Consider the following 43,912-nt stretch of genomic DNA (forward strand, 5'->3'; position numbering starts at 1 on the left):
ACGACTGCATGGATGCAGGAGGTAGAGCGACGCAGCAAGCCAAAGCCGAGGTCGCTTTGCCGGCGCCCGATAACCGCCCACTGCACTTGCCATCGACCTTCGGCTGCTGTGCCCGACGCGAGCGGGTGCGGTATACTGCCGCGCCTTTTTGGGCGGCTCTGAAGATATCGTCAAGGTGATTTCCAGAGCTGCCCTTCCGCCGTTGCGCCGGGTCGTTGTCCGGCGCTTCCTTGTTGATGTTCCCTGATAGAGGAGCGCCCCAATGACCGTGATCAAGCAGGACGACCTGATTCAGAGCGTCGCCGACGCACTGCAGTTCATCTCCTATTACCACCCCGTCGACTTCATCCAGGCGATGCACGAGGCCTACCTAAAGGAAGAGTCGCCGGCCGCCAAGGACTCCATGGCGCAGATTCTGATCAACTCGCGCATGTGCGCCACCGGTCATCGGCCGATCTGCCAGGACACCGGCATCGTCACCGTATTTATCCGCGTCGGCATGGGCGTACGCTGGACCGGCGCCACCATGAGCGTTGACGACATGATCAACGAAGGCGTGCGCCGCGCTTACAACCTGCCGGAAAACGTCCTGCGTGCTTCGATCCTCGCCGACCCAGCTGGCGCGCGGAAGAACACCAAGGACAACACCCCGGCCGTGATCCACTACTCCATCGTCCCCGGCGACAAGGTGGAAGTGGATGTCGCAGCCAAAGGCGGCGGCTCCGAGAACAAATCGAAGATGGCCATGCTCAACCCGTCCGACTCCATCGTCGACTGGGTACTCAAGACCGTCCCGGAAATGGGCGCCGGCTGGTGCCCACCGGGCATGCTCGGCATCGGCATCGGCGGCACCGCCGAGAAAGCCGCAGTCATGGCCAAGGAAGTGCTGATGGAGCACATCGACATCCATGAGCTGAAAGCCCGCGGCCCGCAGAACAAGATCGAAGAGATGCGTCTGGAGCTGTTCGACAAGGTCAACCAGCTGGGCATCGGCGCCCAGGGCCTGGGCGGCCTGACCACCGTGCTCGACGTGAAGATCATGGACTACCCGACCCACGCCGCATCCTTGCCGGTGTGCATGATCCCCAACTGCGCCGCCACCCGTCACGCCCACTTCGTGCTCGACGGCACTGGCCCGGCCGAACTGGAAGCACCGGACCTGTCCGCCTACCCGGAAATCGTCTGGGAAGCCGGCCCAAGCGCACGTCGTGTCGATCTCGACACCCTGACCCCGGAAGACGTACAGAGCTGGAAACCAGGCGAAACCGTGCTGCTCAACGGCAAGATGCTCACCGGCCGCGACGCAGCGCACAAGCGCATGGTCGACATGCTGAACAAGGGTGAAGAGCTGCCGGTTGATCTCAAAGGCCGCTTTATCTATTACGTTGGCCCGGTCGACCCGGTGCGCGAAGAAGTCGTCGGCCCAGCCGGCCCGACCACCGCCACGCGGATGGACAAGTTCACCCGGCAGATCCTCGAAAGCACTGGCTTGCTGGGCATGATCGGTAAATCCGAGCGCGGCCCGATTGCCATCGAAGCGATCAAGGACAACAAGGCCGTGTACCTGATGGCCGTTGGCGGCGCTGCTTATCTGGTCGCCCAGGCGATCAAGAAGTCGCGCGTGGTGGCCTTCGCCGAACTGGGTATGGAAGCCATCTACGAGTTCGACGTGAAAGACATGCCCGTCACCGTAGCAGTCGACACCAAGGGCGAGTCGGTGCATATCACCGGTCCAGCGATCTGGAACAAGAAGATCCACGACAGCCTGGCGGTCGAGATCAAGTAAGCCCTGCGGCAACCCCAACAAACCCGGCCTCGTGCCGGGTTTGTTGTTTTAGCCGCCTTACCTGCGCCGCAACGCCTGCGCCATGGTCTGATCAACGTGCCGGCGCCACTCGCGGTCGCGCCAGTCGTCGTCATGCCACTCGCGCTCAAGCGCGCTTTGCTGGGTGGCCTGACATTGGCGAAAACCATCGTCCCAGCCTTGCGCATACAGCGGCATGGCCAGGTAGCGAGGAACGTCCTTGCGAAAGCCATCCAAGCCCCCCGCAGTCTGCCGACCACTGCTACAGCCCGCCTCGAAACCATCAATAAACGCCGGTGGATAGCCTTCGGCCTGCATCAGCTCGCGGGTACTTTGGCAGCCACCGAGCAGCAATACGCTGACGATAGCGGCGCTGCGCAGCCACCTGTCAGGGCGAACCCTGCGTGGACAACCTGTTGCGGGGTAAGAGACTGTCATTTCAACCGTTGCGCCCCTCTGCGAACCAAGCTTTAACCATGCACAAGTCCCATGGACTGGTGTTGCACGCCCCACTGCTGAGCGCTGTTTGCAGGCGAGCGATATCAACTTGAGCCAGGTAGCGTTCGGCATCGCCCATACGCTGCTCGCCGCCAAAACCGCCACCACGCATTTCCGCCAGGGCTTGCTGCTTGCTCCAGCCCTGATAGACCACGCGGTACAGCGCGGCGATCAGCCCTGTGCGGTTCTGCCCATGCTTGCAGTGAATCAATACCGGGCCACGGGCCTGAGCCTGGCGGATGTTGCGTAGCGCCTCCAGCACATCGCTGTCGTCGATCCTATCGGTGCGTAAAGGCAGGTGAACCTGGCGTATCTGTGGGTCGTGCAGCCAGGCTGCATCAGTGCGCTGGTAGAAATTGATCACCGTAGCAACCCCCAACGCCTTGATCAGTGGCTGCGCCGCAGCGGTGGGCAGGGCACTGCGGTACAGATCAGGCTGCATGCGATACAGATTCAGGCCTTGGTCTAACGGTTGGGCCCAGGCCTGTGGACGTGCAGTGGAATTAACCCCCGGCCCGGTCTGTACCGCACTCCAGGCCATGCTGATAGGCAATACCAGCAGCGCGACCGCCAGCACCAGCAGCGCCAAGCCCATACGCGCAACCAGCAGTAAGCTACGCATCAGCCGCCCCTCCAAGTAACTCAGCCTCGAGCGGCCTGACGGGCTGCGGCGCGGGCATACGGTAGAGCAGCCCGCGATAACAGAGCAGGCAGATCAGCCAGTCGAACAGTAAGGTCCACAGGTTGTGCGAAAGAAAGTGCGCGCCCTGCATCATCCGTCCGAGGGACAACACCGCGCCCAGCCCCAAGGCCAACACCAGCGCCAGGCGTGCCGCGCGAGGGCGGCGATCACGCAAGGCAAAGAACAGCGCCAGCAGCGAGAAGCCTGATGACGCATGACCACCCGGCCAGCAACGGCCAGGGTTTTCAGTGGGTGCACGGGGGCTCAACAGCGGCGTGAAGGTTTCGCTGCCGCCAAACTCGCTGAGGCTCCAGGGGCAATGCACGGCGGTCAGGCTTTTCAACGGCGTAACGATGCTGGTCGACAGGCCCAGGGCCAGCACCACAAAGCCCAGCGGCCGGCGCCAGGCATGCCAACGCCGGAACAACAGGCTCGAGCCGAAGCCAAGGATGGCCAGCACGCCAAACAGGATCACCGCCTGCTTGGCGCGATCATGCAGGATGTCCTCCAGCCAGAAACTCTGCCGGCCGATAAACCCCTGGCCCGGCTCATAGAACAGGTGCGCCAGGGCGAAATCCAGCCCACTGGGGTCAAACATCAGCAGCAAAGCCATCAGGGCCAGCGGTATGCCCAGCCCGAGGCGGAAATCAAAAAAACGTGAGACCGGCGGTGTGATAACCGTCATAACAAGGCTCCAATAAGGCACCGCCACGCAGTGCCTGGACAGGGTTGGAAATTAACGCTTGCTCACACGCTCATCCCCTGGCGCAGCATCCGGGCGCCAGGCAATCAGCTGTTTCTTGAAGGCATGGCTGGCGCCCTGGTAATAGGCGATATCGCGGCGCAGCAGGGCATCGCCGGTATCGACCGCTGACTCATGGCTCAGGCCCAGGGCATCGTCATGGCGGCGCATGTTCTGGCGTGGGCTGAGAATCGCCAAACTGTCACCGTCGAACAGCCCAAGGTGCTGATAGTTGCCTACCAGCGCGCGACCAGGCGCACGGTCTTCGCGCAGCAGATTGCGGCCGAAGAACGTTGACACATAGTCGATATTGAGCAGGCCCAGCAGCGTCGGCGCGAGGTCGATCTGGCTGGCCACATCCCTGAACTCACCAGGCTGGATATGCGCCGGGGCATAGATGAACAGCGGGATGTGGTAGTTGGCCACCGGCAGGTCTTCCTTACCGGCGCTGCCTGCGGTGTGGTCAGCAACGAAGACAAACAGCGTGTCCTTGAACCAGGGTTTGCTGCGCGCCTGAGCGAGGAACTGGCCAATCGCATGGTCGGTGTACTTCACCGCGCCTTCGCGGCCGTCACCGGAAGGGATATCAACACGCCCTTCGGGATAGGTATAGGGCCGATGGTTGGAGGTGGTCATCAGTTGCAGGAAGAACGGCGTACCGGCGGCATGGTCGGCATCGGCGACTTTCAGGGTCTGGTTATAGATGTCTTCATCGGACATACCCCAGGCGTTCTGAAACTGCATCTCGGCTTCAGGCACGCTGCTCTGATCGACGATGCGGTAACCATTACCGCCAAAAAAGGCATTCATATTGTCGAAATAGCCACGACCGCCGTAGATAAACACGCTGTCATAACCCTGCGCGCTGAACTGCTGGCCCAGGCTCGCGTAACCGGACTCACGGCCGATGCGCTTGACGATGGAGCGCCCAGGGGTCGGCGGCATAGACAGAGTGATGGCCTCCAGGCCACGGTCGGTGCGCGTACCGGTGGCGTAGAAGTTGCTGAACGCCAGGCTCTGCGGGCGTAGCTGATCCAGGTTAGGGGTCAGGCCACGGTTATCGCCGAAACTGCCCAAGTACTTGGCGCTCAGGCTCTCGATGGTCACCAGCACCACATTCAAACGTTTGGGCTGGCCGGGGTTGTCAATGCGCCGGCGAATATCCAGCGGGTCGCTGCCAATAAACTGCGCATTCGGCTCACTGAGCTCCTGGCGCAGCAGGCTGGCCACCTCGGCGTCAGGCAAGGTGGCGAAGAACTGCCGGTAGTCCAGCTCGTTATTGCGAAAGGCGGCAAAGAACTGAAACGGGCCATTGCTCGCCAGCTCACGCTGGTAGGCGTTGCCATCCGTGCCACGCGGTGCATCCTGGCCCACCAGGGCACTGCTCAAACCGGCCAGCAGCAATACCCCCGGCACACTCAGCAGTGCCACTGCCGGCCGCAAGCGTGGTGCATCAAGTGCCGCCAGCAGCGCTTTGCGCAACAGCGCAGTGCTGACAATGGCGACTATCGCCAACCCTGCCAGCAACGGGTAGATCGGGTAGGACTCCAGAATGTTGTCGATGACTTCTTTGGAGTACACCAGATAATCCACGGCGATAAAGTTGAAGCGCACGCCGAATTCATCCCAGAACAGCCACTCGGCCACGGCCGTGAACAGCATGACAAACAGGCTGACTGCAACCACGCCAAGCAACAGCTGCTTATGCCAGTGCTGTTGCCAGAGGCGGCGCGGACACAACAACAGATACACCGCCATGGGCAGCAGGGCGTAGAGCAGAAAACTCAGGTCATACACCAGGCCCACCCCATACACGCCAAGCAGTTGCAGTGCACTGACATTGGCATCACCCAGGTGGCTGAGCAGCAGCACGCTGCGGGTCAGAAAAAACACCGCCAGCCAGCTCAGGGCGATGATCGACAGGTAACGAAGTTGCGCGTAATGGAGCTGAGGCATCGTATGATCCTGCTTGGATGAACGTGCCACAGTGTGCGATTGCATCTGTGAGGCGCTTGTCAACGCGATGTGAAAAAAACGTCAAATCCAGAGGAAAGATCAGCCCATGCGTATTCTGGTCATCGAAGACAACCGCGACATCCTGGCCAATGTGCTCGACTACCTGCAGCTCAAGGGCTTTACCGTCGATTGCGCCCAGGATGGCTTGAGCGGTCTGCACCTGGCCAGCAGCGGCCATTACGACCTGATCGTGCTGGACATCATGCTGCCGGGCATTGACGGCTATCAGGTCTGTAGACGCCTACGCGAGGATGGCCGCAATGAGGTGCCGATACTCATGCTGACCGCCCGCGATGCTCTGGATGATCGCCTGCAAGGCCTGCAGGTCGGCGCCGACGATTACCTGATCAAACCCTTTGCCCTCTCCGAACTGGTCGCGCGTATCCAGGCCATCCTGCGGCGCAGTCAGGGCAGCCGTACGCGCCAGCTACACGTAGCCGACCTGCGCTATGACCTCGACACCCTAGATGTCAGCCGCGCCGGCCAAGCGCTCAAGCTCAACCCCATCGGCCTCAAGCTGTTGGCCGTTTTGATGCAGAAGAGCCCTGCCGTGGTGCGCCGTGAAGCCCTGGAGGAGGCGCTGTGGGGCGATGACTGCCCCGACAGCGACAGCCTGCGCAGCCATATCCACCAGCTACGCCAGGTGCTGGACAAACCCTTCGCCACACCGCTGCTGCATACCCTGCATGGTGTCGGCTATCGCCTCGCGGAGCCTGCCAATGCCGACTAAACAGCCCTTCGCCCGACGCATCCTGATCGCCTTCGTGCTGATGACCGTTCTGGTCAGCGGAGTGTTTTCCCTGAGCATCGTGGCGGTGGTACACCTGATAGAAGAACACCTGGTTTCCGAGGAGCTCAAGCGCGAACTCAGCACCGTGCTGCACGAAGACCTCAAACATGGCGTCAGCCCACGCCTGGACGCCAGTACGCGGTTCTTTGCCTCCAACCTGGCGCAATACGCCATACCTCAGCAGTTCGCCGGTCTGGACGAAGGCTTCAACGAAGTGGTGGAGGGTGACCAGGCGTTCTATGTCTACGTGCAGGAGGTCAACAACCAGACCTACCTGCTGGTGCAGGAGCAACATGAATTCGAGGCCCGCGAACAGGCGCTGTTCAATGTGGTGCTGGCCGGTTTTCTGCTGACCGTGGTGGTCGCCTGGGCGCTGGGGCTGGTGATGGCGCGCAAGGTCATGGCCCCGCTTAGCCGGCTGGCCCACCAGGTACGCCACCGTGACCAGCTGCATGCCCTGGCCCCGCCGCTGGCACCGGACTACCCCGACGACGAGGTCGGCCAACTGGCGGCCGCCTTCGACAGCACCCTGGGCCAGGTGCGTCAGTCATTGGAGCGCGAGCGCATGTTTACCAGTGACGTCAGCCATGAGCTGCGCACCCCGCTGATGGTCATCGCCAGCTCCTGTGAGCTGCTGGCCGAAACCTGCCTGGAGCCTCGACAGCGCGAGCAGATTGCCCGCATCGGCAGAGCCAGCGAGGAGATGCGCGAACTGGTGCAAACCTTCCTGCAATTGGCCCGTGGCAGCGCCAATCAGAGCGCGCCGGTGGCGCAATACAGCCTGGCCTGTGCCGCAACCGAACAGGCCGAGCGCTGGGGCGCGATGATCAGAGACAAAGGCCTCGACTTCCAGTACATCGAGGCAGCAGCCGACAATGGCCTCTACAACCCGACCTTTCTCAGTAGCGTACTGGCCAACCTGTTGCGCAATGCGCTGCACTACACCGAGCACGGCTTTGTACGCCTGATACTGGAGAAAGACGGCTTTCGCGTTGAGGACAGCGGTACAGGCATTCCGGTGGAACAGCACGAGCAGATTTTTCAGCCCTTTGTACGCGGCACCCAGGCCCGCGGTGAAGGGCTGGGGCTGGGGCTGTCGCTGGTCAAACGTATTTGTGCCAAACAGGGCTGGCACATCTCGGTACACAACCCACCGGCTGGCGGCACCTGTTTTACGGTGAAGTTTAACCAGCCCACTGACGAAATTTTCACATCCGTTTGACGCGCAGTTGATGTCCAGCCCTCTAGTGTGGTGAGCGTACCCTCTCAACCGGACGCTCTACCATGCCCCTACTCCCCATCTTCGTTTCTTGCCCCTGCCCGGCCTGCTGCCAACAACGCCATGCACAGCCCACACAGCGAGTGCAGCCAGCATGAACGGCAAACCAATAAATGAGACAACCGACGCCCTCTCGTTTAAAGGTCGCCGCGGGCTGCGGCGCATTCTCGACGCCGGCGGTTATTCGCTAATGGGCTTACAGGCGGCCTATCGCGGCGAGGCGGCGTTCCGCCAGTTGCTGCTACTCAATGTCGTGCTGCTTCCGCTGGCATGCCTGGTCGACGTCACACGCAGTGAGCGCCTGCTACTCATGCTCGTACCGCTGCTATCACTGATCGTCGAGCTGCTTAACTCTGCCATCGAAGCCACCGTAGACCGCATCTCCCTCAGCCTCCACCCACTGTCCAAACAAGCCAAGGACATGGGCAGCGCAGCGCAGTTTATTGCCCTGCTGCTGATCGGCCTGACCTGGGGGCTGATCCTTTTATAAGCGACAACAACCAGACACGAGTGTGGCCAACCAGGCATCGTCAGCCCGCGCAAGTGAACTCCCCACGCCCGCCGGGTGTCAGTGTGCTGTCGGCCCTGCGGGCGGATTGCATGGCCATTTGCCCAGCGGGCAGCTGCATCCCGACCGCCTAACTACTCACGGCCATGCGCCTGGCCGGCATTTATCGCACCCGCCTGAGGGTTTCGTTTAATCGCCATGTGAAGATTGCCCCATGCCCCTATTCCGCCATCGCCCCGCCACCTTTACCACTCTACACAACCTGGCGTTCGCGGCCTGCCTGCTGGCAAGCGCTAGCACCCAAGCCGAAGACAATGCCAGCAACAACCGCTGGGTCAGCGACAGCCTGAATACTTATGTACGCAGTGGCCCAACCGAGGGCTACCGCATCGTCGGCACCCTGGTCTCCGGGCAGAAAGTCACCCTGCTGCAAACCTCCGGCGATTACAGCCAGGTGCGTGGCGACAACGGCAGTGCGGTATGGATTGCCAACCGCGACCTGCAGGACGTTCCCGGCCAGGCCGAGCATCTGCCGCAGCTGGAACAAAAAGTGGCGGATCTGAGCGCCGAGCTAGACGGCATCAACGACACCTGGAAAGCCCGCGTGCAAGGCATGCAGGAAACCCTCGATTCGCGCAAAACCCTGATCGACGAACTGCAAACCGCCCGCTCAACCCTGGACATAGAGTTAAGCCGGGCCAATTCCGAGCTACGCGAGCTGCAAGCGCAATTGGGCGAAGAAAACCAGCACGTGCTGATGCGCTATATGGCCTACGGCGGCGGCATTGCCGGTGGCGGACTGCTTGCTGGGTTAATTCTGCCGACCATGCTGCGGGTAAGGCGGAAGAGGAATGATCAGTGGGTTTGAAGCGTTGAATTCCGCCTGCCCTGGCAGGCGGGCGATCTAATTGTGATCGTCTAAATTAAGGCTGAATCGGCAGACCAATACACTTCTCGAAAACTTGCTCCATGAGCCCGAGGTTGCAGTTGTAAGCAGCAATATTCGCGCAAATCCACTCGTCTTCCTCGATTCCCCACCAACTGATTTCAAACCCAGCGTTCATGATGAGGTGCTCAAAAAGAATCCGCTGCGTGCGGCCATTGCCTTCACGGAAGGGGTGTACCACGTTGAGATCGGAGTAAGCCTCTGCGACTGCACTATCAGATCCGCCCTTTCCCTTCAAACCAATTTGCCGCCTCCATGACCTTGAAGATCTTCTCGGCCTCCCTCTCCATGTATTCCGGCTGGCAAAAGCGTGTGTTTTGCTTCGATATTCCAACTGTCCGCAGTTCCCCAGCCCACTCATATAAATCCGAGAACAGGGTGCGATGAATACTCTGGAGATAAGCCAAGTTGTATGGGGGAAGACTGAAATCGACGTTATCTGCCGCAATGGCAGAAAGCTGACGCTCAACTTCGCTCAGGGTTACATCGTCATGGATATCGAGTTTGTTACGGAGGACAGTAGAACCCGGATAACAGTAGGAGTCTTGGCCGACTCCATATTTGTCAGACATTACGCACTGGGCTTAATAAAAGCTTTCAAGATTTCTTCACGGGAAGGCAGCTTGCGTTCACTGTCTGAGAGGGTCGTTTTGAAGCCTTCTAGACGCAGGCTGGCCAAATAGTTTGATTTGCGCGTCCTGGCCGCATAGGCCTTCTTGGCCTCAAGGCTGATGGTACTCATTGGGTTGAACCTCACATTGCGTTAGCCAGTGGAGTGTAGCTGATCTCCTTAAAGTGGCCTATTCCCCATCCTATTCAGTGACGGCATTGCTCGAAAGCAGCGACCTCGCCTCAATCATCCCGCGTCAGCACTTCCAGCAGCTCAATCTCGAAGATCAGGTTGGAGTGCGGTTTGATATGCGCACCGAACTGGCGTTCGCCATAGCCCAGGTGTGACGGCACAAAGAGTTTGCGCTTGCCGCCGACTTTCATGCCCATCAGGCCCTGGTCCCAGCCCTTGATCACGCGACCGGTGCCGATCACGCACTGGAAGGCTTTGCCGCGAGCATAGGAGGAGTCGAACGTGCTGCCATCTTCGAGGAATCCGTGGTACTGGGTGGTGATCAGCGCACCTTTGACCACTTCCTTGCCGTCACCCAGTTGAATATCTTCGATCACCAATTCGTTGCTCATTACTCACCTCGTCATAGTCGCCAAGCCTACTTGCGGCCGGGCTTGCAGGAAAGTCACTCAGTTGCTGGTTCGAGTACCGCCAACAACTCAGATAGCCGCGCATCCAGTTGCGCCAACTCCGCTGCAGCAATCGGGGCCAGAATCCTCGCCTCGTTGTGCACATGCGCGGTTACCGCGCGATCAATCAGCTCCAGCCCCACCGGCGTTAACTGCACCAGCATGCTGCGCGCATCGCTGGGATTGGCCAAACGGCTGACCCAACCTGATGCCTCGAGCTGCTGCAACTGTCGGGTCATGGTGCCCGAGGTAATCATCAGGGTTGAGAACAGGGTAGTCGGAGCCAGGCAGAAGGGCTCGCCAGCACGCCGCAAGGTGGCCAGCACATCAAACTCCCAGGCGGTCATACCGAATATATTGAACACCTTATCCAGCTCACGTCGCAGTAACGCCGAGCAGCGCCCAAGCCGGCCGATCACCCCCATTGGGCTGACATCCAGATCGGGCCGTTCACGGTGCCACTGCTGAAGAATTGCATCGACCGCATCCATCTGTCGCTGGACTGCCATTGGCTTACCCCTGGAAATTTATCTTGAACTCAAGATAAGTTGCTATTAGCCTCGCATTTTATCTTGAATGCGAGACAAATGCATGGATAGCTCAGCATCGCGTAGCACCTGGCTGGATGTGTTGATCACCGCCATGGCGCCGGCCATATGGGGCTCGACCTATATTGTGACCACTGAAATTCTGCCACCGGATCGGCCATTTACCGCCGCACTGTTACGCGCCCTGCCCGCCGGGTTGCTCCTGGTGCTGTACAGCCGCTGCCTGCCTAAACGTAACGAGTGGCCGCGCTTGCTGGTTCTAGCCGCGCTGAATATTGGTTTCTTCCAGGCGCTGCTGTTTGTCGCCGCGTACCGCTTGCCGGGCGGCTTGGCTGCGGTGGTCGGGGCGATTCAGCCGTTGCTGGTGATGGGGCTGTTGTGGTCGATGGATCAGCAGCGCCCGGCGTCTGTGGCAGTCGCCGCCAGCGTAGTGGGTATCGCCGGAATGGCTGCCCTGCTGCTGGCGCCCGACGCCAGCTGGGACGCGATAGGGATTGCCGCCGCTTTTGTCGGCACCGCCTGTATGGCCAGCGGCACTTACCTGACGCGACGCTGGCGGCCGACTGTGCCGTTGCTGGCCTTTACTGGCTGGCAGTTGCTGATTGGCGGGCTGTTCCTGCTGCCGGTGGCCTGGCTGATCGACCCACCGCTGCCGCAACTTAGCCCGTTACAGTGGCTGGGTTATACCTACCTGTCGCTGTTCGGCGCGCTGTTGGCCTATGTGCTGTGGTTTCGCGGCATCGCTCGCTTGGCGCCGGTGGCGGTGTCTTCCCTGGGCTTGCTTAGCCCGCTGGTGGCGGTGCTGCTGGGCTGGGCATTGCTCGGGCAGAGCATCACCGGCGTAGCGCTGCTGGGCTTGATTGCGGTGCTGGGCAGCATCCTGGCGGTGCAATGGGCCGCAGCGGCGAAACCGGCAGTTGCCGCGCCCCATGTTAAAGTCGCGCCCTGATACGGCCAAGACGACAACTAGCGACCATGCAAACCCCGGCATTTACTGGCGAACTGGAAGACTGGAACACCCTGAACAGCAGCATCGGCTTCCCCGAGCTGTTGATAGGCAACGGCGCGAGCCTCGCGGTATGGCGTAAGTTCGCTTACTTCTCGCTGTTTGACGAGGCGCAGACCACCCGTAATCGCCCGCTCAGCCCAACCGAGCTGAGTGTGTTCCGCGCGCTGGATACCAGCAACTTCGAGCAGGTGCTCAGTGCCCTGAAAAACAGCATTCGGGTTAATGCCGCCCTGACCATCAACTCCTCGTCACCGCGCCATCGCTACTTCGCCATCAAGGAAGCGCTGATCCACGCCGTACGCGCGGTGCACATTCCCTGGAGCCAAATGCAGGCCGCCAGCCTGGCGCGGATCAACAGCGCGCTTAGCCAGTACCAGACGGTGTATTCCGGCAATTACGACCTGCTCAACTACTGGGCGGTGATGCAGGCCCCAGAGGCGTTTGAGGATATGTTCAGGGGTGCGGATTCAACCTTCGCCCCCGGCGACTGCCAGCGCCAGGGCAATGCCACGCGCATGCTCTACCTGCACGGCGGTATGCACCTGGTGAAGAACATCGACGGCAGCACGCGCATTCTCAATTCGTCGGAAAGCACCCTGCTGGCCAGTTTCGCCATCAACCAGCTGGGCGATATTCCGCTGTTCGTCAACGAAGGCAGCAGCGCGGACAAGCTCAAGGCCATCCGCAGTTCCGACTACCTGTCATTCTGCTACAGCCAGCTGGCACAGCCCAAGGACAAGCTGTGCATCTTTGGCCACAGCCTGGCCGCGCAGGACCAGCACCTGATCCTGGCCTTACAGCAAGCCGAACTGAAGACCCTGGCGATCTCGATCTACCCGCACAACCCGCTGTTTATCACGCAGCAGAAGCAGCACTACGCCAGCCTGTTCGCCGAGCTGAATGTCGAGCTGCGTTTCTTCGATGCGCTAAGCCATCCGCTGGGTGACCCGGCACTGCGCATCTCAGCTACAGCTTAAGACTGGATCGCGCGCACCAAGGCGAGCTCAGCCGGCGCACGGCGCTGGCTGAGATAGCGGGTACAACTGACGCGCAGAAAAGACGCGAAGTTCACCACCTCGCCACGGTAGTCCATGACCTCGTCATACAGCTTGGTAATCAGCTGATTGGTGGTCATGCCATCGACTTCGGCGATCTCGCGCAGGATGTCCCAGAACTGGTTTTCCAGGCGCAGGGTGGTGACCACGCCACGGATGCGCAGCGAGCGGGCGCGCGACTCGTAGAGAATCGGATCGGCTTTGACATACAGCTCGCACATGGCGGCTCCTCGACGACAGAGGCCTGCAAGCAGGCCCTCATACATGCGTAGCCCGGATGCAATCCGGGACCCTCACTGCAGGCGCTCCCCGGATTTCATCCGGGCTAAGGGCTTACCCAGATATTTATAGCGTGATCTGCGTACCCAGCAGGCCGAGGAACGCCGCCAGCCAGTTGGGGTGCGCCGGCCAGGCCGGGGCGGTGACCAGATTGCCTTGCACATGGGCCTGGTCCACGGCGATATCGATATAGCGCCCGCCTGCCAGGGTTACTTCCGGGCCGCAGGCCGGATAGGCGCTGCACTCACGACCTTTAAGCACGCCCGCAGCAGCGAGCAATTGCGCGCCATGACAGACCGCCGCAATCGGCTTGCCAGCTTTGTCGAAGGCCTGCACCAGCGCCAGCACCTGAGCGTTGAGGCGCAGGTACTCCGGCGCACGACCACCTGGAATTACCAAGGCGTCGTAGGCGTCGGCCTTGACCTGGGCAAAGTCGAAATTCAGGGCAAAGTTATGCCCCGGCTTTTCGCTGTAAGTCTGCTCGCCTTCAAAATCGTGGATGGCAGTGCGTACGCTTTGCCCGGCGGTCTTGTCTGGGCACACAGCATGCACCTGATGACCGACCATCAGCAGCGCCTGAAACGGCACCATCACTTCGTAGTCTTCGACGTAGTCGCCGACCAGCATGAGAATCTTTTTCGCGGCCATGTGCTTGCTCCCTTTATTGATTGAGAAGCACAGAGTGTTATCCCGATCCGCCCGGTGCGGGTAATAACCCGGTACTACAGGGCAAACGATGGATAGACGGTCAGCGGAAAAATGGGCAAAGCGAGTAGGTTGGGTCGGGCGGCGTTCCGCTGAGGAGCAAAGCGACGAAGCCCAACTAGGCATGCCTCTGCTCGTTGGGCTTCGCTGCGCTCAACACCAACCTACCTGCGCGCGTCACGCATACCAAAGCGGTACGGAAAGGCTGAATTATTCCAGCACCTCCTCATCACGCAGCAGCACATAGGTGCAGCCGCTGTCATCTTCCAGGTAGTCGTGCACGTAAAACATCACCACTTCGCCAAGACCGGGCTGGGCCGCCACGTAGTCACCGATATCCACAGTGAAATGGCTCGTGGAGCCTGGCTTGGCCTCGCACTCGATGCGCGCATTGACGAACAGCTCAGGCGCGCTGTCGCCGAAGTAATCTTCACGTTCTGCCGCATCCCAGTCAGCAGGCGCCTCAAACGGGCCGCAGAACAGCACCTTGGCATCACCCAGATCCACTTCCTCGGCTTCCGGGTCCTGATCATCCGCGCGGTATACCGTGCAGTCCTGCGCTTCAGGGTTTTCCAGGATGGCCAGACGGGCCGCCAGTTGTTGCTCAGTATCCATAGGGGGCATAACTATCTCCGAGCGTTTGGCGTTTAAGGTCAGGGCAAACCAAGCCTGTAGTCACTCCACAGGCAGGCTTTGCAGGCTATGGGCTGGAGTGCTTGCAGTGCAAGCAATGAAATGCCCGCAATCGCCTGCGCAGAATATTTCTCGACTTAATTTAGCGTTAAGACTGCGAGCAGAAACTCACACCCAAGTTCTCAGATGAGGTTCCTTCCATGGAGCTGCCTTGGGTGTATCAAGATACTGCACTTGCACAGATCGGCCGTGAGCAACCGCTCAGTCTCTACCTGGCCAACAGCGAAAGCCCACGCCGGGCAGGCATTGAAGCCTTTATCGGCGAGCGTTTCGCGGCTCAGCATCAGGCGCGTATCCGCCACTTCATGCCCTGCCTATTGAGCCTGGAAGACAACAGCGGTCAACTGCTCGGGGCGGTGGGGTTGCGCAGCGCCGGCGGTGGCCCGCTGTTCCTTGAGCGCTATCTGCAGCAACCGGCAGAGCAGGTGATTGCCACCAAGAAAGTGGCCAATGCACCGCAACGCACGCAACTGGTGGAAGTCGGCAACCTGGCTGCGGGCAGCCCCGGCGCCGCGCGTCTGCTGATTGTGGCGCTGACCGACCTGCTGGTGGCGCTGGGTTACCGCTGGGTGACCTTCACCGGCACCCTGGCCCTGCTCAACAGTTTCCAACGCTTGGGGCTAACACCCGTAGCGCTGGGCCCAGCCAACCCTGACTGCCTGGGCGATGAACAGGCCGACTGGGGCACCTATTACGACAACCAGCCGCAAGTGATGGCCGGTGACATCTATGCCGGGCACCAGCGCCTGTTGCAGCTGGGCGCATACCCACGCCTGGCCCACCAAGCCTTTTATGCCCTGGAGGACATGCCCAATGTGGCCTGCCGCTAAACCGCTTTTCGAGCACCTGGCCGCACTCGGTGACGCCATCGCCTTGCGTGAAGGCAGCCGAAGCCTGAGTTATGCCCAGTTATTGGCCGAGATCGAAGTCCGCAGCCAACACCTGCAACAGCTCGGCGCCCGACGCATTGCCCTGGCTCTGGATAACGGCATTGACTGGGTACTCTGGGACTTGGCCACCCTGCATGCAGGGCTGGTCTGCGTGCCCGTACCGGGCTTTTTCTCCACCAATCAGCAGGTGCATGTACTCGACAGTGCCAGCATCGACTGCCTGATCGGCCCGGAAAATACGCTGTACAGCGCGCTGGGTTTCAGTGCGAGTGCAACAGCGAGCGCAGCAGCCAACGCAGCCGGTGTGCTGCAACGGCCGCGCGCGGTGGTCAGCGAATTACCCGTCGGCACCTGCAAGATCACTTACACCTCTGGCACCACCGGTCAGCCCAAAGGCGTGTGCCTGGATGTGGCGACACAACTTGCCGTGGCCCACAGCCTCGTACAGGCCAGTGCCAGCTGTCAGGTTGAGCGCCACCTCTGCGTACTGCCGCTGGCCACACTGCTGGAGAACATCGCCGGCATTTACGCCCCCCTGCTGGCCGGCGCGCAAATCGAGTTGATGCCTATGGCGCAAGTCGGCCTGCTGGGCGCCAGCCAATTTGACCTGCCGCGCTTTCTGACGGCCCTGGGTCAGGCGCAACCCAACAGCCTGATCCTGCTGCCGCAGCTGCTGCTGGCGCTGGTCAGCGCCGCCGAACGTGGCCTGCCCGTACCGGATTCACTGCGCTTTATTGCCGTCGGCGGCGGCCGCGTGTCCAGCCAACTGCTGCAACGTGCCGATGCCCTGGGCTTGCCGATCTTCGAGGGCTATGGCCTCTCGGAGTGTGCGTCGGTGGTCTGCCTGAACACCCCTGAGCAGCGCCGTATCGGCACCGTTGGCCAACCCTTGCCACACGTGCAGGTTCGTCTCGGCGCTGACCAGGAAGTGCAAGTCAAAGGCCCGCGCCTATTGGGTTATCTGGGCGAACCGGTAACCGATGAAGACTGGCTGGGCACCGGTGACCTCGGCCATTTCGAGGGGCAGTTTCTGGTGCTGCACGGGCGTAAGAAACACCAGTTCATCACCGCCTTTGGCCGCAACGTCAACCCAGAGTGGGTCGAGGCCGAGTTGGTGCAACAACTGCCCATTGCCCAAGCCTGGCTGCACGGCGAAGCCCTGCCCGGCAACGTCGCCGTACTGGTGCCGCGCTTCGAGACGACCAGCGACAGCCAACTGGCCGAAGCTGTGGCTGCCGCCAACCAATCACTGCCTGACTACGCCCGCGTGCACCACTGGCTGCGCGCCGCACACCCTTTCAGCAGCAGCAACGAGCTGGCCACTAGTAATGGCCGGCTGCGCCGTAATGCCCTGTTTACCCACTACCAGAGCGCCATCGAAGAGTTGATGGCCGACCAAACCTGCTATGGAGATGCTTGATGAGCTTCTATGAATCCCTGCTCGAACAAACCAGTGCTGAACGCAACTACCTGCTCAGCGCCCCGATCATTGCCCAGGCCATGGCCGGCACCGTCAGCCTGAACAGCTACATCGCCTTTCTCACCGAGGCCTACCACCACGTTAAACACACCGTACCCTTGCTGATGGCCTGCGGTTCGCGCCTGCCGGAGCGCCTGGAGTGGCTGCGCGAAGCCATTGCTGAGTACATCGACGAAGAAAAAGGCCACCAGGAATGGGTACTCAATGACATCGCCGCCTGCGGCGCGGACAAGGAAGCCGTACGTAACGGCCTGCCGCATATGTCGACCGAATTGATGGTCAGCTACGTCTACGACCGCATCGCCCGGCATAACCCGGTGAGTTTCTTCGGCATGGTCAATGTGCTGGAAGGCACCAGCATCGCCCTGGCCACACAAGTGGCCGGCGTGATTCAGGACAAACTGCAACTGCCGAACAAGGCCTTCAGCTACCTGAGTTCCCACGGCAGCCTCGACCTGGATCACATCGAATTCTTCAAAAAGCTGATGAACCAGTTAGACAACGATGATGACAAGGCGGCGGTGGTACACACCGCCAAAGTCGTCTATCGCCTGTATGGCGACATATTCCGCAGCCTGCCACTGAGCGCATAGGAGGCTTGATGAAACTCATCGAATGCCGCGCCGTGATTACCGGTGCCAGCGGCGGTATCGGCCAGGCGTTGGTCAGTGCCTTACTGGCCGAGGGGGCACAGTTACTGCTGGTCGGCCGTCAACCAGAGGCGTTGCAGGCGCTGGCACAGACGCAAAGCGGCAAGGTCCAAGTGGTACAGGCCGACATCCGCGAGCGCAGCGGCCGTGAAGCCGTGGTTGCTGCCGCGCAGCGCTTCGGCGGCATCAATACGCTAATCAACGCCGCCGGGGTCAATCACTTCGGCTTGCTCGAGCAGCATGATGAAACGGCCATCGCTGATCTGATCGGCCTTAATGTCACCGCCACGCTGCAACTGACCCACCGCCTGCTGCCCATGCTGCGCCAGCAAGGCCGCGCGCTGGTGGTCAATCTCGGTTCGACATTTGGCTCCATCGGTTACCCCGGTTTTAGCGCGTATTGCGCCAGCAAGTTCGCCCTGCGCGGCTTCTCCGAAGCCCTGCGCCGTGAACTGGCGGACACTCAGGTGAAGGTTCTCTACTTCGCCCCGCGTGCGACGCAAACCAGCATGAACGCCGCCAACGTGGTGGCCATGAATGACGAACTCAATGTCGCCATGGACGACCCGCACAGCGTGGCCCTGCAACTGCTGGCCGCCATCCGCCGCGAGGAAGAGGAACGCTACCTCGGCTGGCCGGAAAAACTCTTCGTACGCCTCAACAGCTTGCTACCCCGTGTGGTCGACCAGGCCCTGCGCAAGCAACTACCGATTATTCAGCGTTTTGCCCGCAGCAAACCCTAAGGAGCCTGTATGAACCCTATCCGTAACGCCGCCTGTGCCCTGCTCTGCTTCGCCAGCCTGCCCGCCTTCGCGTTAAGCGAACAAGGTCAGACGCAACTGCAAAGCCTGCAAGACCGCTGGGCCGAGATCAATTATCAGGTGCCTAAAGAGCAGCGCGAGAAAGCCTTTGCCAGCCTCAGCGAACAAGCGCAAAAAGCCGTTATCGCCGAGCCAGATGCCGCTGAGTTGCATATCTGGAACGGCATCATCCTCAGCACCTACGCGGGCGCCAAAGGTGGCCTGGGCGCACTCGGCTTGGTCAAGGAGGCCAAAGCCAGCCTGGAACAAGGCCTGGCCTTGGACCCCAAAGCGCTGTCCGGCTCGGCTTACACCAGCCTCGGCAGCCTGTATTACCAAGTGCCCGGCTGGCCAATCGGCTTTGGCGATGATGCAAAAGCCGAAGCCATGCTCAAGCAGGCTCTGGCCATCAACCCGGATGGCATCGACCCCAACTACTTCTATGCCGACTACCTGGCCCGCGCCAAGCGCTATGCCGAAGCCAAAGTGGCATTGGAAAAAGCCCTGCAAGCACCTGCACGCCCTAATCGCCTGTCCGCCGATGCCGGCCGCAAACAGGATATTCAGGCGCTGCTCAGCAAGGTCAACGCCGAGCTCAAGTAATACGCCGCTAAACCCCACCTGATCGGTCCCTTGTGGAGCCGATCAGGTGTTTAAAACAGCCTCGACTTCCTCGCCTAGGCTTTGCAAGGGTCTGTTAGTCTCAGCACGTACGTTTGAATCAAAAACAGGAAGTGGCTGCATGCGTATTCTGCTGGTCGAAGATGACAAAGCCCTTGGCGAAGGGATTCGCACCGCGCTCAAGCCCGAGGGTTACACCGTCGACTGGGTACAGGATGGCAGCAGTGCACTGCATGCCCTGACCAGTGAGAGCTTCGAGCTGGCCATCCTCGACCTTGGCCTGCCGCGCATGGACGGCCTGCAAGTACTCAAGCACTTACGTGCTGCCGCCAACCCGGTGCCGGTACTGGTACTGACCGCCCGCGACTCGACCAGCGACCGCATCGCCGGGCTGGATGCCGGGGCCGATGATTACCTGGTCAAACCCTTCGATGTCGCCGAACTCAAGGCCCGCATGCGCGCCTTGCTGCGGCGCAGTTTCAACCGCCCACAACCGGCACTGGAATACCGTGGCATCAGCCTTGACCCGGTCAGCCAGGCAGTCAGTTATCAGGGCCAGACGGTCAATCTGCCACGCAAGGAATTTCTCCTGCTGCACGAACTGCTCGCCCAGCCGGGACGGGTGATGACCCGCGACAAGCTGCAACAGGCCCTCTATGGCTGGGATGAAGAGCTGGAGAGCAACGCCCTGGAGGTGCATGTGCATCACCTGCGCAAGAAGTTCTTTCCCGAGCTGATCCGCACCGTGCGCGGCGTTGGCTACCTGGTGGATAAATAACATGCCGAAGTTGTTGCGCTCGATCCGCGCGCGGTTGCTGGTATTGCTGCTGACCTTGCTAAGCGTTTCCCTAGGGCTGATCAGCCACAAGATTTACAGCGATGCCAGCCATGAAGTGGAAGAGCTGTTCGACGCCCAACTGGCGCAGACCTCCCGTATGCTCATGGGCCTGGTGCGCCATGAGCTGTCCGCCGACTCGCGCCGCGACCTGCAGGCGGCGCTGGACGAAGCCCTGCTGCTGAAAAACAGCCCGCGCAACCTCAATGGCCTGCTCGGGCACAGCTACGAAAGCAAGCTGGCCTTCCAGATGCTCGACGACAATGGCGAGCTGGTGTTCCAGTCGGCCAGCGCACCCAAGGGCCTGCTGATGGAGATGATTGCCCAGCTCGGTCTCAACCTGCCGGCTGGCGAGCAGCCGCTGAGCGAACGCCTCAACCGCCTGGCCAAATACCTCAGCGGTTACCACACTCTGACCCTCGGCGAGCACCGCTGGCGGGTGTTTGTGCTGCACGACAACGTCGACCATCACTGGGTGCTGGTGGGCGAGCGCGAAGATGTACGCGGTGAACTGTCCGGCAAAATTGCCCGGCGCACCCTGCAACCGCTGCTGATCGGTCTGCCACTGCTGGCCCTGCTGCTCTGGTTGGCCGTGGGTTTTGGGCTGCGGCCGCTGCAGCGCATGGCCGAGTCGATCAAGGCACGCGCACCGGACAACCTCGCACCGCTGATTTTCGGCCCGTTGCCGCTGGAACTGGAGCCCATGGGCGCGGCGCTCAACCGCCTGCTGATGCAGGTCAACCAGCTGCTGGATCAGGAAAAACGCTTTATTGCCGACGCCGCCCACGAGCTGCGCACGCCGCTGGCGGTGCTGCGCATCCACGCGCAGAACGCGTTGGAAGCCCCCGACCCGCAGGACCGCAACGATGCCCTGCGCCAGCTCGGCAGCGGTGTCGAGCGCGCGACGCGGGTGGTGGCGCAGTTGCTGACCCTGGCACGTCTGGAGCCCAACGTGGCGCAACTGGCCATGCGCGAGCTGGACCTGCTCGGCTATCTGCGCAACGAGCTGGCGGAGCTGATCCCGCTGGCCCTGGCGCGCCATCAGGAACTCAACCTGGAGGCCATTGAGCCGGCCGATTATCAGCTACTGGCCGATGGCCCGAGCCTCGGCACCCTGTTGCAGAACCTGATCAGCAATGCTGTGCAATACACCCCTGACGGCGGGCGCATTCAGGTGCAGCTGGAGGCTCAGGCAGATGCCATCGTACTGCGCGTGCAGGACAGCGGCCCGGGTGTGGATGAGGCACAGCGGGAAAAACTCTTCGAGCGCTTTTACCGGCTCGGCGCGGGCCAGGGCGCCGGCCTTGGCCTGTCCATCGTGTTACGCGTAGTAGAGCTGCACCGCGCCAGCATCAGCCTAGGCGACTCGCCCCTCGGCGGCCTGGAAGTCGCGGTGCGCCTGCCACGCAACCGCTAACGGGTTGAGCTAACACCTCGGCGCTGCGCCCGCTCTTCGCGGCGGGCCTGCTGCTGCACGTCGGCCAGCACTTCCTGCACATAATCGATATGCCGATTGGACAGCGCGCGGGCGTCTTCGGCGCGGCCTTCGATAATCGCCTGGTAGAGCGTGCGGTGCTGCTCGATCAGCATGTCACGGGTTTCATCGCGCTGGGCATACATGCCGCCGATATTGGTCACCACGTTGCGTTTGAGCAGGTCGAACAGCCCGCGAATGGTGTGCAGCAGCACGGCGTTGTGGCTGGCCTCAGCAATTGCCAGATGGAAGTTGGCATCGGCGGCGCCCTCTTCGGCGCGAGTCACCTTGCCGCTGCGGCTGTAGCAATCCTGCAGCGTGGCAAAGGCGTCGCCCAGGCGCTGGCGATCCAGTTCAGTGGCGCGCTGCGCGGCATAGAAGGCGCAGGAGCCTTCCAGGGTGTGACGGAACTCCAGCAGGTCGCGCTGCGCTTCGGGATTGCTTTCCAACAGATGCAGCAGCGGGTCACTGAAGGTCGAGCCCAGGCTCTCGGCGACATAGTTACCGCCACCATGGCGGCTGACCAGCAGGCCCTTGGCCGCCAGTTTCTGGATCGCTTCACGCAGCGACGGCCGCGACACGCCGAACTGCTCGGCCAGCACCCGCTCCGCCGGTAGGCGCTCGCCGGCCTTGAGCGTGCCTTCGAGGATCATGGTCTCCAGTTGGCTGACGATATCGTCCGACAAACGGCGCTGCCGCACCGATCCCACTTCCATAACCCGCACTCCATTGGTTTGACCACCTGCCATGGGCCTTTGCAGCCCGCTGCCGGCAAGCCTATCGCCGCCTCAGCTGCCTAGCAAGGCGTAGCTTTACGACCAAAGTCGTAAGGCAGCCAATTGACAGGCTGGCGGCCGCACTTCTACCCTGACGACGCAATCTTGTAAATTGGTATTACCAATTATCCACACTAAAACAATTCCAAAAATCCAACGAGGTCTCTCTATGTCGGCTCAATTGCTTATCCCCGCCGCAACGCTGCATACCGATGCGCAACCGCATTCACCCATGCGCACCGCGCAGCGTTAAGGAGAGATCACCATGTCGACGGGTCTTCTTGCCCTACTGGCTTTTTCCCCCATCCTGCTGGCTGCCGTTCTGTTGATCGGCCTGCGCTGGCCGGCCAAGCACGCCATGCCGCTGGTTTATCTGCTTACCGTTGGCGTTGCGCTGTTTGCCTGGGACATGAGTTTCAACCGCGTGCTGGCCTCCACCGTACAAGGTCTGCTGATCACCCTCGGCCTGCTGTGGATCATCTTTGGCGCGATTCTGCTGCTCAACACCCTTAAGCATTCCGGCGGCATCACCGCGATTCGCGCCGGTTTTGCCACCATCAGCCCGGACCGGCGCATTCAGGCGATCATCATCGCCTGGCTGTTCGGCTGCTTTATCGAGGGCGCATCCGGCTTCGGTACGCCTGCGGCCATCGCCGCGCCGCTGCTGGTGGCTATCGGCTTCCCGGCCATGGCTGCGGTAATGCTCGGCATGCTGGTACAGAGCACGCCGGTGTCGTTCGGTGCGGTGGGTACGCCGATCATCGTTGGGGTCAATACCGGCCTGGACTCAGCCACCATTGGTGCACAGCTGGTTGAGCACGGTTCGTCCTGGGCGCAGTTTCTGCAGTTGATCACCAGTGAAGTGGCAATCATCCACGCCATTGTCGGCACCGTGATGCCGCTGATTATGGTGCTGATGCTGACGCGCTTCTTCGGCACCGAGAAAAGCTGGAAAGCCGGTTTTGCAGTGCTGCCATTCGCGATCTTCGCCGGCCTGGCGTTCACCATCCCTTACGCGTTGACCGGTGTATTCCTCGGCCCTGAATTTCCTTCTCTGGGCGGTGGTTTGATTGGCCTGGCGATTGTCACCAGCGCCGCGCGCATGGGCTTTCTGCTGCCAAAAACCACCTGGGATTTCGCCCCGGCGGACAAATGGCCAGCCGAGTGGCTGGGCACCGTAGAAATGAAGCTAGACCAACTCACCGCCAAGCCGATGAGCGCTCTACGCGCTTGGCTGCCTTACGTACTGGTTGGCGTGCTGCTGGTGATCAGCCGGGTATTCCCCGAGGTGAGTGCCGCGCTGAAGGCAGTGATGCTCAACTTCCCCGATCTGCTCGGCGAAACCGGTATCGGTGCCAACTTCCAGCCGCTGTACCTGCCGGGCGGGATTCTGGTCACCGTGGTGCTTGCCACCTTCTTCTTCCACGGCATGAAGCTGCGCGAATTGGGCAGCGCCGTGAAGGAGTCGTCGGGCGTACTGCTCAGCGCCGGCTTCGTGCTGCTGTTTACCGTGCCGATGGTGCGCATCCTGATCAACTCCGGGGTTAACGCCGCCGAGCTGTCGAGCATGCCGATCCTGATGGCACGCTGGGCGGCTGACAGCGTGGGCGGTATCTACCCGCTGCTGGCACCGAGCGTCGGCGCCCTGGGCGCGTTTATTGCCGGTTCCAACACCGTCAGCAACATGATGTTCAGCCAGTTCCAGTTCGGCGTGGCCAGCAGCCTGGGCATTTCCAGCGCGCTGATTGTGGCGGTGCAGGCGATTGGTGCGGCCGCCGGCAATATGGTGGCGATTCACAACGTCGTCGCGGCTTCGGCCACGGTTGGCCTGCTGGGCCGCGAAGGCAGCATCCTGCGCAAGACCGTCTGGCCTACCCTGTACTACGTGCTGTTTACCGGCCTGATCGCACTGTTTGCCGTGTATGTGCTGGGCATTAGCGACCCGCTGATGGCCAACTGACCGCCACTCCGGCGCGCCCTTCGGGGCGCGCATTGACCTTCTGCATCGAGTGAAGTCCATGATTATTTCCGCTTCCACCGACTACCGCGCCGCCGCCCAACGCCGGCTGCCGCCGTTTCTGTTCCACTACATCGATGGCGGCGCCTACGCTGAGCACACGCTCCAGCGCAACGTCGCCGATCTGGCGGATATCGCCCTGCGCCAGCGCGTGCTGCGCAACATGTCGGAACTGAGCCTGGAAACCCGCCTGTTCAATGAAACCCTGAGCATGCCGGTGGCCCTGGCCCCGGTCGGCCTGACCGGCATGTACGCCCGTCGCGGTGAAGTGCAGGCCGCCAAGGCCGCAGCCGCCAAGGGCATTCCCTTTACCCTGTCCACCGTGTCGGTGTGCCCGATTGAAGAGGTCGCACCGGCCATCGACCGGCCGATGTGGTTTCAGCTCTACGTGCTGAAAGATCGCGGCTTTATGAAAAACGCTCTGGAGCGGGCCAAGGCAGCCGGCGTCACCACCCTGGTGTTCACCGTCGATATGCCGGTGCCCGGCGCCCGTTACCGCGATGCCCACTCCGGCATGAGCGGCCCGAATGCGCCCGTGCGGCGCATGCTGCAAGCCATGACCCACCCGCGCTGGGCCTGGGATGTCGGCTTGCTGGGTAAGCCCCATGATCTGGGCAATATCTCCGCTTACCGGGGCAACCCCACCGGCCTGGCCGACTATATCGGCTGGCTGGGCAACAACTTCGACCCCTCCATCAGCTGGAAGGATCTGGAATGGATTCGTGAATTCTGGGACGGCCCGATGGTCATCAAGGGCATCCTCGACCCACAGGATGCCAAGGATGCGGTGAGCTTCGGTGCCGACGGCATCGTCGTGTCCAACCACGGTGGCCGCCAGCTTGATGGCGTCATGTCCAGCGCCCGCGCCCTGCCGGCGATTGCCGATGCGGTTAAAGGCGAGTTAGCGATTCTTGCCGACTCCGGCATTCGCACCGGCCTGGATGTGGTGCGCATGATCGCCTTGGGTGCGGACACGGTGATGCTCGGCCGCGCGTTTATCTACGCCCTGGCCGCTGACGGCGAGGCTGGCGTGAGCAACCTGCTGGACTTGATCGAGAAGGAAATGCGCGTGGCCATGGTGCTGACCGGGGCTAAATCGATCAGCGAGATCAATGCCGATTCTCTGGTGCGCGAACTGCACCACGCCGCGTCCTGACGCTGTACCTGACGCCGTACCGAACTATGGAGCCTGCATGAGCCTGCCTGCCGCTTTTCTCACCGCCGTCGAGCGCCTGATCCCTGCTGATCGTCGTTTCGACGACCCGCTGTCGACCCTGGCCTTCGGCACCGATGCCAGCTTCTACCGGCTGATTCCCAAGCTGGTGGTGCGCGTTGAAGCGGAACTAGAGGTGGTTGACCTGCTCAAGTTGGCCAGTGCGCATCAGGTGCCGGTGACCTTCCGCGCTGCCGGCACCAGCCTGTCTGGCCAAGCCATCAGCGATTCGGTGCTGATCGTACTGGGTGATAACTGGAACGGCCGGGAAATCCGTGGCCAGGGCAGCCAGATCCGCCTGCAACCGGGCGTGATCGGCGCCCAGGCAAATGCCGTGCTCGCGCCGTTTCAGCGCAAAATCGGCCCCGACCCCGCCTCGATCAACGCTTGCAAGATCGGCGGCATCGTCGCCAACAACGCCAGCGGCATGTGCTGCGGCACTGCGCAGAACAGCTACCACACCCTGGCCGGCATGCGCCTGGTGCTGGCCGACGGCACGGTGCTGGACACTGAAGACCCGCTCAGCGTCACGCGCTTCTTTTCCACCCATGCCGACCTGCTGATGCAACTGAACGAGTTGGGCCGCAGCACCCGCTCAAACACTGAGCTGGCCGCTAAGATTCGTCATAAATACCGGCTAAAAAATACCACCGGGCTATCGCTCAACGCCTTGGTGGATTTCGATCAGCCGCTGGATATCCTCAGCCACCTCCTGGTCGGCTCCGAGGGCACTCTCGGCTTTATCAGCGCAGTGACCTACAACACCGTGCCCGACCACCCGCACAAGGCCAGCGCCTTGCTGGTGTTTCCCGATGTCGAGAGCTGCTGCCGCGCCGTCACCCTGCTCAAGCAGCAGCCGGTGTCCGCCGTGGAACTGCTGGACCGCCGCAGCCTGCGCTCGGTGCAGGACAAGCCCGGCATGCCGGAGTGGGTCAAGGGTTTGTCCGACAGCGCCTGCGCCCTGCTGATCGAATCGCGCGCCGCCAGCCAGAGCCTGCTGCACGAGCAACTGCAATTGATCATGGCCTCTATCGCCGACTTCCCCCTGGATAAACAGGTGGATTTCAGCGAAGACCCGGCCGTCTACAACCTGCTGTGGAAAATCCGCAAGGACACCTTTCCTGCCGTCGGCGCGGTGCGCCAGACCGGTACCACAGTAATCATCGAAGACGTGACCTTCCCCGTCGAACAACTCGCCGAAGGCGTCAATCGCCTGCTTGAGCTGTTCGATAAACACAGTTATGACGAGGCAATCATTTTCGGTCACGCCCTGGAAGGCAACCTGCACTTCGTGTTTACCCAGGCCTTCGAGACGCCCGAGCAGATCGCCCGCTACTCGGCCTTTATGGACGACGTGGCGCAGCTGGTGGCGGTGGAGTTCGGCGGCTCGCTCAAGGCCGAACACGGCACCGGGCGCAATATGGCGCCCTTTGTCGAGCTGGAATGGGGCACAGACGCCTACCAGCTGATGTGGCAAATCAAGCGCCTGCTCGACCCCCAGGGCATTCTCAACCCCGACGTGATCCTCTCCGAGGATCGCGATATCCACCTAAAAAACCTCAAGCCGCTGCCGGCCGCCGACGAGATCGTCGACAAGTGCATCGAGTGCGGCTTCTGCGAGCCGGTATGCCCGTCCAAAGGGCTGACCCTGAGCCCGCGCCAGCGCATCGTGATCTGGCGCGATATTCAGGCGAAAAAACGCGCTGGCATCGACACCTTTGATCTGGAAGCGGCCTATCAGTACCAGGGCATCGACACCTGCGCCGCCACCGGCCTGTGCGCCCAGCGTTGCCCGGTGGGCATCAATACCGGCGACCTGGTGCGCCAGCTGCGCGGCCGCGACGCCAACAGCCAGCGCAGCGCCGACTGGCTGGCGAATAATTTCCGCCGCGCCATGCAGGGCGCGCGGGTGATGCTGCATGTGGCCAACGGCGCACGCATGCTGATGGGCGCCCCCCTGCTTAGCCGCACCTCGGCGGCGCTCAGCAAGGCCAGTCAGGGCCGCGTGCCGCAGTGGACGCCAGCGATGCCGCAACCGCTGCAACGCTTGCAACTACCCAAGGCCAATGACGATGCACGGCCACGGGTGGTCTACCTGGCCGCCTGCGTATCCCGCGCCATGGGCCCAGCGGCAAGCGATGCCGAGCAAATGTCGCTACTCGACAAGACCCGCGCGCTGCTGGAAAAAGGCGGCTTTCAGGTGGTGTTCCCGGCTGACTTGGACAACCTCTGTTGCGGCCAGCCGTTTGCCTGCAAGGGCTACAGCGAACAGGCCGAACGCAAGAAGCAGGAGCTGATTGATGCGCTGCTCAAGGCCAGCCGTGGCGGCCTCGACCCGATCTACTGCGACACCAGCCCTTGCACCCTGCGCCTGATTCAAGATGGCCTGGACACGCGCCTGAAGCTGCATGACCCGGTGAAGTTTATCCGTGAGCAGTTGCTCGACCATTTGCACATCACTCCGCAGGACAAACCGATCGCCGTACATGTCACCTGCAGCACGCAACACCTGGGCGAAGCACAGGGTTTGATCGATATCGTGCGTCGCTGCACCTCAGAGGTGGTTATTCCCGAAGGCATTCACTGCTGCGGCTTTGCCGGCGACAAGGGCTTTACCACCCCCGAGCTGAACGGCCACGCCCTGCGCAGCCTGAAGTCCGCCGTGCAGTATTGCGAGGAAGGCATCAGCACCAGCCGCACCTGCGAAATAGGCCTGAGCCAGCATGGCGGCATCGATTATCACGGGCTGGTCTATCTGCTGGACCGAGTCAGCAGCGCCAAAGACGCCAGTTAGCGCGTCATGACGCTCACAGAATCGAGAGTAAAAATAGGCTGCAGCCAGAGCCAGCTACAGGCGCAACTATCTAGCCGTCAGCCCATGCATTTCACACAGGCCAATGGCTAACAAGATGGATGCAGACCTGCTGTTCAAAAAGAGAGCGGCCAGCCATCTGGCTTCAGCGCAACAGCCAGCGAGACAGGGCACGTGTGGTCCAAGGCATCAACCAATAGACCATGCCCAGAGACACCAAGCCGGCAACCATGACCTTGAACAACCAAGCCGGCAGGCTGAGCTCAGTACGTTCAAGAACAGCTGACATTATCCAGGGTATAAGGACGGTTAAGGGCAACACAACGACCCAAGACAGTAGCCATTGCTTCCAGCGAGCAACCGTGACGCGCCCCTGCAACGGCTCAAACCAGAATTTTGAATCATCGTCGGCGCGGTAATAGTCCTGTCGCAACCATGGTAACGACTCACGCAGCAGGCCTTGGCGCACCTCAGACTTCAACCAGGCCAGGACGTGCTCCTTGCTGACGAAACGCAGAATGATCGCGTAGCGCAGTTGCTGCCCTACCGGTTTAACAATATCCGTGGCCAAGTAGCCGGGGAAATTTTGATGGGCCTCAATAGCCTTGCTCATCCATTGCTCATAAAGCGCCTGATGCCGCGGGTTAACCTCATGAACAATCACACTGACACCCGTTTCATTGCTCATGGTTGTTGCCTGCGGTGGACTGCGCGCTGGTAGATTCGCGCGCGTGCTTGAATCATCGGGTCGTGGCTTGCCGAGATACCGTCGGGCAATCGCCCTGGGTTGAAATCAAGGCGTTGCTGGGCGGGTTGTTGCTCTGCAATTGGCACCACAGCGTCGAGAGTGAGAATGCCCAGCTCCACCTCTTGATGGCTGCGTGACCAGGGAATCGAGCCATCGTCTACGGCATCTCCAGGCGCGGCCAACTGTACGACCAGGCGCAACTTCACTGGCCCTCTGGCAAGGCGTGTGCCGATTTCGTCCTGCAAATAATCTGCAGGCATTGCTGCGGCTTGCTGCTCAGCTAGTACGGCCTCTGCCACTGGCGGCTCAATGCGATAACGGCCGATACGCTGCTCGCCCTTCGCATTGCTGAACACCAGAGAATTGACACCAAAGTACTCCACAGCGGCATAGCTGTTGGGTGCCTGCTTGGGTGCTTCAAGAAAATGCTGTGCCCTTGGGTGTGTGGCCAGAAATGCTTGCAGCGGCAGAGGATCAGGCGGTGTAGCGACATTCGCGGCAATGCCTTGCAAAAAGCTGAGAAAGTCTTCGGGCGTGGCAACCGGAAAGCCATCGAAGGAGTGCGTCACAATATCCGTGAACTCGCCGCTCGGTAGCGAGAAACGCACAGCCAAACCATGCGGGCTGGCCATCGGGTCAGCGTCTGCGGTACCTGGTAAACCACTGAAGTTGGAGAACCGCAGTTGAACCGGAACTGCTTGTCCATGGAAATGGGGCGCTCGACTTAACGCCGCCGCCTCTTGCGTGGCAGTAAACATTCCACGCAACAACACGCCCTTAGCATGCGTAATGCGAAAGCCAGGATGATTGCCAAAGGTTGCATAGAGTGCATCAAGCAATGCGTCATAAAGACTGTCTTGCTGTTGGGTCAGGTTGTTCATAGTAGAAAAATTATCTTCGTTTGCGGCGATGGCAAAGGGCGCTACCAGCGCCCCTGCCAATGCTGCGCCGGTCAAAAATAGAGGTAGTCGCATTGGGTTCAACTCAGGCTTGCCAGGGTCGGATAGTCGGTATACCCGCGGGCATCACCGCCGTAGAAGGTATTGCCATCCGGCTGCGCCAGCTCAGCGTTACAAACAAAACGCTGCGGCAGATCCGGGTTGGCAATAAAGGGTTTGCCGAACGCGACGGCATCGGCCAAGCCCTGCACGAGGATGTCCTGAGCGCTTGTTTGCTGATAGCCGCCACAAACAAAGATCGCACCACTGAATAGCTCGCGCAGTTGGGCACGAAAGCCCACGGGATACTGCACGCCAGGCCACTCAGACAAATGCAGATAGGCAATGCGCCGCGTACTGAGGGCCGCGGCCAAGTACAACGTAATCTCTTGGGCTTCGACGCTGAAGTCCATATCGTTGACGCTTGGCGGACACCACGGCGAGAGACGAATACCCACGCGCTCTGCACCAACGGCTGCCGCAACGGCATCGACCACTTCCAGGACAAATCGGGCTCGGTTTTCCAGTGAACCGCCGTAGCGGTCAGTGCGTTGATTGGTCGTTACCGAGAGAAACTGCTCAAGCAAGAAACCGTTCGCCCCCTGTAGCTCAACCAAATCAAAACCGGCCTCACGAGCCCACAGTGCGGCCTGGACAAACTCCTGCATTACAGCGGCAATGCCCTCTTCACTCAACGCCTGCGGCGTATCGCAATCGACCATGGCGGGTAAGCCTTGCGCATCAAACGCGAAGGTTTTGGCCTTTGCACGGATGGCTGAAGGGGCCACGGGTAACTGGCCCTGGGGCAATACCGAGTGATGCGAAATACGCCCGACATGCCACAACTGAGCAGCGATCAGACCGCCGTTGCCATGCACCTCATCGACCACCTGCTTCCAGCCCAGTTGTTGAGCTTCGGTATAAATGCCCGGGGTATAGGCATAGCCCTTGGCTGCAGGCGAAATAGGCATCCCTTCGCTGATCAGCAGTCCGGCACTGGCACGTTGTCCGTAGTAGTGGGCGTTCAGCGCAGTGGGAACATCACCGGGCTGAGCGGAACGTGAGCGGGTCATAGGGGCCATCAGCACGCGGTTAGCCAAGGTCAGAGGGCCAACATTCAAAGGGTCCAGCAAGGTTTTCGTACGATTCATAAAATAGTGCTCATGCAGCCGCCTACGCAGCGCCGTGCGTAGGCGAGCCAGTAGGATTTAGTGGTGGCGTAAGCCGGGATTGAGAGCGATGTGTTTGTATTCAACGAAATCATCCATCGCCGCCACACCGTTCAAACGGCCCTGGCCGGACTGCTTGAACCCACCTTCCTCGAACTCGTCGTAGACCACTGCCCAGTCATTGACCCAGACGGTGCCGGCCTCCAGCTCGCGAGCAACCCGTAATGAGCGATCGATATCGCGAGTCCATACACTCGCGGCCAAACCAAACTCGCTGTTGTTGGCCAGAGCAATCGCCTCTGCTTCGCTATCAAACACCTGCAGCGTCAGCACCGGACCGAACGTCTCACGCTGAACAATTGGCATCTCGGGATCAGTTACCCGCAGCAGTGTTGGCCGGTAGAAAGCGCCGCCGACCAAAGCCCCTTCGGTGACCGGGCCACCGCGCACGATGACCTCAGCACCGCCAGCGATGGCTTCTTCCACCACTTGGTTAACCCGCTGAACGTTGAGTTTATCGATCAAAGGCCCCATCTCGCTGCTTGGATCGGCAGCGGGCCCCACGCGCACGGCTTGCAGCCTCGCGGCCAAACGCTCGATCAACGCGGGGGCAATATCGCGCTGCACCAACAGCCGCGAACCCGTCATACAGAACTGTCCAGCGAATACGGTCAGGGCTTTTTCAAGCGTTGGCACTGTTGCATCAAGGTCGGCATCGTTAAACACCAGCATGGGGGTTTTCCCGCCCAACTCCAGACCAAAACGCTTCAGCGACTGCGCGCCGACGGCGGAGATTGCGCGGCCCGTTGTGGTGCTGCCGGTAAAACTGATCACCGGAACCTTGGGCGACTCCACCAGATGGATGGAACCAGCGGCGCCATGCTCACTAAACAAGTTGATGACACCACGCGGCAGTGACACGGACTCGCTCATGATCCGCGCTACCAACGCGTTGGTTTGAGCTGTTTGCCCAGGCATTTTGATGACTGTGGTACAGCCCGCCGCCAGTGCTGGAGCCAGGGAGCGAATCATCAGTACGACCGGCGAGTTCCACGGCACGATAATGCCCGCGACACCAACCGCTTGACGAATTACCAGGGAAATTTTGCCGGGCTTAGGCTCTGCCGCTCGACCGTACTCAGCACGAGCCTGGGCGGCGTAGTAGCGCAACTTGGAGGGCACCATAGTGACCTCAAACGCGGCTTCGGGTTTGATCTTGCCGTTTTCCAGGGCCAGCATGGCAATCAGCTCGTCGGCATTGCGCTCAAACGCATCGGCCAACTCCAGCAGTACCTTGGCGCGCAAGTTGCGATCATCTTTCCAGGGTGTTTCGGCGAACGAGCGCTTAGCCGCTTCAATCCCCTGCTGCGCTTCATGCAAACCACCTTCGGCGTATTGACCAATGCACTCATAGGTCGCCGGGTCGATGGAATCTTTATAAACACCGGAGTCCAGCCACAGGCCATCGATCCAGTTCAAAACCGGGGAGTTATTCATAGAGCTAATTCCTAGATTATTAAGCGTAGAGGCTGGCAACTTTCTCAGCCGCAGCAATCACAGTGATGTTGGTTGCCACGGAGGGCACATCGGGGAAGATCGAGGCGTCGGCTACACGTAGCCCCTGCACACCCATCACCCGCGCTTCAAGGTCAACCACGGCGTGGGCATCACCGGGTCGGCCCATGGGCGCTGTCGAGGTTGGGTGGTGGTAGGTATCAAGACTGGCTTTGACACTGGCAAGCAACGCCTCGTCGGTGTCATTGCCCGGGCCTGGATTGAGTTCGGAATGAATCAGCGTGCTCAACGGCGCTGTTGTGCCGATTTTGCGAGCCAGACGGATGCCATCAAGCAGACGCTGACGATCCTTGGGCTCGGCGAGAAAGTTTAGGTCAATGCGCGGTGCAACAAACGGATCGCGACTGGCCAAGGTCACCTTGCCACGCGACAGCGGCCGAGTCAGCGCGACCGCGAGCACAAAGCCAACCTGCGTCGGACTTTGCTCATGGGGAAACAAATGGGTCGCAGTGATGTGCAGATCCAGATCGCCGTTTTCGGCTGTGCTGCTATGGGTCCACAGCTTGGCGCCAATGGCGGGCGACTGACCGCCAATTAGCTCAGGGTTGGCCGCGTAAGCATTGTAGTAAAACGGATGATCCATCAGGTTTTGCCCAACGGGCAGTTCAGCAACCAGTGGAATCTGTAAGGCGCGCAAGTCCTCACGCAGGCCTATGCCGGAGCGCAACAGGATCGCTGCAGAGCCGTAGCTACCCGCCGAGAGAATGACTTCACCGGCCAAGAGTTTTTCACCATCGGCCAGTTGCACACCGATCGCACGCTTACCATCAAAAAGCACTTTGTCGACAAGACTGTCGGCGCGGATCAGCAGATTAGCGCGACTGCGTACTTCATCAGTGAGGTAGGCCATGCCGGTGTTGACCCGTACACCTTTGACGATGTTCATCGGATACGGCCCTACACCATCGGCATCCGCACCATCAAAATCGCCAACTGTCGTGTAGCCATTCGCCACTGTCGCGCTGATAAAGGCCCTCTGCATCGGCGTGACGTCGGCATCACTAAGTTGATGAACTGGAAGAGGGCCATCATGGCCGTGCAAGCGACTAGCACCCGCACTATGGGTTTCTAGTTTCTTGAAAAATGGTAACAGCTCCTCATAGCTCCAGCCTGGTAACCCCCAGCGCTCGAAATCAGTAGGCCGCGCACGAATTGCCACGGCACCATTGATCGCCGAACTACCGCCCAACACCTTGCCGCGCAGAGCGCCGATGGGATGATTGATGTAACCCGGCTGAGTCTTGTAGCCCCACTCAAACTCAGGATTGCCATTAGCGCCGACCACATCGCTGCTCGCAACAAGCGCAGGGTAACTTCCAGGGCTATAGCTATGCCCAGCCTCCAGCAGTAGCACCCGACGGTCAGTGTTTTCGCTCAAACGCCGAGCCAGCACCGCGCCAGCGGAACCACCACCGACGACAATTACATCGAATTCGCCAGGCTGCCCGTCGCCCTTACCGGCCTTGCCAGCAGGCTCCACTGCACGCGCTAAACCACTGCCCACTGCGAGGGTAGCTGCCGCCATGACGCCACCAGCCAACACAGCACGGCGAGCGGGGTTGTGTAAGGAATCTGTCATCCGTCTTCTTCCATTTCTTCCTGTCAGGCGCAGGTAATGCGCCTGTTGGAAAAAAGGATAAGTCAGGGTTCAAACCCCCATAAGCCAGAGAAAAACGAATCGATGTTTCGTTTTTCTCGAACGACTCAAGACGGTGGCTGCAAATGGGCGCTCAGCATCTGATCCCAAATCGCCGGATTGCCGATCTGCTCACTGAGGAAGTTACTGAGCGCACGAAGCTTGGGCGAGGTTCGCTGTGACTGACGATAGACCACAGAAATATTGCCACCACGGGGCGCATACGGCTCCAGCACCTCTCGCAGCTCACCGTCCACAATGGCCTGCGCGGCCAGGAACGTAGGCAGTATCGCGAGCCCAAGACCCGCCTTGGCCGCTTCCATCAGTTGGTGGCCACAATTGGTACGCATGCGGCAGCGCACACGGAATGACTCCAATGTGTTGTTCACCGGTAGCGTCCACATGCCATGAGGTTCGCGATTCACGTAGAGCATGGCGAAATGCTGAGCCAGGTCTTGCGGGATCTGCGGTGTGCCATGAGCACTCAGATAATCCGGGCTGGCACAGATGATATGGCGGTTGGGGGTAATGGTTTTAGCCACTAGCGAAGAGTCCGGCAACTCACCAATGCGCACCGCCGCATCAAACCCTTCCTCGTGCAAGTTGACGCGCCGATCATCGAACTCAACGTCCAAATCCAACTCTGGATACTGCCTGGCGAAAGACGACAGAATCGGCGTCAGATAGCGCATACCAAAAGCCATCGGCACGGCAACACGCAGACTCCCGCGAACAGTCGACAGAGAGGTCAAAACGGCGTTTTCGGCATCTTCAACATCAGCAAGAATGCTGATGCAATGACGGTAAAAAACCTCGCCGGACTCAGTCAGGCGAGTCTGCCGACCACGCTCGAGCAAGATACTCCCCAGGCGTTTTTCGAGTTGCTGAATCCGCTGGCAGACCATTGACTTGGCCGTACCCAAACGGCGAGCGGCTTCAGAAATGCTACCGGTGTCCGCCACGGTAACGAAAGAATGCATCTCAGACAGTTTGTTCAAGTTCTAAATCCATGTGGAGTAATGTGCATGTCTTCCAAACTGACATGCACGCATGAAAAATTTATGTTCACTGACAGTGGTGGTGATTAGGTCAGAAGGCTTTTCAGCTTTCATGCCCCCATAAATGCGGCGTCAGCGTGGGTATGCTAGCGCCTTCTATACTGAAAGCCCTACCCACACCGCTGGAGCCACGCCATGCGCCGTCTTGCCACTTTTCTTGCAACCGCACTCCTCAGCACCTCGCTCTGGGCCATGCACTGCCCAGCGGATATGGCCAAGATCGATGAGTTGCTGAAAACCGACCCACCACGCGATGCCACAGTACTCGCGCAAGTGCAGCAGCTGCGCGCCGAAGGCGAAGCCCTGCACAAGGCCGGTAATCATGGCGAATCGGTCAAGGTTCTGGGTGAGGCGCTGCAACTGCTCGAAGCCAGCGAATAGCCCGAACAGCGGCAGGGAAGGTGCGGGTTAAAGCGCCTGCCCCAACAGGCTAAGTGCCACGCGGCGCACCTGAGCCAAGTCAATCGGTTTGGCCAGGCAAGCCTGGGCGCCGCGCCGACGTGCTTCGGCAAACACCGCCTCATCCGCCGCCGCACTGATCACCAACACCGGCACCGCCTGCAAACGTGGGTTAAGGCGCATGGCATCCAGCACCTGCATACCGTCGCCATCGGGTAGATCCAGATCGAGCAACAACAATGTCGGCGTGCATTGCTCCAGCTCAGCCAGTGCCCGCTGCACCGAGCCGGCGCCACGCACCTCGGCAAATTCACGCAGGGCTTCCTGAACCACCTTGAGACAGGCAGGGTGATCTTCCACGCACAGCACCTCGGCCATCTGCTTGGGTTGCGCTGACACGGACTGCACATCAGCAACCGCCTGCGCTGCCGGTGCCGCAGCGCCAGGCAGGTCGATCCAGAAACGGCTGCCCGTACCGGCACTGCTGCTAAAGCCCATCTCGCCAGCCATCAAGGTGGCCAGCTCACGGCACAGCACCAGGCCGATCCCGGTGCCAGGAATGCTGGAATTCTCCCGGCCCAGGCGCTGGAACGGCTGGAACAGGTTGGCCTGCTGCTCGGCCGTCAGCCCCGCGCCGTTGTCCTCAACCCACAAGCGCACGCAGTTGGAACGCACCTCATAGCCCATGCGAATCAGGCCCTGCGGGCTGTTGTACTTAATCGCGTTGGACAGCAGGTTAAGCACCACCTGACGCACCCGGCGCATATCCGCCTGCACATACAGGCCGGCGTCGGCGTCAGCCAGCACCTGCAGCTGCAACTGGCGTTGCTGCACTTCCGGTTGTACCAGCTCGGCGCAGCCATGCAGCAGCGCGCCGACTTCCACCGGCTGCAACTTGAGCTGCTGGCGGCGGCTCTCGATGCTCGACAGGTCGAGAATGTCGTCCACCAGTGAGGTCAGATGACGGCTTGCGTTGACGATCTCGCGGGCGTAATCGGCCTCCAGCTTGGCCTCGGGCTTGTCCTGCACCTCCATCTCAATCAACTGACCAAAGCCGTAGATCGCATTAAGCGGCGTGCGCAGTTCGTGGCTCATGCTCGACAAACAGCGACTCTTGGCCTGGCTGGCGGCCTGGGCATCCAGGCTGGCGCGGCGCAGGTCTTCCTGCACCTGCTTGAGCCGGGTGATATCCACATGGGTGCCGGCCACGCGCAGGGCGCGGCCCTCGCTATCACGCTCCAGCACCTTGCCGCGACTGAGCAACCAGACGTAGTCGCCCAGAGCATCGGCGTAGCGGTACTCCGCCTCGAAACGGTCCTCGCCGCTGCTGGCAAACAGCTGACGCAGATGGCGAATGCGCTCCAGATCATTGGGGTGCACACGCTGGTTGAACTCGCTGAAACTCATGTTCGGATGAGTCAGGCCGAAGCGTCTGAGGAAACGCTCGCTGAGGGTGATGCTCATCGTCTCAGCCTCGACCTCCCAGAGGCTTTCCGTGGTGCTTTCCAGCACCAACTGAAGAATCCGCTGCGCCTCCACCCGCTGCACTTCACTGGCCTGCAACTGCTCGCCGGTGTGCTGCACCGCCTCCGCCATGCTCACCAGTTCACGTATCTGGCTGCTCGGCGCAGTGGGCTGATAGTTGCCCTGGCCCAGCTCGCGCATCATCCCGACAATCCCATCAATCGGCCGCACCAGCTGCTCGCTCAGGCGCCGCGAACGCAGCCACATCAGGGCAAAGAACAGCAGATAGAACAGCGCCAGGCCGACGATCAGCAGGTAGCCGATATGCAGATAGCGCTCGGCCAGGCGATTGGTCTCGCTGAAGATATGCTCTTCATCCACCACCAGCAGCAGTTGCCAGCCGGTCTGCGGGATCTCGCTCCAGGCGATCAGTTGCTTACGCCCGCCAAGATCAACCTCCTGCACATTGCCCTGCCCCGCTGCCATGGCCTGCAACAGCGGCTGCATCTCGGCGCGCTTGGCCAAGTTGAAATCCTCGGGCTTGAGCACCTCGCGGCGCACCGCCTCGGCATAGGAGTATTCAGTCAGCTCGCGCAGGCCGAAATCCTCTTCACCGGCACTCGGCAGGGCCATGATGTTGTGGTCGCGGCTGACCAGCATCGCATAGCCCTGCCAGGGCACATCCAGCTCGCCAATCTCACCGAGCATCTGCCCGACCGTGATATCCAGTCCCACCACACCTTCGAGAAAATCACCGCGATACACCGGCGCCACCGCCGACATCATCCAGCCCATGCCTGCCGGGTCGAGGTAGACATCGGTCCAGGCCACCTTGCGCTCGGGGTTGTGCTTGGCGTCCGCCAGGTAATAGAAGTTGTAATCGGGTATCACCATGTCATGGGGATACTGCTCGGGCGTCATAAAGAAGGGGTAGATGCGGTTGTAACTGTCCCAGGTATTGAAATAGGCCGCTGCTACGCGTGGGTTGGCGGCCTGAATTGAGCGCATCAACGGGTCGAGCTGCGACAGGCGCAGAGCCTTGGCGTGGTCCTGCTGGGCCAGCGGCGTGCTGTTGGCATAAAAGGACGCCGCCCGACCATCATCACTGCGGCTGTAGAACACGCCGTTTGCAGTCAGCGCATGGCGCTGGCGCTCCAGCGCATCGGGCTCAAACCTGCGGTTATCCAGAGCATTGAGCGCCGCATCACGGAAGATCTGTACCTGCGCCTCCACCGAACGCAGGCGGCCATCAATCACCTGGCCTTCACGCGCCACCGCCGCAGACAGATCATCCAGCGCGCTCTGCTGCAAATGCTCGATCTGCGCATCGCGAATCGCCGCGTTGCTCAGCAGGTACACCGTGATCAACACCGACTCGACCAGAATCAGCGGAATCAGGGCACTCTGCACAAAAGCGCGCCAGATCCACTGACGCAAAGGGTAACGCGACGCGCGCGGCATACGAGGGTCTCATCCAAAAGACATAGCGAATGTGCAGGATGCAATCATAGCCGGCAAGCCCCATTAGCGTCCGCCAGGCAATTGCCGGGTCGACGCTGTGGAACCTTTGGCGTAAACTCGCATCCCAGTACCAGCAACAAAAGCTTTGGGGCCGATTAGGATTCGACGCCGGTAGCGAAGCTCTAGGTGCATGCCGACTTGGTAACAGAAGTCGTAAATCCACTGTTGCAACTTTCTATAGTTGCCAATGACGAAAACTACGAGGGCTACGCTCTCGCTGCGTAAGCGGCGCGACTAGTCCTTCTGGTAGCTTCGGCTCCAGCGATCACTAGGGGATGCCTGTAAACCTGAAGTGATTGTCATGCAGAACAGGATCGCCGCGTAGTACGTTGTGGACAAAGCGGCTAAAACTTACACAACTCGTCCAAAGCACCCTGCCCGTCGGGCGGCTGCGGATTAACTCAATAGACACGGCTAAGCATGTAGTACCGAAAGTGGAGAACTGGCGGACGGGGGTTCAAATCCCCCCGGCTCCACCAATCAGAAACACCTTAAACCCCTGATTTTCCTAGAGAAAGTCGGGGGTTTTTGCTTTCGACACTTGTCGACTGTCCCGAAAGTGTCACGCTTCAATCAAGAGCTGCTGATTGAACGATCATCAGTGAGTGAGCAGGACGCGATGCCAGGAGGTGATTATTTATGTTCAGTGTTCTGATTCTCGGCTTTTTCTTCCTGCTGCTAGGCATCGGTGTTGGCATTTCCGCCTTTCTAGATATATCAAGCGGCTCCGTCCATATCCCAGGACACCGCGGATCACCTTCGGCTTGGTACACCGCGGAGCACAATCCCGAAGAGTTTGCATCAGCTATCCAGCTCAGCATTGGATTCGCCAGTGTTTCGGCCATCATTGGTCTGGTGCTGATCGCGGTCGCGGTCAGAATGGCATTCCCTAAGCGCAAGCAGTACCGCGGACTGATTTGACCATCGCAAGGAGGCACAACATGGAATACCTAAAGTTTAGCCGCGTACTTTCTTTGGGCTGCCTTATGGCGGCGCAAGGCCCGGCGCTCGCAAGCTTTGAACAAGGCAACCGAGCAGTGGCCTACAACGGCGGCATATTTCTCGCTCAGTTTGTTGGTGCGTTCGTTCTGCTGACAGTCATTGGTGCGATATGCATGATTGTTCGAGACATCCGAAACTGGCTTTGCCGGCGTCGGGAACGAAAGGCTCAGTCAATTTCAGAGGCTTCTGCAAAAGGCCAGAAGTAGTCCTGAATGAAGGGCTGCTTTGGGCTGATACCTACCGTTGACGAGCGACAGCGTTGGGTCGTTCGCTGACAGTCAGGGCTACAAAGCATGAAGCCCAAGCTAGAAATGAAGGGCATGGCAATCTAGTGAGAGCGAAGGATGTGCCCTGCCAACGGACTCAACCTCACCGCCTCGGCCAGATGCTCCGGGGCCAGGTGCGAGTAGCGCATGGTCATAGCCAGGCTGGAGTGACCCAGGATCTTCTGTAGGGTGAGGATGTTGCCACCCTTCTGGATGAAGTGACTGGCAAAGGTATGGCGTAGCGCATGGCTGGCCTGTCCTTTGGGCAGCTGAATCCCCGACCGAACCAAGGCACAACGAAAAGAGCTGATTGAGCCTGTGAACGGGCCATGACGCTTCCAATGATCCCTTATGAATATCTCTAGGGACGGATCAATTGGCACCGTGCGGACGCGGCTTGATTTGGTCTTGCTGTAAGTCACCGAGCCATTACGCAACCGAGCCGGGATTAACCCTTCTGCCTCAGACCAACGCGCACCAGTGGCAAGGCAAAGCAAGGTGATCGGCTCAACATGCGGGTTGTCCGAGTGCTTGCACGCCTTTAACCGGCAGCACGATGCCGATGACATAGCCAGAGCGGCAGAACGGCTCGGGATCGTTGTCCCACTCCAGCTCGACGTGGACAAGTTTGTCGATGTAGCCAACAGCGGTGACGGCATCCAGGGCATGAGTTGGGCTAGGCATGGCTGTAATCCCCAGCTTTGAACTCGGTTTTGCCCTTGAGCAAGTCAGCACGCAGGCGAGCTAGGTTGACCATACGGAAGTCGGCCAGTCGCATGCTCGGGACGGTGCCGTTATCCACCCAATCGATAGCCTCTTCGATGGATATGCCGCTCATTTCGGCGAAGGTCTTCACGCTGCACAGATCCAGGCTGTCGTCGGCCTTGCTCATAGGGTCGACTCCTTATCCAGTAGCTGTGTGGTTAAGAGAGCTACATTGACCATGACGTGTTTACCGACCTTGTGGGACGGCAGGTGACCGTTACGAATCCAACCCCAAACGGTGTTGTGGTCGTCGGCCATGCGAATCCAATCGGCGAACTCGCGCCAAGGGAGAACCGGCGGGGCCGGCAGAGTGCCTTTTGCAGTGAGGTTGCTTTCTTCCAAGTCCATGGGCTTTCCTGCACTATGTTGGTCTTTGTTGGGAACGCTTGAGCAGCAACTCAAGTCAATAATTACCTCAAGTCAATTATTGACGCAGCATCTCGCTGCGTCAATAGTTACCTTTTAAGACCGGTTGCATTTTTCTATATGGAAAGCTCAGCAGATAGAGCAAGGTTATTGATCAAAAAAATCGGCCCCAAAAAACTCAGCCAGCTGAGTGACACCGATTACAGCCGATGGCTGAACGTGAGTAAGGGGGCTGTGCGAGTAAGCACGGAAGAAGTAGACGTTCTGGTCAGAGCATTTCCGCATTACGCCCTATGGATAGCGAGCGGTCAGGTAATCCCTGAAAGCGGGCAGACAAGCCCAGACTACGACGAAGCGAACCGAAACTTGAGCAGTCCGAACGCGGGATAGCGATCACAAAGGAAGTGACTAGGCGCTGGTACGCCCGAAAGCACTGAATCAGGTGAGTTAGAAGGGACTCTAGGAATGAATAAGCGCGATATCGATGACCAGCTGAAAGTGCTGAGCTTCGACATGGATGAAGAAATTGACGATCGCAACGAACGTCAAGGCTACAGAGCAGCCCATACAAGACGAGCGCGCTCACCTATGGACACAAGCCACGCAATAATCCTGGCTGCGATGATCATTGTCGGAGGCCTGTGGGGCGGCAAACTGGTTTACGACTACATACAAGAGCAACGCTTAAAAGCAGCCCTAAACGAAGCTGCTAGCTACATGGAGCAAAGCTTCCGAGAAGCCACCGTGGAGTCGAAGAAGGCGCAGGCCGTGATGCAGCAACGAATGGCTGCAGAAGCGCAGATAAGACAACAGCGTGAAGCACAGGCACAAGCAAGCAGGCAGGCAGGCAGGCAGGCAGGCAGGCCGAGCTTGCACGAGTACAGCAGGAGAAGCGCTCTTCTTCCGATGCCTGCAAGTTCTGGTGGAATCAGTACAGCGTGAATCCATCAGAGCGAAATGCAAAGAAGAAGAAAGAGGCATGCGGACAACGTTAAAGTAACGACGTGCTGTGTAAAAAATAGGCGCGTAGAGCAAATCTCCTGTGGCAGTAATTTCTAATTTTTACTCCCAATTAACGGCAACAAATCATCAACAAATTGATTAGGTTTCCACCCCTTAAACAACTTATCTAAATAGAACGTATCAAGAGCACCCAGTGAAACTCCTGCAGCTGTGCCCATGCCGCCAGTCAATAGTGTATCTGCAACCAACCCAAGACCAACAAACACACTGAATCTCGCAGTTTTCCCAGGTAGCTTATCAACTATAGTTTCTTTCGTTACTGCCGAATAATATGCTTTGATGAGGTCTTGATCTGGCTGCTGACTCGACAACCAACCCTTGAATTCACTAGCCTTGTGGATGATTTCTACGGCTTGCCTAGATGTGATTAATCTATTATTTACAGCCTGACGCAGCTTCTGCGAGTCATTCAAAATAAATTCATTAAAATTATTAATTCTCTCTTCCGTCTTTAAGCTTCTATCAAATATGTAGTCAAATTTATTCTCAGCCAAAACAGAGCTTATATTGCTTGCTGCAATTTCAGATAAATTACTTGAGGCAAAATACAGCTCCTTTTCGAGCTCCAACACTTCAATCAAAATAGATGCTGGTGTTAATGAAGAGTGAGACGGGGGGACAAACTGATGATAAAGCTGATTGAGAGCTAGAAAATTAGCATTAGTGGATACAACAATACCCTTGTCTTGCATCTCAGTATTAAAACGCAGGCCTGATAGATCTATTGAACTATTTAGCTTTGATTTCAGAACCAATCCTGCAGCCGATTGAATATATTGTTGATCCAATATTGAATGCCGAGCCCCATCCAATATTGAATGATCATGGGCAGTGACTTTTATCTTGTCTTGGATTCTTGTAGCAAGCCTCCGACCTTTACCTGCCTTACCAGTAACCTCAACAATTTGCTTCCTAAGTACATCTTGATATTGATGTTGGGGCGAACTGATTTCTACAACATCATGATATTGCCTTGAGTTTTCGGAAGTTGTGGAAACTGCAACAATCGATTCCGTATAAATTATATTTAAAACTCTAGAGTCAATAAGCTCTTCAAGGCCATCAACACCAAAGTACGTAATCAACTGCTTAAGTATTCCCTCAGAAGCTATAACGCATGTTGATTTATAGAAAACCATACACTCAACAAGATGCCCTATATCTATAGGACTATTAGGATCTAGTTTATTTTGAGTTGCAAATGAAATTCGCTCGAACAATTCCAGCCCCTCACAACCTAACAATTTATTAGAATAAAAGCACCAAGTAAAACCACTGATTGCGTCCGATGAAATTTACGTCACGGACTAAGTTTTCAACTACATCCAAACCAGAAAAACAATCGAGAAACGGGAAAAATAGCGGCGACATTCGGAAAAATAAGAGATGGGTTAAAGCACCGTTACAGCGAGAAACTACTTGGAGGCCAAGTGACTGTCTAGGCAGCGAGTCGAAAAAGTGTCGAAATCACTAGGGAAATTCTGAAGAAGACTTCCTGATTTTGGCAAAATACCCCGGATTCCACCCGCTGAGTTTTCCGATGAAGCAGATGACCTTCGCCGATGCCGAGTACGCCGGCAAGCGCAAGCAGACCCGCAAAGAGTTGTTC

Annotated in this window: 44 protein-coding genes, 1 other RNA gene and 1 pseudogene; 22 read left to right on the forward strand and 24 right to left on the reverse strand. The window is 59.4% G+C overall.

Annotation, left to right across the window (positions count from 1 at the left end; translation table 11 throughout):
- The first annotated feature begins 262 nt into the window (after positions 1–262).
- A complete protein-coding gene (locus Q8M42_RS17735; protein WP_305285069.1) occupies positions 263–1,786 on the forward strand; it encodes a fumarate hydratase in 1,524 nt (507 codons plus the stop codon).
- 57 nt (positions 1,787–1,843) lie between these two features.
- Here the strand turns inward: Q8M42_RS17735 and Q8M42_RS17740 are convergent, their stop codons facing one another.
- The 4 genes from Q8M42_RS17740 to Q8M42_RS17755 all read right to left on the reverse strand — a co-directional run bounded on the left by Q8M42_RS17740 (position 1,844) and on the right by Q8M42_RS17755 (position 5,682).
- A complete protein-coding gene (locus tag Q8M42_RS17740) occupies positions 1,844–2,122 on the reverse strand; it encodes a hypothetical protein (RefSeq protein ID WP_304871095.1) in 279 nt (92 codons plus the stop codon).
- A 121-nt stretch (positions 2,123–2,243) separates the two neighbouring features.
- Positions 2,244–2,924 carry a dual specificity protein phosphatase family protein gene (locus tag Q8M42_RS17745; protein WP_304871016.1) on the reverse strand — a complete coding sequence of 227 codons (681 nt, stop codon included), beginning with the start codon at positions 2,922–2,924 and terminating at the stop codon, positions 2,244–2,246.
- On the reverse strand, positions 2,917–3,669 hold the full coding sequence (locus Q8M42_RS17750) for a phosphatase PAP2 family protein (RefSeq protein ID WP_304871017.1): 753 nt from the start codon (positions 3,667–3,669) through the stop codon (positions 2,917–2,919). The genes Q8M42_RS17745 and Q8M42_RS17750 overlap by 8 nt, the downstream gene beginning before the upstream one ends.
- Before the next feature lie 51 nt (positions 3,670–3,720).
- Positions 3,721–5,682 carry an LTA synthase family protein gene (locus Q8M42_RS17755; RefSeq protein WP_304871018.1) on the reverse strand — a complete coding sequence of 654 codons (1,962 nt, stop codon included), beginning with the start codon at positions 5,680–5,682 and terminating at the stop codon, positions 3,721–3,723.
- Positions 5,683–5,788: 106 nt separating this feature from the next.
- Between Q8M42_RS17755 and Q8M42_RS17760 the strand changes: the two genes are divergently transcribed.
- The 4 genes from Q8M42_RS17760 (at position 5,789) to Q8M42_RS17775 (ending at position 9,187) form a co-directional block, all read left to right on the forward strand.
- Positions 5,789–6,472, forward strand: coding sequence for a response regulator transcription factor (locus Q8M42_RS17760; protein WP_304871019.1), 684 nt, complete (start codon positions 5,789–5,791; stop codon positions 6,470–6,472).
- Entirely contained in the window at positions 6,462–7,754 is a 1,293-nt protein-coding gene (locus tag Q8M42_RS17765; protein ID WP_304871020.1) for a HAMP domain-containing sensor histidine kinase, read from the forward strand. Before Q8M42_RS17760 ends, Q8M42_RS17765 begins: the two co-directional genes overlap by 11 nt.
- A 151-nt stretch (positions 7,755–7,905) precedes the next feature.
- Positions 7,906–8,301, forward strand: a complete 396-nt coding sequence (locus Q8M42_RS17770) for a diacylglycerol kinase (RefSeq protein ID WP_304871022.1) — start codon at positions 7,906–7,908, stop codon at positions 8,299–8,301.
- A 232-nt stretch (positions 8,302–8,533) separates the two neighbouring features.
- Positions 8,534–9,187 carry a TIGR04211 family SH3 domain-containing protein gene (locus tag Q8M42_RS17775; protein WP_370692763.1) on the forward strand — a complete coding sequence of 218 codons (654 nt, stop codon included), beginning with the start codon at positions 8,534–8,536 and terminating at the stop codon, positions 9,185–9,187.
- 55 nt (positions 9,188–9,242) lie between these two features.
- On the opposite strand, the pseudogene Q8M42_RS17780 reads toward Q8M42_RS17775, so the two are convergent.
- From Q8M42_RS17780 to Q8M42_RS17795, 4 genes and pseudogenes are all read right to left on the reverse strand, one after another.
- Positions 9,243–9,837 (reverse strand): annotated as a pseudogene (locus Q8M42_RS17780) (Fic/DOC family protein).
- Positions 9,837–10,007 carry a YhfG family protein gene (locus Q8M42_RS17785; protein ID WP_304871024.1) on the reverse strand — a complete coding sequence of 57 codons (171 nt, stop codon included), beginning with the start codon at positions 10,005–10,007 and terminating at the stop codon, positions 9,837–9,839. Before Q8M42_RS17785 ends, Q8M42_RS17780 begins: the two are co-directional and overlap by 1 nt.
- Before the next feature lie 110 nt (positions 10,008–10,117).
- Positions 10,118–10,459 carry an FKBP-type peptidyl-prolyl cis-trans isomerase gene (locus Q8M42_RS17790; protein WP_304871026.1) on the reverse strand — a complete coding sequence of 114 codons (342 nt, stop codon included), beginning with the start codon at positions 10,457–10,459 and terminating at the stop codon, positions 10,118–10,120.
- A 53-nt stretch (positions 10,460–10,512) separates the two neighbouring features.
- Complete coding sequence (locus Q8M42_RS17795; protein WP_304871028.1) at positions 10,513–11,025, reverse strand: MarR family winged helix-turn-helix transcriptional regulator; 513 nt, start codon at positions 11,023–11,025, stop codon at positions 10,513–10,515.
- 82 nt (positions 11,026–11,107) lie between these two features.
- Between Q8M42_RS17795 and Q8M42_RS17800 the strand changes: the two genes are divergently transcribed.
- Positions 11,108–12,013, forward strand: coding sequence for a DMT family transporter (locus Q8M42_RS17800; protein WP_304871030.1), 906 nt, complete (start codon positions 11,108–11,110; stop codon positions 12,011–12,013).
- 26 nt (positions 12,014–12,039) lie between these two features.
- Entirely contained in the window at positions 12,040–13,050 is a 1,011-nt protein-coding gene (locus tag Q8M42_RS17805) for a DUF4917 family protein (protein ID WP_304871032.1), read from the forward strand.
- Here Q8M42_RS17805 and Q8M42_RS17810 read toward each other — a convergent pair.
- The 3 genes from Q8M42_RS17810 to Q8M42_RS17820 form a co-directional block, all read right to left on the reverse strand.
- Positions 13,047–13,349, reverse strand: a complete 303-nt coding sequence (locus Q8M42_RS17810) for a ribbon-helix-helix domain-containing protein (protein ID WP_304871034.1) — start codon at positions 13,347–13,349, stop codon at positions 13,047–13,049. The genes Q8M42_RS17805 and Q8M42_RS17810 overlap by 4 nt on opposite strands.
- A gap of 124 nt (positions 13,350–13,473) precedes the next feature.
- Positions 13,474–14,055 carry a DJ-1/PfpI family protein gene (locus Q8M42_RS17815; protein WP_304871036.1) on the reverse strand — a complete coding sequence of 194 codons (582 nt, stop codon included), beginning with the start codon at positions 14,053–14,055 and terminating at the stop codon, positions 13,474–13,476.
- A 267-nt stretch (positions 14,056–14,322) separates the two neighbouring features.
- A complete protein-coding gene (locus tag Q8M42_RS17820; RefSeq protein WP_304871038.1) occupies positions 14,323–14,736 on the reverse strand; it encodes a hypothetical protein in 414 nt (137 codons plus the stop codon).
- A 209-nt stretch (positions 14,737–14,945) separates the two neighbouring features.
- Between Q8M42_RS17820 and Q8M42_RS17825 the strand changes: the two genes are divergently transcribed.
- The 7 genes from Q8M42_RS17825 (at position 14,946) to Q8M42_RS17855 (ending at position 21,498) form a co-directional block, all read left to right on the forward strand.
- On the forward strand, positions 14,946–15,635 hold the full coding sequence (locus tag Q8M42_RS17825; protein WP_304871040.1) for a thermostable hemolysin: 690 nt from the start codon (positions 14,946–14,948) through the stop codon (positions 15,633–15,635).
- Entirely contained in the window at positions 15,619–17,115 is a 1,497-nt protein-coding gene (locus Q8M42_RS17830) for an AMP-binding protein (RefSeq protein ID WP_304871042.1), read from the forward strand. Before Q8M42_RS17825 ends, Q8M42_RS17830 begins: the two co-directional genes overlap by 17 nt.
- On the forward strand, positions 17,115–17,768 hold the full coding sequence (locus Q8M42_RS17835; protein ID WP_304871044.1) for a TenA family transcriptional regulator: 654 nt from the start codon (positions 17,115–17,117) through the stop codon (positions 17,766–17,768). The genes Q8M42_RS17830 and Q8M42_RS17835 overlap by 1 nt, the downstream gene beginning before the upstream one ends.
- Positions 17,769–17,776: 8 nt before the next feature.
- Positions 17,777–18,568, forward strand: coding sequence for an SDR family oxidoreductase (locus Q8M42_RS17840; protein WP_304871046.1), 792 nt, complete (start codon positions 17,777–17,779; stop codon positions 18,566–18,568).
- A gap of 9 nt (positions 18,569–18,577) precedes the next feature.
- Complete coding sequence (locus tag Q8M42_RS17845; protein ID WP_304871048.1) at positions 18,578–19,228, forward strand: hypothetical protein; 651 nt, start codon at positions 18,578–18,580, stop codon at positions 19,226–19,228.
- A gap of 139 nt (positions 19,229–19,367) precedes the next feature.
- On the forward strand, positions 19,368–20,024 hold the full coding sequence (locus tag Q8M42_RS17850) for a response regulator transcription factor (RefSeq protein ID WP_304871050.1): 657 nt from the start codon (positions 19,368–19,370) through the stop codon (positions 20,022–20,024).
- A 1-nt stretch (position 20,025) separates the two neighbouring features.
- On the forward strand, positions 20,026–21,498 hold the full coding sequence (locus Q8M42_RS17855; RefSeq protein ID WP_304871052.1) for an ATP-binding protein: 1,473 nt from the start codon (positions 20,026–20,028) through the stop codon (positions 21,496–21,498).
- Here the strand turns inward: Q8M42_RS17855 and Q8M42_RS17860 are convergent.
- Positions 21,495–22,271, reverse strand: coding sequence for an FCD domain-containing protein (locus Q8M42_RS17860; protein WP_304871054.1), 777 nt, complete (start codon positions 22,269–22,271; stop codon positions 21,495–21,497). The genes Q8M42_RS17855 and Q8M42_RS17860 overlap by 4 nt on opposite strands.
- A gap of 325 nt (positions 22,272–22,596) precedes the next feature.
- Between Q8M42_RS17860 and Q8M42_RS17865 the strand changes: the two genes are divergently transcribed.
- The 3 genes from Q8M42_RS17865 to Q8M42_RS17875 are packed head-to-tail and all read left to right on the forward strand — an operon-like array spanning position 22,597 to position 28,355.
- Positions 22,597–24,291, forward strand: coding sequence for an L-lactate permease (locus tag Q8M42_RS17865; protein WP_304871056.1), 1,695 nt, complete (start codon positions 22,597–22,599; stop codon positions 24,289–24,291).
- 58 nt (positions 24,292–24,349) lie between these two features.
- Positions 24,350–25,504: an FMN-dependent L-lactate dehydrogenase LldD gene (lldD, locus tag Q8M42_RS17870; RefSeq protein ID WP_304871058.1), complete on the forward strand. Its 1,155-nt coding sequence runs from the start codon at positions 24,350–24,352 to the stop codon at positions 25,502–25,504.
- A 37-nt stretch (positions 25,505–25,541) separates the two neighbouring features.
- Positions 25,542–28,355, forward strand: a complete 2,814-nt coding sequence (locus Q8M42_RS17875; RefSeq protein ID WP_304871060.1) for an FAD-binding and (Fe-S)-binding domain-containing protein — start codon at positions 25,542–25,544, stop codon at positions 28,353–28,355.
- 163 nt (positions 28,356–28,518) lie between these two features.
- Here the strand turns inward: Q8M42_RS17875 and Q8M42_RS17880 are convergent, their stop codons facing one another.
- From Q8M42_RS17880 to Q8M42_RS17905, 6 genes are all read right to left on the reverse strand, one after another.
- Positions 28,519–29,061, reverse strand: coding sequence for an antibiotic biosynthesis monooxygenase (locus Q8M42_RS17880; protein WP_304871062.1), 543 nt, complete (start codon positions 29,059–29,061; stop codon positions 28,519–28,521).
- On the reverse strand, positions 29,058–30,095 hold the full coding sequence (locus Q8M42_RS17885) for a catalase family peroxidase (RefSeq protein ID WP_304871064.1): 1,038 nt from the start codon (positions 30,093–30,095) through the stop codon (positions 29,058–29,060). The genes Q8M42_RS17880 and Q8M42_RS17885 overlap by 4 nt, the downstream gene beginning before the upstream one ends.
- Positions 30,096–30,100: 5 nt before the next feature.
- Complete coding sequence (locus Q8M42_RS17890; protein ID WP_304871066.1) at positions 30,101–31,210, reverse strand: alkene reductase; 1,110 nt, start codon at positions 31,208–31,210, stop codon at positions 30,101–30,103.
- Positions 31,211–31,267: 57 nt separating this feature from the next.
- Positions 31,268–32,725, reverse strand: coding sequence for an aldehyde dehydrogenase family protein (locus Q8M42_RS17895; protein ID WP_304871097.1), 1,458 nt, complete (start codon positions 32,723–32,725; stop codon positions 31,268–31,270).
- Positions 32,726–32,744: 19 nt separating this feature from the next.
- Positions 32,745–34,382 carry a GMC family oxidoreductase gene (locus tag Q8M42_RS17900; RefSeq protein ID WP_304871068.1) on the reverse strand — a complete coding sequence of 546 codons (1,638 nt, stop codon included), beginning with the start codon at positions 34,380–34,382 and terminating at the stop codon, positions 32,745–32,747.
- A gap of 125 nt (positions 34,383–34,507) precedes the next feature.
- A complete protein-coding gene (locus Q8M42_RS17905; RefSeq protein ID WP_304871070.1) occupies positions 34,508–35,437 on the reverse strand; it encodes a LysR family transcriptional regulator in 930 nt (309 codons plus the stop codon).
- Positions 35,438–35,632: 195 nt separating this feature from the next.
- Here Q8M42_RS17905 and Q8M42_RS17910 point away from each other — a divergent pair, with 195 nt between their 5' ends.
- The gene (locus Q8M42_RS17910) at positions 35,633–35,878 is read left to right on the forward strand and encodes a hypothetical protein (RefSeq protein WP_304871072.1); all 246 of its coding nucleotides are present in this window, start codon (positions 35,633–35,635) and stop codon (positions 35,876–35,878) included.
- A 27-nt stretch (positions 35,879–35,905) separates the two neighbouring features.
- Here Q8M42_RS17910 and Q8M42_RS17915 read toward each other — a convergent pair whose 3' ends face one another.
- Positions 35,906–38,821, reverse strand: a complete 2,916-nt coding sequence (locus tag Q8M42_RS17915) for an ATP-binding protein (RefSeq protein WP_305285085.1) — start codon at positions 38,819–38,821, stop codon at positions 35,906–35,908.
- A gap of 147 nt (positions 38,822–38,968) precedes the next feature.
- Here Q8M42_RS17915 and ssrA point away from each other — a divergent pair.
- From ssrA to Q8M42_RS17930, 3 genes are all read left to right on the forward strand, one after another.
- Positions 38,969–39,360: a transfer-messenger RNA gene (gene ssrA / locus Q8M42_RS17920) on the forward strand.
- 160 nt (positions 39,361–39,520) lie between these two features.
- Positions 39,521–39,802, forward strand: coding sequence for a hypothetical protein (locus Q8M42_RS17925; RefSeq protein WP_304871075.1), 282 nt, complete (start codon positions 39,521–39,523; stop codon positions 39,800–39,802).
- Positions 39,803–39,822: 20 nt separating this feature from the next.
- Complete coding sequence (locus Q8M42_RS17930) at positions 39,823–40,089, forward strand: hypothetical protein (RefSeq protein WP_304871077.1); 267 nt, start codon at positions 39,823–39,825, stop codon at positions 40,087–40,089.
- Between the two features lie 122 nt (positions 40,090–40,211).
- Here Q8M42_RS17930 and Q8M42_RS17935 read toward each other — a convergent pair whose 3' ends face one another.
- From Q8M42_RS17935 to Q8M42_RS17950, 4 genes are read right to left on the reverse strand one after another with little or no spacing between them, the layout of a single operon-like run.
- The gene (locus tag Q8M42_RS17935) at positions 40,212–40,718 is read right to left on the reverse strand and encodes a tyrosine-type recombinase/integrase (protein WP_304871079.1); all 507 of its coding nucleotides are present in this window, start codon (positions 40,716–40,718) and stop codon (positions 40,212–40,214) included.
- Positions 40,657–40,833, reverse strand: coding sequence for a hypothetical protein (locus Q8M42_RS17940; RefSeq protein ID WP_304871081.1), 177 nt, complete (start codon positions 40,831–40,833; stop codon positions 40,657–40,659). Before Q8M42_RS17940 ends, Q8M42_RS17935 begins: the two co-directional genes overlap by 62 nt.
- Entirely contained in the window at positions 40,826–41,041 is a 216-nt protein-coding gene (locus Q8M42_RS17945; RefSeq protein WP_304871083.1) for a hypothetical protein, read from the reverse strand. The genes Q8M42_RS17940 and Q8M42_RS17945 overlap by 8 nt, the downstream gene beginning before the upstream one ends.
- On the reverse strand, positions 41,038–41,262 hold the full coding sequence (locus Q8M42_RS17950) for a DNA-binding protein (RefSeq protein WP_304871085.1): 225 nt from the start codon (positions 41,260–41,262) through the stop codon (positions 41,038–41,040). The genes Q8M42_RS17945 and Q8M42_RS17950 overlap by 4 nt, the downstream gene beginning before the upstream one ends.
- A 483-nt stretch (positions 41,263–41,745) precedes the next feature.
- On the opposite strand from Q8M42_RS17950, the gene Q8M42_RS17960 reads away from it, so the two are divergent.
- Complete coding sequence (locus tag Q8M42_RS17960) at positions 41,746–42,222, forward strand: hypothetical protein (RefSeq protein WP_305285094.1); 477 nt, start codon at positions 41,746–41,748, stop codon at positions 42,220–42,222.
- Positions 42,223–42,335: 113 nt separating this feature from the next.
- Here the strand turns inward: Q8M42_RS17960 and Q8M42_RS17965 are convergent, their stop codons facing one another.
- Entirely contained in the window at positions 42,336–43,523 is a 1,188-nt protein-coding gene (locus Q8M42_RS17965; RefSeq protein WP_304871093.1) for a hypothetical protein, read from the reverse strand.
- Between the last annotated feature and the right edge of the window lie 389 nt (positions 43,524–43,912).

It is taken from the genome of Pseudomonas sp. (assembly GCF_030684895.1).
Lineage (GTDB): Bacteria > Pseudomonadota > Gammaproteobacteria > Pseudomonadales > Pseudomonadaceae > Aquipseudomonas.

What these genes read in the sequence shown, in the direction of transcription:
- Q8M42_RS17865 (WP_304871056.1), top strand. Translation starts at nt 22,597, where the DNA reads ATGTCGACGGGTCTTCTTGCCCTACTGGCTTTTTCCCCCATCCTGCTG.
- Q8M42_RS17820 (WP_304871038.1), bottom strand. Translation starts at nt 14,736, where the DNA reads ATGCCCCCTATGGATACTGAGCAACAACTGGCGGCCCGTCTGGCCATC.
- Q8M42_RS17885 (WP_304871064.1), bottom strand. Translation starts at nt 30,095, where the DNA reads ATGCGACTACCTCTATTTTTGACCGGCGCAGCATTGGCAGGGGCGCTG.
- Q8M42_RS17890 (WP_304871066.1), bottom strand. Translation starts at nt 31,210, where the DNA reads ATGAATCGTACGAAAACCTTGCTGGACCCTTTGAATGTTGGCCCTCTG.
- Q8M42_RS17760 (WP_304871019.1), top strand. Translation starts at nt 5,789, where the DNA reads ATGCGTATTCTGGTCATCGAAGACAACCGCGACATCCTGGCCAATGTG.
- lldD (WP_304871058.1), top strand. Translation starts at nt 24,350, where the DNA reads ATGATTATTTCCGCTTCCACCGACTACCGCGCCGCCGCCCAACGCCGG.
- Q8M42_RS17940 (WP_304871081.1), bottom strand. Translation starts at nt 40,833, where the DNA reads ATGCCTAGCCCAACTCATGCCCTGGATGCCGTCACCGCTGTTGGCTAC.
- Q8M42_RS17750 (WP_304871017.1), bottom strand. Translation starts at nt 3,669, where the DNA reads ATGACGGTTATCACACCGCCGGTCTCACGTTTTTTTGATTTCCGCCTC.
- Q8M42_RS17910 (WP_304871072.1), top strand. Translation starts at nt 35,633, where the DNA reads ATGCGCCGTCTTGCCACTTTTCTTGCAACCGCACTCCTCAGCACCTCG.
- Q8M42_RS17830 (WP_304871042.1), top strand. Translation starts at nt 15,619, where the DNA reads ATGTGGCCTGCCGCTAAACCGCTTTTCGAGCACCTGGCCGCACTCGGT.
- Q8M42_RS17880 (WP_304871062.1), bottom strand. Translation starts at nt 29,061, where the DNA reads ATGAGCAATGAAACGGGTGTCAGTGTGATTGTTCATGAGGTTAACCCG.
- Q8M42_RS17795 (WP_304871028.1), bottom strand. Translation starts at nt 11,025, where the DNA reads ATGGCAGTCCAGCGACAGATGGATGCGGTCGATGCAATTCTTCAGCAG.
- Q8M42_RS17825 (WP_304871040.1), top strand. Translation starts at nt 14,946, where the DNA reads ATGGAGCTGCCTTGGGTGTATCAAGATACTGCACTTGCACAGATCGGC.
- Q8M42_RS17925 (WP_304871075.1), top strand. Translation starts at nt 39,521, where the DNA reads ATGTTCAGTGTTCTGATTCTCGGCTTTTTCTTCCTGCTGCTAGGCATC.
- Q8M42_RS17790 (WP_304871026.1), bottom strand. Translation starts at nt 10,459, where the DNA reads ATGAGCAACGAATTGGTGATCGAAGATATTCAACTGGGTGACGGCAAG.
- Q8M42_RS17930 (WP_304871077.1), top strand. Translation starts at nt 39,823, where the DNA reads ATGGAATACCTAAAGTTTAGCCGCGTACTTTCTTTGGGCTGCCTTATG.
- Q8M42_RS17835 (WP_304871044.1), top strand. Translation starts at nt 17,115, where the DNA reads ATGAGCTTCTATGAATCCCTGCTCGAACAAACCAGTGCTGAACGCAAC.
- Q8M42_RS17840 (WP_304871046.1), top strand. Translation starts at nt 17,777, where the DNA reads ATGAAACTCATCGAATGCCGCGCCGTGATTACCGGTGCCAGCGGCGGT.
- Q8M42_RS17770 (WP_304871022.1), top strand. Translation starts at nt 7,906, where the DNA reads ATGAACGGCAAACCAATAAATGAGACAACCGACGCCCTCTCGTTTAAA.
- Q8M42_RS17775 (WP_370692763.1), top strand. Translation starts at nt 8,534, where the DNA reads ATGCCCCTATTCCGCCATCGCCCCGCCACCTTTACCACTCTACACAAC.
- Q8M42_RS17850 (WP_304871050.1), top strand. Translation starts at nt 19,368, where the DNA reads ATGCGTATTCTGCTGGTCGAAGATGACAAAGCCCTTGGCGAAGGGATT.
- Q8M42_RS17875 (WP_304871060.1), top strand. Translation starts at nt 25,542, where the DNA reads ATGAGCCTGCCTGCCGCTTTTCTCACCGCCGTCGAGCGCCTGATCCCT.
- Q8M42_RS17740 (WP_304871095.1), bottom strand. Translation starts at nt 2,122, where the DNA reads ATGCAGGCCGAAGGCTATCCACCGGCGTTTATTGATGGTTTCGAGGCG.
- Q8M42_RS17945 (WP_304871083.1), bottom strand. Translation starts at nt 41,041, where the DNA reads ATGAGCAAGGCCGACGACAGCCTGGATCTGTGCAGCGTGAAGACCTTC.
- Q8M42_RS17895 (WP_304871097.1), bottom strand. Translation starts at nt 32,725, where the DNA reads ATGAATAACTCCCCGGTTTTGAACTGGATCGATGGCCTGTGGCTGGAC.
- Q8M42_RS17855 (WP_304871052.1), top strand. Translation starts at nt 20,026, where the DNA reads ATGCCGAAGTTGTTGCGCTCGATCCGCGCGCGGTTGCTGGTATTGCTG.
- Q8M42_RS17800 (WP_304871030.1), top strand. Translation starts at nt 11,108, where the DNA reads ATGGATAGCTCAGCATCGCGTAGCACCTGGCTGGATGTGTTGATCACC.
- Q8M42_RS17815 (WP_304871036.1), bottom strand. Translation starts at nt 14,055, where the DNA reads ATGGCCGCGAAAAAGATTCTCATGCTGGTCGGCGACTACGTCGAAGAC.
- Q8M42_RS17810 (WP_304871034.1), bottom strand. Translation starts at nt 13,349, where the DNA reads ATGTGCGAGCTGTATGTCAAAGCCGATCCGATTCTCTACGAGTCGCGC.
- Q8M42_RS17745 (WP_304871016.1), bottom strand. Translation starts at nt 2,924, where the DNA reads ATGCGTAGCTTACTGCTGGTTGCGCGTATGGGCTTGGCGCTGCTGGTG.
- Q8M42_RS17900 (WP_304871068.1), bottom strand. Translation starts at nt 34,382, where the DNA reads ATGACAGATTCCTTACACAACCCCGCTCGCCGTGCTGTGTTGGCTGGT.
- Q8M42_RS17785 (WP_304871024.1), bottom strand. Translation starts at nt 10,007, where the DNA reads ATGAGTACCATCAGCCTTGAGGCCAAGAAGGCCTATGCGGCCAGGACG.
- Q8M42_RS17845 (WP_304871048.1), top strand. Translation starts at nt 18,578, where the DNA reads ATGAACCCTATCCGTAACGCCGCCTGTGCCCTGCTCTGCTTCGCCAGC.
- Q8M42_RS17860 (WP_304871054.1), bottom strand. Translation starts at nt 22,271, where the DNA reads ATGGAAGTGGGATCGGTGCGGCAGCGCCGTTTGTCGGACGATATCGTC.
- Q8M42_RS17960 (WP_305285094.1), top strand. Translation starts at nt 41,746, where the DNA reads ATGAATAAGCGCGATATCGATGACCAGCTGAAAGTGCTGAGCTTCGAC.
- Q8M42_RS17935 (WP_304871079.1), bottom strand. Translation starts at nt 40,718, where the DNA reads ATGTCATCGGCATCGTGCTGCCGGTTAAAGGCGTGCAAGCACTCGGAC.
- Q8M42_RS17950 (WP_304871085.1), bottom strand. Translation starts at nt 41,262, where the DNA reads ATGGACTTGGAAGAAAGCAACCTCACTGCAAAAGGCACTCTGCCGGCC.
- Q8M42_RS17915 (WP_305285085.1), bottom strand. Translation starts at nt 38,821, where the DNA reads ATGCCGCGCGCGTCGCGTTACCCTTTGCGTCAGTGGATCTGGCGCGCT.
- Q8M42_RS17765 (WP_304871020.1), top strand. Translation starts at nt 6,462, where the DNA reads ATGCCGACTAAACAGCCCTTCGCCCGACGCATCCTGATCGCCTTCGTG.
- Q8M42_RS17735 (WP_305285069.1), top strand. Translation starts at nt 263, where the DNA reads ATGACCGTGATCAAGCAGGACGACCTGATTCAGAGCGTCGCCGACGCA.
- Q8M42_RS17805 (WP_304871032.1), top strand. Translation starts at nt 12,040, where the DNA reads ATGCAAACCCCGGCATTTACTGGCGAACTGGAAGACTGGAACACCCTG.
- Q8M42_RS17755 (WP_304871018.1), bottom strand. Translation starts at nt 5,682, where the DNA reads ATGCCTCAGCTCCATTACGCGCAACTTCGTTACCTGTCGATCATCGCC.